Here is a 43,811-nt window from a genome sequence, read left to right as displayed (position 1 = left end):
CTCATCCGTCTCCGGCTTGACCTGTCCAGGGCGCGGCATCCAGGCACCTCCTGGACGCCACGCTATCAGCCGCGACCCTTAAGTCACTGGTATTGTCTTTAGTTAGGGTGATCGGTGTGGGGCGTGGTGGTGTCGCGGTCGCAGCCGGGCGGGCAGCGGGTCGCCGTGCCGGTTGAAGTGGCTGATCTGGGCTCGGGTCTGGTGGACTGCGCGCCATTGATGCTGGGCGAGGACGGTCTCGGTGGGGTGGGTGACGACGAGGACGGTGGCGGCCAGCAGCGTGGCGATCGCCGCGGCGCTGATGCGGATCAGCGGCTGCGCGAGGGGCCGGTCCGGTCCTTTCCGCCGGTGTGGGGGCGTTTCCCTCCGCTCTCCCGTCGCCGGTCTCCTGATGCTCGGGCGCCGGTGTGTCGTGGCCGGCGCGCACGGCGGCGAGGAAGGCGTGGGCGAGCAGGCAGCAGGCGGTGTAGCGGTGCCACGGCTTCCACTTGCGCACCTGGTAGTCCTCCAGCCCCACCAGCTGCTTCGATTCCTTGTTGTCGTCCTCGGTCTGCCAGCGCACTCCGACGACGCGGATGATCTCCGGGACCGGGGTGCGCATCGGCGCGTGGGCCAGGAAGGTACGCGTAGTCGTAGTCGAAGCGCCCGCCGGCCAGATGCTTCTTCTTGGTCGAGCGGCGGATCAGCAGCCGGTGGACGTACCCGTCGGCCGGCGCCTGCTCGGCCAGCTCCACCTCGAACACGGTCCAGTCGTACAAGCGCTGCCCCTTGGTGCCCTCCCCACAGCTGCGGCGCTCCCACCGGTCGCGGCTGATGGCGTAGTGCAGCAGGTCCCCGGCCCGCGCGATGGGCGGCGCGCCCAGGTCCGGCTTGCCCGCCACACCGGAAAGCGGCAGATCGACGGGTACGCCGAGCACGTAGCGGATCGCGGCGGCATGCAGGTAGGCGCGCAGGTGCGGGTCGCGGCCGTAGCCGGAATCGGCGGCGAACCAGGAGAAGGGGACCTGGGCGGCGAGTGCGTCGGCGAGCATGAGGGCGGCCAGACGGGGTTTGGTCAGAAAACCGACCTCGGCGGGCACTCCGGCCTCCTCACGGCGCTCGACGTCGCCTGCCCAGCTCTGGGGCAGGTACAAGCGCCGGTCAAGGAAGGTGTGCCCGGCCCCGGCGGCGTAGGTGAGCATCACCATCACCTGGCAGTTGCGCACGTCCCCGGTGGTACCGCAGTGCTGGAAGGCAGCACCGACGCTCTTGTCGCCCTTCTTGATCGACTGGGTGTCCTCCACGACCATCACCGCGGCCTCATCGCCCAGGCGGGCAAGGGCGTAGTCACGGACCGCGCCGACCAGCGCCGCATCGTCCCAGGACGCGGCATTGAGGAACTTCTGGATCCGCTCGGGACCGGCATGCCCGGCCCGCGCGCTCATGGTCCAACCGTTCTTCTTCGGCAGCCCGTCCAACAAGCCCTCGATCAGGTCGGCGAAGACCTCGGCGGGCTCAGGCCGGGCGAACAAGTGGGCCAAGCCCCCGGTCACCTCGGCCAGCTCCTCACCCCAGGCGTCTATCTGCTCGGGTGTCACATCCATCAACATGACCGGTCAACGATCAGATCAGTACACGGTCACAAGATCTGCCGCTGTAGTACCAGGCAGAGTCCGACGGAAATGGCGAACAGGACGAGACTCGTCCTCAGCCGGGACGTGCCGGAAGGAAGGAAGTGGGGAAGCAAGGAGATGAACAGCAAGATGACCTTGGGGTTCAGGAGACTGCTCGTCAGACCCTGCCGGAAACTCTCCACATACGAACCGCTGGGTGAGCGTGCGCTCTGCTGGGGCGGCCGGCGAGGGAGCGCAGCGTCTGGACGCCCAGGTAGCACAGGTAGGCTGCGCCGGCCCACTTGATCGTGTTCATCGCCGCGCCCGACGCGGCGATGATGGCCGAGAGGCCGATCACTGCGGCGATGGCGTGGCAGGTCAGGCCAGCTGCGATGCCCAGTGTCGCGACGCGTGCGTGGCCGACGCCGTGAGCCGTGCTGCTGCGCAGCACAAGCGCTGTGTTCACCCCCGGCGTCACCGCCATGACCGCGGCGATCCCGGTGAAGGCGAGTATGGCGTGGGACACGAGTGTCAACTTCCGATGGTGTTTTCCGCCTGCCGTCGGCTCTTGCGCGGGCGGAGGACACGGTGCCGGAGCGGCGGGGGCCACCCTCGGTGTTCCGTGCCCGGCATCCTGGCCTGCTCCACGCTCGCACCGGCCGGACGCCGAGGGCCTCCCCCGATCGGCCGATCCGCCGCAGGGGCCGCGCCCCGAAAGACGGATGCGCCGTCCGCGTCTGAACGCCGGGAGCCGCCGGGCGACGTCGCGGGCCGAGGGCTCCACGCCGCGCGAGGACGTCGCCGTGCTGCTCACCGACCGCGCGGTCGTCTCCTGCCGCGCCTGCGGGTTCGGCTCGCTGGTGTGCGGGCCGGCCGCGTGGCGGTGGGTCAGGGGAAGGCCACATGGGCGTACACGGTCTTGCCTTCGTCCTGGGGCTTGACGCCCCATCCGTCGGCCAGCGCGTCGATGAGGCTCATGCCGAATCCTCCGCCGGCGCCCCGGTGGTCGGTGTCGACGATGACGGGCACGTCCTCGCCGTAGTCGTCGACCTCCACGGTCAGTACGTGGTCGTTCCAGCTGGTGCGCAGGTCAGCAGGCCCGGGGGAATGACGGCAGGCGTTGGTAACCATCTCGGAAACGATCAGGAGGACGGCTTCGGCGCATTCGCGGATCGCTTCGTCACCGGCGTCGTCGAGCCCGAGAGCGTGCAGTTCGCGCTGGATGGCTCCACGGGCGTACCGCACGGCGGCGGGCCGGCCGGCCAGGTGCACGCAGTGGCAGATTTCCCGGTGCGGTCCTTGGAAGGGGTGAGGCTTTGGCTGCACGAGCAGAGCGCTCGCCTGGTGGGGTCCTCCCGCAGCCTGGGACTGTGCAGCTCTTCCGGGTACCTGGGGGGTGCCTGAGGCCACGTCGTGCTGGCCGAGGCAGGAGGAAGAGTCTGTCAGCATAGTGATCAACTCCGTATACGGAACTAATCGAGCTATTTCACGATGGGCTCCGGGGTGGCCGCGCGCCTCGGGAGGCCCCCCTAAGTCCCTCCCCTAGGGGCCGGGGCAGGGGGCCTAGGGATCGGCAGGGACCGGGGCTGCCAGGGCTGCATCCGCGGGGTCTCGCAGGCCGGCTTTCCGGCACGGCCCGCGACGTGGCCACAGTCCGCCCTCAGCGGTCCCTGCCTGCGGCAATAGAGCGCTAACCACCCCGGCATCGGCAGTTTCGCCTCGGCCGCTGACGTCCATGGGGCACCCCGGCGCCACCGCAGCTCACCGCGTGGCGGGGAATTCCCGGCCCGTTGCCCCGGCAGTGACGCACAGCCCCCGACACCGGCCGAAAACACCACGGCCTCTTTGCCCCTAACACCGCCCCTGACCCGGGCCAGGGGCGGTTTTTAGGGGGAACCCCTGATGCCCTGCGCCGCGGCGATACGTGTGCTTGAAGACATGACGATGCCGCAGTACCCGCACACAGCGCTCACCGCCGCCGCACCGGCACCCGGCACATCCGACGCACCCAGCACGCCCGGCGTACACGGCCTGCCGGCATCGCCGGTGCGGCCGGCTGCCGGGCACGGGCATGGGGCGCACGCCGCCTGCCGTCTGCGCCACTGCCGGGCCGTCGGCACCCGTGCCCCGCGGCGGGCCTGCGCCCGGCGCCGGGGCCGCCGGGCACGTTCACCGGTGACGCCGACCCGTGCCGAGAACGGCCTCGGTACCGACCCGGCCTGCCGCCCCGGCCCCGGCCTGGCCCCGGCAGGCAGACGGGCCCGCCGCCGCACCGCCTGGGCCGGGGTGCGGGCGCCCCCACTGCGCGGCGCGCGCATCTCGCCGTGTCCGTCCCCAGCCGCTGCCCCTGCAGCCGCTGCCCCGCCGCCCGGGCCCCGCCGCCCGGGACGCATTGGCCGGCACATGCTGGCCGGGCCCTGAATTCACTCGCGTTGATCTTGTATGCCCTCGGGCAGGAACACCATGGAAGACATCCCTGCGCAGATCGCTCACCGGCGCCGTGAACAAAAGCGGCGTGCCTACCTTGCCGCCATCGGAAAGCCGGCCCTGTCCGCCGACTTCCACGCCGCCCAGGCCCACATCCGCACGCTCTACTTCGAAGGCGGCATGTCTGCCGAGCAGATGCGCCGGCAGTGCGGGGTATCCACCAACATCATCACCTCCGTGATCCGCGGTCATCGCCGCGTCACGCGGGCCGGGCCCGAACCGATCGTCCGGATGCGCCGGACCACCATCGACCGCCTGTTGACGGTGCGCTACGAGACACCCCTGGACAGCAAACACGGCGCCGGAGCACGGGTACCGCCACAGACGACCCTGCGCCGGCTGCAGGCCCTGATCGCCCACGGATACAACATCAAATGGCTGGCCGCACAAAACCACCGTCTCACCGGCCAGCACCTGTCCGCCCTGCTCACCCGGACCAAGGGCCAGCGCTACATCATGGCCACCACCGCCCAGGCCATGACCGAGCTGTACGACAAGTACCACGCGGTCGATCCGGCCCATGTCGGCATCCGCCCGGGCCAGATCGAGCAGACCCGGTGCGCAGCCCGCCGTCGCGGTTACGCACCGCCCGTGTGCTGGGACGACGACACCATCAACGATCCCCACGCCGTGCCCGAATGGACGGGCGCGTGCGGAACGCCGGACGGCTATCTGATCCACAGACGTGAACGGCTGCCCCTGTGCCCCGCCTGCGCCGTCTTCCGCACGAATCACACCTCCCCAGAAAGCGCGCTGCCTGACATGGAGTTCTCCCCCCTCAAGCTGGACCAAGTCCTGCGCGAGCCCGGCCGGGCGCCCCTGCGGATCGCCCGCGCCCTGGGCCACCCCAACGGCAAGACACTCGATATGTGGCGTCAGGGAACCCGCCGCCCGCAGCAGCGGAGCCTCGCCAGGCTCGCCTCCGTTCTCGGTGTGTGTCCCGAGGACCTGTGCGACGCCCGGCCCCGAACTCCCCTGCAGCCGACGCAGGAGTGAGCCCTTGCTGCGGGACACAGCCGCTGTGCCGGGTCGAGCGCGTCGGGCCGGATGGCGCCGAGCAAGAGCGCACCGGCACGATCAGGCGCAGTCGGGACGTGGCCAGGGCCGCTGCGTCGGGCGCAGTTGTTCGTAGGCCGCGGCGACCTGCAAGACACCGAGGTCGTCGAAGCGTTGTCCGGCGATCTGCAGGCCGATGGGCAGCCCGCCCGTCGTCCAGCCGCAGTTGACGGAGATCGCAGGCTGGCCGGACATGCTGAAGGGGACGGTGAAGGCGATGTGCTCGAAGGGCCGGGCCGGGTCATCGCCCGGGGCGGCCAGCCGGGCGTCGTAGGCGGGGATGGGCGCGACGGGTCTGAGCAGGTAGTCGTATCCCTGCAGTGCCTGGTGCGCGGCGACGGCCAGGGCGTCCATTTGCGAGAAAGCCGGCGTACACGGCGTCGCCGGACAGTCCTTCGGCTCCTTGGGCCCATGCGGTGATGAACGGCAGGACCTGGTCGCGGCGGCCTTGGGAAGCGCGCTGATCTGCGGCCAGAAGCGGGCCCGCCAGAAGCGGTCCAGCCCGTCGAGCATGGCACGGGTCAGCAGCGGGGGTACCTGTTCCACGTGCGCGCCCGCCGCCTGGAACGCCTCGGCCGCTGCGGCCACCGCCGCCGCGGTGGCGGGGGCGACCGCGAGTCCCGCGCCGGCGTCCGGCAACAGGCCGATGCGCAGGCCGGCGAGGGCGGCGGGAGCGGTGTCGGACCAGTTCAGGTCGGACGGTGGCAGGCTCATGTGGTCTCGGCGGTCGGGGCTGCGATCACGGAGGTGAGCAGCGCGGCGTCGGCAACGGTCCGGGTGAGCGGGCCAAGGGTCCGGCCCGGGTAGGGCGGGTCGACAAGGATGCGGCCGAAGCTGGGTTTGAAGCCGTCCACTCCGCACCAGCCGGCGGGCAGCCGCACCGAGCCGCCGATGTCGCTGCCGACGTGCAGAGGGCCGTAGCCGGCCGCGGCGCCGGCACTGGAGCCGCCGGGGTTGCGGTCGGTGTTCCAGGGGTTGCGGGTGATTCCGTGACGGCTGGACAGGCCCGAGGCGAGCATGCCGTAGTCGGGCATGGTGGGTCTTGCCCAGGACAAGCGCCCCGCTCTCCCGCAGGCGTGCGGCCGCCGGGCCGTCCTCGGCGGCGGGCACGAGGTCACTGGCCGCCGTGCCGTTCGGGAGGGGACAGCCGCGGGTGGCGATGTTCTCCTTCAGCGTGACCGGTACGCCGTCGAGCGGGTCTGCCGGCCGGCCGGTGTGCCACCGTCGTTCGCTGGCACGGGCTTGGAGGTGGACGGCCGCATCGAGCATGCAGAAGGCGTTGAGCCACGGTTCCCAGGCATCGATCCGTTCCAGGACCGCCTCGACGGCCTCTACCGGCGAGAACTCACCCTTTCGGTATCCGGCAACCAGGTCGACGGCGGTCAGATCGGCGAGATGGGTCATGGCGACGAACCGCTTTCTCAACAAGGCCACTCTGGGATCAGGTCACTCTGGGGTCAGGCCGCTCTGGGCGTACTGGTCGGGCCGGCGCCGGCCCTCCGTGGCGCTTCCTCATACAACCGGCGGTCCGCCAGGACGCCGGGCACGCCCACGGGATCAGCATCGGTATCGGTATCGGTCGACCAGTGACGTCGCTCAACGGTCTCTGCAAGCTGAAGCGGCGAGATCCCTTCGGCCGGGCCGGGCTCCGGGCCACCTGAGGGTCCACCAGTCGCAGGAGCCGTGCCGGCCCCCCGACCGGTACGCCGCCTGCCCGCAGGCACGCCGGCCAGCGATCGCCGGGCCCACCGCTCGACCGGCGCCGACAGCCGGACGTTCCCCACCGGTGGAATTGCGGTGCTTCCCTGGCCTGTTGGATGCGGGCGATGAGCGCTCGCCCACGCGGGCACCTGTGCACACCCTGCCTGAGCGGCTACCCGAACAGGCTTTTCCGGCCCATTTTCGCCGTGTCTCATGATGCCGAAGCGGTTGCCTAAAGGACGAAAGACGACAGGAGACGGTGCGCAATGGATCATGATCGCTACTACACAGAGACGCTGCTCGATGTATTTATCGACGGGGACGAAACGGCTTTGGCGATCCAATCGACCCTGGGCCAGGATGCTCTCCGGTTCGTCAGGGCCGCCGTGAAGCATCTTTATACCACGATGAATTATCAGGCCGAGTCGGCTCAGGACTACCAGGAAAAAGTGGTCGACGTATGGGCAGGCATGCTCAATCAGGCAAGCACCTACTTCCACGTGATACAGCACAGCTTGTCGCAGATGGAGTCAGGCCTCAAGGGCGACGGCAGCGGGCAGGACCTCCCCGAGCGCGACATGCAGGCACTGCGGTTTTCCAGGATTTCCTATCACTTGCTCAACGAAATACTCGTCTTCGGCAAGAAGAGATTTCCGTCCGTGAGGTAGAGCGCGTCCGAAAAGCCTGTCCGCGTGACATATGGGCAGGTGGCGGGGTGATGGCAGGCCACCCACGCACCTCCCGCTCCGCTGATTTCCCCACGGAGCCCTGGAGGAGGGCGAGGATGTCAATGCTCGCGAGCCCATCGGGTCACCGTGTCGATTACGCGGGCAACTTCCTCTTCAGTCAGCTCGGGCGCTACAGGCAGACAAACGGTCCGCCCTATTATCCGGGTGGCGTTTGGTGTACTGGTAGAGCGGTGAGGGATGGAAGCAAAAGCGGGTTGTTCGGTGAGCGGGATGGGATAGATCTGTTCCGCCTCAATTCTTTCCTGTGCCAGTGCTTGCATGAGTGTGGCGGCTTGCTCAACGCTTTGCACTGTCAAGGGGTACTTAAAATAGGTGTGCGGGCGGCCGGGGGCGTCGGTGGGAGTCTGCACCCGCAGACCGGTGAAGGCTTCGTTATATCGAGAGGCGATACTGCGGCGACGCCTGATCCACTCCGGCAGGAGGCCGAGCTCATGAGTGATCACCGCTGCGTCGACTTCCCCCATGCGCCCGCGAAGACCGAAGACGTGGTGCAGGTGGCGGTCCCCGTCCCTGCCGAGGTCGGTAGCCATTCGGAGGGACCTTCGAAGTGCCGGGTCACGAGTGAGCAGGAGACCGGCGTCCCCGAGTCCGCCCGCGTTCTTGCCCACCCACATAGAGATGCATCCGATCTCGCCCAGCGTGCCGGCGTAGCGACCATCACATGTAGCGCCGACGGCTTGCGCACAGTCCTCGACTATCGCGAGGCGGGAACGCTGAGCAAGACGGCCAAGGGCATTCATGTCGGCCATCAGGCCGTACATGTGTACTGGAATTACTGCACGCGTTCTTGGCGTGACAGCCGCTGTAACGGCTTCCGGGGATATCGTCCGCGAGGCCGGATCGATGTCGACCATGACCGGTGTCGCACCCGTCGCCGCCGGAGCGAAGCCCGTGGATATAAAGGTCAATGTGGGTATGATCACCTCATCCCCAGGGCCGATTCCGAGCGCTCTCATGGCGGCTTCGAGTGCCACGCTTCCGGAGCTGGTCGGCACTGCCTGCACGCCCCACCGGGTAGCAACAGCTTCTTGCAGAGCCTGCGTATAGGGCCCGGAATGGTAGATTCCCCTCGCGATGATGTCCTCTACCAATCCAAGTATGACGTCTCGCATATTCTGGATGCGTCGAGTATGCATTTCCGCCGGAATGGGCGAGGGACTACCTTCGGCATGCATGGTGAGGTCCTCTCCGGGCTTCGCGGAGCAGCGCTCAATTCTGCGCCTGGTGAACGACAGTGGGAGTCGAGGCCGATGCTTCCTACTGTACCTTCGACGGGCAGCGACACGCATACCCCTGCGAGGGAGCGGTCCAGTCGACAATGGCCGTCAAGGAACCATTCGTAGAAGTATTTTTAAGCAGGGCGAATCCTGCGCAAAGCCCGCTGAGCACAAACCGGATCTGCAGTGGGGCAAACTGCGGGTGGCACGGCGAAGCCAGGGGTCGGGCACCCCTCAGGTCCCTCGTAGACGATGGAGGAGAGAGCCGAGCGCCCAGGCAGTGGTACGTGTTGGGGGCCGTGGGCCTTGGCTGTACGCGGTGGGGACCGACCACCATCAGCTCGGCGCCCTGAGGGCACAGCCGAGGCAGTCGAAGTCGTCGCAAGACGGGTTGAACATGCGGTGCACGATCACACCCCGGTCGCCGGGTGCCATGTCATTGCCGTAGGCGAACGGCGGCCGCTGCTGCGCAATCAGTCCTTCGGCCATGACGGTCAGGGCGGTCCCCCTCGAAGTACACCAGGACGGCTTCGTCATCCCCGTAGCGGTCTTCCTGCGTCCGGGCCGGCGGCACTGATGTCTTACCCGCGGGTTGCCGATGGCCCAACATGCAGCCGACGGCCTTTCCCTGAACAGAGGTCAATCACACCTGATCTCGGCCACTTGTGCGAGTCCTGCCCGTTCATCTGCCCCGTCGTGCGGGATTCGTGGTGCGCTCGGCTGCTTCGATGGGCGCCGGACAGCGACCGCTGTAACGACGCCTTTCCCCGGGTCCACCTCACCGGGGACGGCAGCGCCCGGGACGGCCGGCGCACTCGGAAGATCCCCGGTGTGCGCAGTGGCCGAGCGTGCAGCAGGACGCTGCGCCCACATCCCCGCCAGATCCGGTGATGCCGCGAAAGGTATCGGCCGCGCCAAGCCGGTCTGTCGTGCGTGCCCTTCGGCTCCTGCCCTGCCGTCTGCGGCAGGGCATGCCGGATGAGGGGTACCGGCCGCTGGAAAGTGCCGGTCGGCCCGGGGCCGCGCCGCCTCGGCCATGTCCCCGCAGGGGATTTTCGCTCTGCCTGCCGGGGCGATGACGATGCGCTGCCAGGAGCGCCCGGTGATGTGTGCCCCGGGCGCGGGCCGACGCCGGGTGGGCGGTGATGTGTCAGGTGCTCTTTTGGGCAGTGGCTCGCCCCTCCCCCCGCGCGGCTGTCTGTCCGGTGTCGGCTGGAGGCAGGGATAAAGGTTTGTTTACAGGAGATGCATTGACCACGCGGATACCGGTGTTTGTGCATGCGGGGGATCCCATTTCCGAGGCCGGCCTGGTTGCGGGGCTCAGACCGTGTCCGGACATCACGCTGATCCCGCAGGACAGGATCGATGTGCACACCGTTGTGGTCTGTGCCTCGCAGACGCTGGGTGAGGCGACGTTGCGTACGCTGCGGCGCGTGAACCAGCTGGGGTGCCGGCGGATCCTGCTGGTCACCGACGCGCTGACGGAGGACGGGCTGCTGGAGGTGGTGGAGGTGGGGGTGTGCGCGGTGGTCCGGCGGGCCGAGGCGACCGGGCCGCGGCTGGCGCAGTCGATCCTGAGCGTCGCGGCCGGCGAGGGTTCACTGCCGCCGGACCTGCTGGGCTGTCTGCTGCAGCAGGTGGGGCGACTGCAGCGGCATCCGGTTGCCGGCGGGAGCAGGCCGCTGGGGTTGTCGGACCGGGAGATCCGGGTGCTCACCCTGGTGGCCGGCGGCCACGGCACACGTGAGATCGCCGACCGGCTGTGCTACTCGGAGCGTACGGTGAAAAACGTCCTGCACGATGTGACCAGCCGCTTCCAACTGAAGAATCGGGCGCAGGCGGTCGCCTACGCACTGCGGGAAGGCCTCATCTGAGGTGGGCCAAGGTGGCTGCCCGGCCGGCCCGGAAACCCGCCGGCCGGGCACCCGGGCCCACTGCCCTTTCGGTCAGCCCCTACGTCTCTGACGCTCGAGTGCACCGTCTTGGTACACCTGGGAACATGCAGGTTTTTGGCCTGCAGCCCTGTGCCCGTACGGCACGGTACGAGACCCCCCATCTCGTCCGTCTCCCCTCGGTGGCTGCCCTGTGCAGTGCGCGCACCGATTTCGCGGGGCCGCCATGACGCCGTACGGGCACAGGGACACCCCGCCGCGGGTTCGCCGCCCTGGTGCGGGTCCTGTTCTTCCCCCCTCAAGCACCTGGCGTGCCTGCCGCCGCCGAAAGCCGCCCGCCCACACCGCAGTTGCTGGGCACCACGGTGGTCCCGTCCCGTGACCCGGCCGTCCCCACCTCCACCCGTCACGAGGCCGCGCCGGGCTCGCGGGCAGTGACGCGGCGTCGGCCCGAGGCGGCTCACCGGCGGATCCGCCCGAACGGCTGCCCTTCCGGGCGGCGGAAGAGGATCGTCCGACTGATACCTATGGGAACACGTGCCTCCGCTGACAGTTCCGGCCCCGGTCTGCGCACCCCCCTTTTTTTTCTCCGGCTGCATCGCAGGAGGTGCACGAACGGCCACCTGCAGCGGCGTTCCTGCCCCTCTTGAGCGTGGCCGGGCTCTGGGTGTGAGGCGAGGACAGGAGCATCAGTGACGACGCGGATACCGGTATTTGTGCACGCTGAGGACCCCCTGTCCCAGGCAGGTCTGGAAGCAGCGCTCAAGAGCCGGCCCGAGGTCACACTGATCGACCGTGACAGCATCGACGCCCAGAGCGTGGCGGTGGAGGCCGCCGACGCCTTCTCCGACGGCACACTTCAGGCCTTGCGGTCGGTGAGCAACCGGGGATGCTCACGGATCGTCCTGGTGACGGATGCTCTGGCAGAAAGCCGGCTGGTGGACGCCGTGGAGGTAGGGGTGTGCGCCATGGTGCGGCGCACCGAGGCCACCGCCCCGCGACTCGCTCAGCTGATCGTCAGCGCGGCGGCGGGGGAAGGAACGCTTCCGCCCGATCTGCTGGGGCGGCTGCTGCAGCATGTCGGGCGGCTGCAGCGGCACGCAGCCGTCCCCCTGGGCGGACAGCTCACCGGGCTGTCCGAGCGTGAGACCCGTATTCTGCGCCTGATCGCCGGGGGGTACGACACCCGCGAAATCGCGCAGAAGCTCTGCTACTCCGAACGCACCGTCAAAAGTGTCCTGCACGACATCACCAGCCGGTACCAGCTGAAGAACCGGTCGCAGGCCGTGGCCTACGCACTGCGTGAGGGCTGGATCTGACGCAGGAACGTGCCGGATCCGGCGGGGTGGGCGAGAGCGCGGCCGCCGCGCACGTGAGGTGGGCCCGCCGGCGGGCAGAGCCGGCCCGGACGGGTGCGCACGTACAGCGAAGCTCCTGGCGAAGGAGGTTGCCCCGGGTCGATGACCCAACTGCTCGGCAACCCCACGGCCAGGAGCTTCGTCGTCTTGTGCCGACCGCCCCTGGTCCGGCGGGCGGCCGCGAAGAGGTCAGCCGGCGGATCGCGCGACGGGGGCCGCAGGCACCTGGGGCAGACCGGCGAACAGGTCGAACCACATTCCGCCCGCGATCAGCAGACCGAGAACACCGAGAGCAAGTCCGCCCCATGCAACAACGCGCACCCACGGTGCGGCACCCTTGGCGCCGATCACCACGAGCGCCGCGAGCAGGACGGCAGCAAGTGCGAAGGCACCGTTGACGGCGGCGACGGTGTGCCAGGCCGCGCCGTAGATCTGCTTGATCTGCTGAGCGGGACTGGCGGAGGAGGAGTGGATCTGTCCGTCCAGCTGCTGGCGCTGCGACAGCACGGTGCCCACCCAGGTACCGGTGAGTGATGCCACACCGAGGCCGGCGCACACAACGGCTGCCACGCCCGCCGCGATCCCCGTGCTCGGGGCCGTGTCCGGTTCGCCGGCGGGCCCGTCCTCAGCCTGTGCCTCCTCCTGTATGCCGTCCTGTGCCTCGTCCTGTATGCCGTCGTGTGCCTCGTCCTGTACGCCGTCCTGTGCCTCGTCCTGTTCGTCGTCGGTGACTTCGTGGTCCTGGGAAGTGACGGTGTCGGCCACCTCGTTCTCGGTGGGCTCGCCGGCTGCCGTCCGGGAGCCGGCCTTGCTGAATATGGCGAAATGATTCATCGAACGTGTCCTTATGCCGGGGATGAAGGAGGCGGATTCCAGTCCTGCTCGGGCAGGAATGATGGGCGGCTCGGGCAATTGACGGCTGCGGGGGATTTCCCCGAGTGAACAATTGGCCTGCGGCCACGCCACGGGCAGGGCAGCGCCGGGCATGGCCGGCAGGAAACGCCGCGACGTGGAAGTGCCCAGGCAGCCGGTACAGCATCGGCGGCCTCCGCGCCGGCATCAAACCCGTGTCGCGCAGTAATGCAGAAAGAACCTCAGCAGTGGCCAAGTAGCGGGATTATGGGGGCGCGGCACGCTGCTTGTCCAGGGCCCGCCGCGGCGACGGCTTTTCGGTGCCCGGCCGGCTCCCGCGCCATGGCAACTCGTTGATGCTCTACTGGGCGGGCGGGAAGGGGCCGGTCGGAGTCTGGCCGAGTGCGGTGTGCAGCTGGCGTCGGGAGGTCAGGCCAAGCTTGGTATAGACGTGGCCGAGGTGGTATTCGACGGTCTTGATGCTGACGTAGAGCTTGTTGGCGATTTCCTGGTTGGTGTGTCCCTGGGCGGCCAGGTGGGCGACGGCGTGTTCGCGTTCGGTGAGCCGGGTCAGGTCGGCGGGGCTGCCGGAACGGCCGGCGGGCGGGCGCAGACCGCAGGCGGCCAGGTCGGTGGTGACACGTTCGAGGAAGGGGGCCGCCTCAAGGGCGGTGAAGGCCCGGTGGGCGCGGCGCAGCTGGTCTGCTGCGGTCCTGCGGTCCGCGGTGGCCAGCAGCAGTTGTCCGTAGGCCTGGTGCAGCATGGCCCGGTGCAGGGGCAGGTCGTCGTGGGGGGCAGGGGCGTCCAGGGCCTTGGCGTACAGCTCTTGGGCGGTGTGAGGGTCGCGGCGGGCTTCGGCCAGGCGCCCTTTGAGACGGGCGGTCGCCGAGTGCAGGCAGGCCGCGGTGGCCGGTGAGGACGAGGTGAAGGCGTCGAGGCGTTTGAGGCTCTGCTGGGCCTCGTCGAGGCGTTCGGTGCCGATCAGTGCCTCGGTCTCCAGGGGGAGCCACCACAGCTGCCAGGCGTGCAGGAATCCGGGGGCGGTGTCGTGCAGGCGGCGCAGTGCGGCGTACATGGCGTCGGCGTCGGCGTGTGCCTGGGCCACGGCGGCCTGCGCGAGCAGGGGATACAGGCGGTCCACCTGGCGCCAGCCTTGGGGCGGTTCGGCCCGGCAGTGGAAGGTGGCTTCCTGCCAGCGGCCGCGGCCGGCGGCGACCGCGGCGGCCACCGCGCGGGCCGGTGCCATCCCGTAGGGCAGGTCTTCCAGTTCGGTCAGGGTCAGTGCGTAGTCCGCGGCGAGCACGGCGCTGTCCCAGTCGCCCAGCAGGTAGTGGCAGATGGCGAGCATGTAGTGGTCGGCCGGGTAGACGGTCGGGGAGTGTCCGGCCCGGATGCGGGCGATGAGGGTGCTGAGGTCGTCGCGGGCGGCGTGCAGGGCGCCGGCCATCACCTGGCAGGTTCCGCGGGGGCGCAGCAGGGCGGTGGCGGCCGCGGGCACCCGGGCCGGTTCGGCGGGCAGGGCTGCCAGTGACTGCAGCTGGTGCAGGCCGGCCTGGGGGCCGCTGTTCATCAAGGTGGCGGTGACGAGCAGAGACTGCGCGTTGTGTGTCATGTGGCGGTAGGGGAAGCCCAGGCGCAGGGCGCGCCGGATGGGTGCGAGGGCCGCCTCGCCGTTGCCCTGGGAGGTGTAGAGGCTGCCCAGCCACATGTCGGCCAGGGTCTGCACCCAGGTGTCGCCGTGGGCGGCGGCGGCCTCGGTGGCGTCGTTCAGGTGGCGTTCGGCGGCGGCGAGGCCGCCTGGGCGGTGCTGGGCGAGCTGCCCCAGCAGCGCGGATCGCAGCGGGCTGGGTGCGCAGTGTTCGACGGTGGTGCGGAGTTTCACCGCGCGGCCGAAGTTGTTCCCGGCCACCAGGTGGGTGGCGGCGGTCAGCAGGTTGTTCTCCCGCTCCGCGCGTTCCTCGCACAGATCAGCGGCCCAGAGCAGGAGGGTCGCGGCGCGTTCCAGACGGCCGGCTTCGGCCTGCCGTCCGGCCTCGGTGCGCAGATCGCGGATCAGGGCGCGGTCGCCGCGGCTGCCGGCGGCGACCCGGTGCGCCCAGGCAGCGGAGTGGTCCACCACGGTGGCCGCGGCCGCGTGCAGCGTTCTGCGGCGCACCGGTGACAGGGCCTGGTAGACCGTCTCGCGCAGCAGGGTGTGGCGCAGCTGTACGGGGGTGGTGGGGTCTGCGGGCCACCACTGCACCAGGTTCGACTCCAGCAGCGAATCCAGCGCCTGTTCGGCGTCCTGTACGGCGGCCACCTGGGCGGCTGCGCCCAGGGGGACGCGGGCGTCCAGCACGGCCAGCGCCTCGGTCAGGGCACGGCTGTCGTCGGTGAGCCGGGCCACGTGCCGCAGCACGGTGGCCGACAGGGAGGGGGGAACCGGCAGCGGCCGCGCGGGGTCCTTCAGGCCTTCCGTCGCCTGGGCGTCGGCCACGATGGCCTGTACATACAGCGGGTGGCCGTCGGTGTGCCGCTGCAGCCGCCCGGCCGCCGTGGGTGACAGGACGCGGCCCTTCAGTGCGGCCAGCCTGGCGACGTCCTTGACTCCCAGTCCGTCGACGGCGACGGTGCGGGCGTGTTCCACGCCCGCCGACAGACGGCTCCAGGAGGTGGTGGTCTCCATGCCGGGTGCGGCGCTCGGGACAGGGTCGGTGGGCAGGTCGGTGCGGGCGGCCAGGATCACGGTGACGCGGTCGGAGGAAAGACGGCGTGCCACGAAGCTGATGACCTTCACCGATGTCTGATCGGCCCAGTGGGCGTCGTCGATCACGACGACGACCGGCGCGCGCTGCTCCAGGTGTCCCAGAAGCTGCAGCAGCTGTGCTCCCACCTCTGCGGCCGATGATGACGGCGCCAGGGCGTCCAGGGCGGGGAATTCCGCGCGCGCCGCACGGTCGACGCGGCGCAGCAGCTGATCGACGGTTCCCAGCGGCCAGTCCTGCTCGACAAGGTCGCATCCTGCCCACCAGACCATGGCCTGCGGGTGTGTGCTCAGTGCCTGCCGGATCAGCGCGGTCTTGCCGATGCCGGCTCTGCCCTGGACCGTGATGAGCCAGGGAATCCCGCGGCGTCCTGCCTCCAGGCAGTCCTGCAGGATGTTCAGTTCCCTCTCCCGCCCGACGAACTCTTTCAGCGGTCCCGGCCCGGCGTCCTGCGTCACCCTTCCCTCCTCCCGGCCACCCGTCTTGGCGGCACGTGCGGTCCGTGCCGCGCATGCCTCTCAGGCGCGGGTGCGGGCAGGTCGCCCGTCGGGGCAGGCGCTGATCGAGCCGGCCCGAGGGCACGGTGCCGCGCGGTCGGCCACATCCTCACGGCCGAGGTCCACCAGAGTCCCGGCACGGTCCGTGCCGTCGATGCGCCGGTTGTGCGCCAGTTGCCGATAGCTCACCACGCTGCCGTCCCGGTTCTTGCGTTCGCGTTCTCCTCACACACACCACCCATAATGGCGCACACCGGAACATATCTTCAGGCTGCGGTCCGTGACCGTCCGGGCGGTGCTCCCCCGCGCACGCTCCTCCTCGCGGGCCGGACCGTTCCACGAATCCCGGGGGGGTTCGCAGAACTGCCCGTCCTCACGGGCTCCTGCACGCTCATGCCCCTGGAGCGCCGCTCCTCGCCGTCCCGGCCCGGCGACCCCTGGGTGCACCACTAGGGCGGCACCCTGGGGTGCTGTCGGCCCGTTCCGCTGCAGGCTGGGGCCATCGCGGACGTGTGGAGGGCCTGGACCGGCATGCGGCCGCGGCTCAGCGAGCAACCGTCCGGGAAAACCGCCGGATGCCCGGCCGGGCAGGACTGTCGGCGCCCCCTGCGGTGCCGTGCGGACCTTCCGCAGGGCTCCGCGCCGCTCACCTACCAAGAGGTCGTTCTCATGCCCACGCGCATTCCGGTCTACATACATGCCGAGGACCCCATATCCGAGGCGGGCCTGGAAGCCACGCTCAAGAGCCGGCCCGAGGTCATCCTGGTCGGCGAGGACACCATCGACGACGCATCGGTCGTCATCGAGGCTGCCGAGGGCCTGGACGAGGCCACCCTGCGCACTCTGCGCCACCTGAGCCGGAAGGGGTGCCGGCGCATCATCCTGGTCATCGGTTCCCTCGACGAATCAGGGCTGCTGTCCGTGATCGAAGCCGGTGTGTGCGCCGTCGTCCGCAGGGCGGAGGCGACCGCACCACGTCTGGCCCAGCTCATCGTGGGCGCCGCCGCCGGCGAAGGCACCCTCCCCCCTGACCTTCTGGGGCGCCTGCTGCAGCAGATCGGCCGCCTGCAGCGTCAGGCGCCGGCCCGGATGGACCTTCACCTGACCGGGCTGTCCGACCGCGAGGCGGAGATCCTCCGGCTCGTCGCGGACGGTTACGACACCCGGAAGATCGCCACCAGGCTGTGCTACTCAGAACGCACCGTCAAAAACGTGCTGCACGACATCACCAGTCGCTTCCAGCTCAGGAACCGCTCCCAGGCGGTGGCCTACGCCCTGCGCGAGGGCCTCATCTGACAGGGGCTTCGCCACAGACAGGACGAAGAGGTCGCCGCTCACCAGCGATCTTGAGGGAGGAGCAGAAGCGCCGACGACCTCCTGCTCGTCGGCCACCACGCGTTGACAGCGGCAGTTTCCTCACCCCCTTGTCGTATGGGGGTGTCGATATGGAGGGCAATGGCGCCGGATGCCGCATCCAGCTCCGCCCGGATACTTCCGCAATGAGCTTTCGGTGTCGCCTCGGAAAGACTCCGGATGAGCCTCATGAACTGATCCCTGTGTTCAGGAATATTGAAGGTGAGCGTGTCTTCGAATCGGGCTATCGTAGTCTGTCTGCGGAATTTGCCATTGGCCCACAGCTCAAGAACAGTGGCGCCCGTTCTCTCATATGTCTGCTCCACTGCCGGCGCCTTTCTTTCCATGACGGCTCTCTGCATGAGGGGGTCTTCGCCGGCGGGCCCGAAAAGATATGGGATTGTCCTGCTCGGCGGTGTCGCCGCATCTGCCGCATCACGATAGAAGACCCTCGGGGAAGCCCAGGGCGACGAAAGGGCAGCCGATGAGGCAAAGGTGCATGACAGTCGGGGACCGGGGTATCTGCGCGGCCCGGGGAATGCGGGTCAGTGTCCTGGGTCGAGTGGTGTCCCGGGCCGGGCCGGCCGCCGGACGGCGAGGGCCGCTCGCAGCTGGCGCCGTGAGGTCAGGCCCAGCTTCGTGAAGACGTGGCCCAGGTGGTATTCCACGGTCTTGGCGCTGATGCAGAGCTCATCGGCGACCTCTTTGTTGGTCATGCCCTCGGCCGCCAGGCCGGCGACGTCGGCCTCGCGCCGGGTCAGCGTGGCCGACACACCGTCGAGGGCGGGCTCGACACCCTGCTCCAGGCTGTGGTCACGGGACTCCTCGGTGGCACGCGTCGCGAAGGGCGGCGCGCCGGCCGCGAGGTAGCGACTTCGCGCCCGGCCGAGATGCTGCAGGGCGGCCGGGCGGTCCTGGGCGAGCAGCATCCTGCCGTAGGCGTGTTCCAGTCGTGCTCTGTGCAGCGGGATCTCGTCCGGTTCGGGTGGCAGGTGCAGGGTGCTCTGGTAGGTGTACAGGGCGCTGTCGGCCTGCCCGCGGGCCTGGTGCAGCTCGCCGGCCAGCCAGCCCGCCGTCACTTTCAGGCCGGGCACTTCCTCGGCCAGGGCCTCGAGCCGTGCCAGCGCGTCGGCGGCTTCGTTCAGTCGTTGCGCGCCGGTGTAGGCCTCGACCTGCAGCGGGAGCCACCAGCCGTGCCAGGCACTGCTCAGCGAGGGAAGGCTGGTCAGTGCCTGGCTCATGGCAGTGGCGTCCCCTCGTGCCTGGGCGAGGACGACGCGGGCCATGACCGGATACAGCAGGTCCAGCGGCACTCCGGTGCGGCCGGCGGCCCGTTCGCAGGAGTGCAGGTGTTCGTCGGCCGCTTCCCATCTGCCCTGGGTGGCTGCCGCCATGGATGCGATGGCGCGACCGGCGGCGAACTCGAAGAGCTGCCCGCTGGAGGCGGCCACGGTCAGCGATTTGCGGGCGGTGACAGCGGCGTCGTCCCAGGCGCCGGCGAGGTACTGGAAGGCGGCGAGCATGAAGTACTCCGGGACGAGTACGTCACCGACTTCTCCGACCCGCTGGCGGCGTACCAGCGTGCTCAGGTCGTCGGTGCCGGTGTGGAGTTCGTCGGCCATCTCGCTGAGCAGGCCGCGTGGATTGAGCAGGAGGCTCGCGGCCAGGCCGACCGGTCCGTGGGCGGTGCCGGCCGGGTGGGCCGTACCGGGACGTGCGGGGGATGAGACCAGGCTCTGGGTGGCCAGGGCGAGCAGGTGGCGGGCGTAGTTGACGGCCCGGGGCTCAGGCAGGTCGAGTCCCGCGGCCCGCAGCAGCAGCGGCAGTGCGGCGTCCGTGCGGTGCTGCCGGCTGTAGGCGGCTCCCAGCAGGGCGCAGGCCAGGGCTGCGACCTCCCCCGCGCCCTGTGCCTGTGCGGCCTCGATCGCTTCCGCAAGAAGCGGTTGCGCTTTGAAAAGGTCGCCCTGCGCGTAGGCGATCCCGCCCAGGACGCAGGACCGCGCGGCGGAGGCCTCGCACGACTCCACCGCCTCTGCCAGGCCGAGGCAGCGTGCATGGTCTCCCGCCAGCAGGGCGCGGACGGCGCCGGTGAGCAGGCGGCGATCGTATTGCTGCCGGCTGTCGGACAGGTCGGCGGCCCACAGCAGGAGGGTGGCGGCGCGGGAGAGCTGGCCGCCGGCGCGGAGCCGGTCGGCTTCCGCCTCGAGTTCGGCCGCGAGGCGGGCATCGACGCGTTCGGCGGCAGCCACCCGGTGGCCCCAGGCCGCGTCCGCATCCACCTGCGATGCGGCTGCCGCGTGCAGCGCTGCGCGCCGGGAGGGGGGGATGGCCTGGACGATGACCTGCTGCTGCACGACGTGCATGATCCGCAGGGGGGTCGACGGCTCGCTGGGCCGCCACTGGACAAGGCCCGTGCCGAGCGCCTGTCCGAGTGCCTTCGTGGGGTCGGCCACTCCGGCGATCTGTGCGGCGACCGGCAACGGCACCTGCGTTCCCAAGATCGCCAGGGCCTCGATGAGGCGCCTGCTGTCGGGCGCGAGGTGGTCGAGACCGCAACGGATGGCGGCCGCCAGGGACTGCGGTGCGGGAAGAGGCTGGTGCAGGTCGGCCAGGTCGCGGCCGGAAACCTCGGTGAACAGGGAGTGCAGGTACAGCGGGTTGCCGCTGGTGTGGGCGCGCAGCCGGCCGGCGGCCGCCGCGCTGAGCGGACCGGCGCCCACGGCCTGCGCCAGCTGGGCGATCTCTGATTCCCCCATGCCGGTCAGGGGGATCAGCAGGCTGTGCTCGCTGGCTGCGGCCATGCGCTGCCAGCGCGGTTCGGTGGTCGCCGACGCCGGGTCCGTCAGGGCGCCGGCGTCGCTGCGGGCGGTCAGCGCGATGAGGATCCGCTCCCGCCACATGCGGCGTGCCACGAATCCCAGAGCCGCCATCGACGCCGCGTCCGCCCACTGGGCGTCGTCGACCACCACCGCGACCGGGCCCTGCTCCTGGGCGGCGGTCAGGGCAGTGACGAGTGCGGACCCCAGGGCCACCGGTGCGGTGTCGGCGAGGACGCCTTCGGCGTCAAGCGCTGCCTTTGCCGGCGAGCCGGAGGCGAGCCTGCGGGCGAGCTGGCCGAGCACCCCGCAGGCGTAGTCCTGTTCAGTTGCGTCGCAGGACGCCCACAGCACGTCGAAGCCGGTGAGGCCGTCCGTCAGCCGGCGGATCAGCGCGGTCTTGCCGATGCCCGCTTCGCCCGTCACGGCCACGACCCAGGGCACACCGGTGCGCACAGCACAGGCGCAGGCTTGCAGCTGCTCCATCTGCGGCCCGCGGCCGACAAAGGCGGAATCGGTGTTCGACAGAGACAGCCTCCTCTCCACTCCACACCCCGTGCCCCCTTTGTATCGATATACACGGAAATGACTGCCGGGGGAACTGTGCGGGCCTCGGTACGGGACGGCGGACATAGTCCCGCATACTGGGGCCATGGCCATCGCTGGCGGGCTCCGGGCACGAGACGCCGAGCGTGGTGTGCTGGCGTCGAGCCTGGCCCGTGCGCGGTCGGGCAGCGGCCGGTTCGTCATCGTGGCGGGGCCCGACGGCATCGGCAAAAGCCGCCTGCTGGCCGAGGCACGCGCGCTGGCCATGCCCGACTTCCAGGTCGCCCTGGCCCGGGCCGGCCCGCTCCAGCGGGACGTTCCCTTCGCCGTGGCACGGCAGCTGTTCGCCGCCCTCGCCGGACGGCCGGGCACCATGGACCGGCAGGACCGGCAGGAGCGGCAGGACTGGCACGAGCAGCCCGGGGACGTGAGGGATCAGGCCGCGCGGGCCCTGGATGCTGCCGTTGCGCCCGAGGCCGCGGACGGCGGGCCGTGCGTCTCGCACAGCCTCTTCCGCCTCGTCTGCGAGCTGTGCGGCGACCGGCCGCTGGCCCTGCTCATCGATGATCTGCACGAGGCCGATCTCGCCTCGCTGAAGTTCCTCACACACCTGGTGCAGCGGATCGAACAGCTTCCGTGCTGTGTGGTCGTGGCGGTGAGGACAGAGCCCGCCCATCCCCCTGCTCTCCTTGCGGACGGCCCGCTGAAGACGATCATGTTTCATCCGGCCGGCCAGGTGCTGTATCCGCCGCCCCTGGGCCCGGAGGCGATCGAATCGATCATGCAGGAGGAGTTCGCACGGTCCGCGACGCCCCGGCAGACGGCTGCGGCCTGGGCGCACGCGTACCGGGAGGCCTGCGGGGGCAATCCCCTGCTCGCAAAAGACCTCGCCCGGGCGCTGGCGGCCCAGCAGCCCGCGCCCGATACGGCGGCGGGTGCCAGGCGCACCGGCGCGCACAGCAGCCGCACCCTCACCGACCGGATGCTGGCGGCTGTTCGGCGGCTGCCCGCGCCGTGCGGGAGCCTGGCCGAGTCGGTGGCCGTCCTTGGGGGCAGCTGCCCGTCGGCCGTGGCCGCTCACCTGGCCGGCCTGGCGCCCGGGGCGGCCCGGAGCGCGGTGCGGGATCTGGAGGATGCCGGTGTGCTGGAGCGGCGCGGGCAGGGCGAGGGGGAGCACCTGGGATTCGTGCATCCGCTGCTGCACACCGCCCTCTACGACGCCCTTCCCGCCGACCAGCGCTCCGCGGGCCACCGCAGGGCCGCACAGCTGCTGCACGCCGAAGGCCGGCCCGTGGAGGAGGCGGCCGTCCATCTTCTGCGCACACCGCCCGGCGCTGACGCCGAGGCGGCCCGGCTCCTGCTGCGGGCCGGGCAGGCCGCGCAGGCACGCGGATCGCCCGAGGCCGCCCTTGTGTATCTGCGCCGGTGCCTGGAGGAACCCGCCGCGCAGCAGCAGATGCCCGTCCTGTTGTGCGCGCTCGGCCGGGCGGCCCGGCTGGCGGATCCCGCGGTCACGGTCGAAACCCTTGCCCCCGAGCGGCAGCCGGGCGGCGTGCAGCCGCACAGGCACGCGCAGATCGCGCTCCCGCTCGGCCGCGCGCTGCTTCTGAGCGCCCGCAGCGAGGAGGCCCTGCGGGTGTGGACCGGCGCCCTGGGCGAGACACCCGACGACGAGACGGAGCTGCTGCATCACCTGCGGGCGTGCGTTTTCAGCATCCCCTTCTACGAGCCCGGCCGGCCGGAGATGCGCCACGACATCCTGCGGCAGGTGGCACACGCCCGGCACCAGCGAAGACACCCGACGCTGGGAGGCAAGGCCCTCGACTGTGTGATCGCCGGCCACGAAGCCGTCCTGGGCGACCCGCGTGCGGTGCTGCGCGCCCTGCAGGCGACGCACGGCTCCGTCTCCGGCGACCTTGCCCAGGAAACCGGCGGAGATGTCGCCCTCCCCCTCGCCTGGCTGGTCCTGATCAGCGCGGACCGCGAAGAAGCCCTGGACAGCATCGCAAGGGCACTGGACCGAATCCGCCGTACGGGGTCGTTGCACAGCCTGGCGCAGGCGCTGACCTACCGGGCGATGGCCAGGCTGGCCCGCGGTGAGCTGGCCGAAGCGGAGGCCGATGCGCAGCAGGCGGTCCACGCCGCCGAGGCGAGCTCGCCGACGCCGCTGCGCTTCGTCCTCGGCCCGCTGTGGGCCGACATCCTGATGGCACAAGGCCGCCTGCCCGCTGCCGAACGGGCCCTGGCCTGGGCCCACTGCACCAATCCGGCGACCTTGGCGCTGAAGTCCTCCCTGCCGTGCAGCCGCAGCCGACTGCTGCGCCTGCACGGCCAGTGCGAGCAGGCGCTGCAGGAGGCCCTGGCGGCCGGCAGCGCCTTCGAGGCAGCGGGCGGAGCCAACCCCGCCCTGGTCCCGTGGCGGACCGAGGCGGCCCTGTGCCTGCACGCGCTCGGCCGGGACGAGGAGGCGCTGAGCATGGCCTACGAAAACCTGCGCCAGGCACGCAACTGGAGCGCGCCGCGCGCCTGGGGCACGGCGCTGGGTGTCCTGGGGCTGCTGCAGGACCCCGCCGCAGGAGGCCTGGACCGGCTCGCCGAAGCCGTGAACCGGCTCCGCTCCAGCCCCGCCCGCCTCGCGTACGCCACGGCGCTCGCCGACTACGGTGCCGCCCTGCGGACCGCGGGCCGCGGGCAGGAGGCGGCCCGTGCCGAGCAGGAGGCACTCGGCATCGCCACACGCTGCGCGGCCACCCCCCTCGTCGAGCGGCTCGCCGCGCAGCCGCTCCGGAACGCGTCCGGTCCGGGGCGGGCGTGCAGCAAGACCTGCGGCCTGGGCTGATGTCCAGGGCCGGGCAGCGGTTTCGCTGCCCGGCCGCGCCCCGCGGCGCCGCGTCCGCCCCGTGGCCCCTGCGGCCCGACGCCCGTGATGCCGCGCGGGATGCCGTCGCCCCGGCGCCCGGCGACGGCCGTTTCTCCACCCCCGCCGGCACGGCGGCGACCGGGCCGGTCCCCGGCCCGCCACCGCCGTGCCGACGGTCGCGTCCGCGGGCGTCACATGCGAGCGTGACTTCTTTGCCGCACACTGGTGAGTCAGCAGCAGGCCGGTGCAGGTACTGGGCCGGCCCGCGAGCCGCTGAGGGGCGTACACCTGTGAGGAGCCACGATCGTCTGGCTTTCCGGGCTCCAGTGGCACACCAGCCACCGCCGTCCGGCGGACACGGGCGCGCCCGGCGGATCTGGCACAGGCTCGGTGCCCTCGCCCTGGCCTTCCTCGTCCCGCTGACCGTGGCGGCCCTCTATCTGGTCAACCAGGAAAACAGCAGCGTCGACGCCGCCAGGGGCGAGCTGCGGGGCACCGCCTTCCTGCGCCCGCTGAGCGCGCTGACCCTGGACCTGCTCGAATACCGTTCGCTGTCCACCCGGGCCGCCCACGGCCGGCCGCAGACATCGCAGATCGCCGCGGCCCGGACGGCGGTCGACAGGGACTTCGCGCGTCTGACCGGGTCCGGCGGTCTTCTGCAGCAGCAGCTGAGTGCGGCCCTGCAGATAGAGGGCAAGGAGCAGCTCGCGCCGGCCAAGCTGGCCGGCGAATGGGCCGGCGTCAAGGCGGCCGGCCCGGTGGATGCCCTGAGCGCGGACGGCACCGCCCAGCTGATCGGCAATGTGCTGGCGCTCTATGCGTACCTGGGCGATGTGTCCAGGCTCCGTCTCGATCCCCGGCTGGACACCTTTTACACCGGTGCGGCGATGCTGACGCTGGAACCGCAGCTGGTGAACCGGATCAGCCTGCTCGGCGACGAGGTCTTCGTTGCCGAGCAGAGCGCGGGCACCTCCGCGCGGGCCGCCGGTCCGCGCCAGGCGGGTGACCTGCTCACCGTGCAGCTCGGCCGGCTCGACGACGCCCTCGACCATGCGTTCGGCGCGGCCGCCGCCACCGGCAAGGACACCGCGCTCAGGTCCGCGCCGGCGCCGCTGCTGGCCGATGCCTCGGTCGATGCGCTGGTCGGCGCGACGCGGGCGCAGGGGGCACCGGGCAGGGCGGCCGATGCGGTCCCCGCCGGCGCGCAGGAGCTGGCCGGCAACGCAGTGCGGGCCCATGCGCGGCTGTGGGAGGCGATGGTCGACCGGGAAGAGCACATGCTGCGCACGCGGATCGAGGTGGTTCACACGCACAACACGGTACTGCTGGTGATCATCGGTGTCGGGCTGGCGCTGATCGGCGCCCTCACCGCGCTGCTCTCCCGCCGCTTCGTCCGGCGTCTTTCCGGGGTGGCCGGGGCCGCCAGGAAGCGGGCCGCCGGCCGCCTGCACCGGCGGGCCGGCGTGCAGGGCCAGGAGGAGATCACCACGCTGGCCACGTTCAACACCATGGTCGGCCGGCTGCAGGAGAGCTACAGCGCCGTGGAGGACGAGGTACGGGTGCGCACGGCGGAACTGCGGGAGCGCACCCGTTCCCTGCACCTGCTGCAGGGCGTTGCCACCACCGCGAACACGGCGGCCACCTGGGAGGAAGCCCTGGCCAAGGGGCTGCCGCTGATCTGCGACTACATGGACTGGCCCGCCGCCCACGCCTACACGGCCACGGCCGTCGACGAGGCCGCCGCGCAGGCGGATGCCGGCCCGCTCACGGCTTCGCCCCTGTGGTGCACGCGGGCGCAGTCGGCGCCCCTGCCTTGCGGGGCCCGGGAGCTGGCCGAGCGCACCGTCTCCCCCGTCGCCGTGCGTGCCCACGCCACCGGTGTGCCGCACGGCCCGCAGCCGCTGGAGCCGGCGGCCCAGTGGGCCGAGGTCCTGCCGCACCCCGGCCCGGTGGTCGGATCGGTGGCGTTCCCCGTCCTCGTGGACCAGGCGAGCTGCGGCGTGGTGGAGTTCTTCACCGCCGGCCTGGAGCAGCTGAGCGAGCCGGACCTGGCCCTGATCGCCGATCTGATCGGCCAGCTCGGCCGGGTACGGGAGCGTGAGATCGCCGCCCGGGCGCTCACGGCGGCGGCGCAGGCGGCCGACAGCGCCAACCGGGCCAAGGGCGCGTTCCTGGCGAGCATGAGCCACGAGATCCGCACCCCGATGAACGCGGTCATGGGCATGGCGGAGCTGCTGCTGGACACGCCCTTGGACGAGGAACAGCGGGACTTCGCCGAGAACATCCACACCAGCGCCGACAGCCTGCTGACGATCATCAACGACATCCTGGACTTCTCCAAGTCCGAGGCGGGCAAGTTCGAGCTCGAGCACATGCCGGTCGACCTGCGCCGGTGCATCGAGTCGGCGTTCGACCTGGTCTCCCCCAAGGCCCACAAGAAGACGGACGTGGACCTGGCCTACGTCATCGACCCGAACCTGCCCGCAGAGATCATCGGGGACGGGCCGCGGCTGCGGCAGATCATCGTCAACCTGCTCGGCAACGCGGTGAAATTCACCGACGCCGGCGAGATCGTGCTGACCGTCACCCGTGCCGAGCCCCGCGGGCCCGCCGAGGCCGCGCGCGGGCCCGACAGCCGCACGGCCCCGTCACCGGGAGCGCCCACCGGCGGCGCGGAAGGCGCCCTTGACGTGCACTTCTGCGTCCGCGACACCGGAGTGGGCATCCCCGGTGACCGGATCCAGCAGCTCTTCGAGCCGTTCGAACAACTCGACTCCTCCACCACGCGCCGCTACGGGGGCACGGGTCTGGGTCTGGCCATCAGCAGGCATCTGGTGGAACTGATGGGCGGCACCATCTGGGCCGACTCCGCCACCGGACACGGTTCGGCGTTCCACTTCACCATCGCCGCCCGGGCAGCCGCCTCACCGCCGCCGCGACCGCAGCCCGCCGAGGCGCTCAGCGCGCTGCGCGGCAAGCGCCTGCTGGCGGTGGACGACAATCCGACCAACCGCATGATCCTCGCCCACCAGGCCGACGCCTGGGGCATGCAGGTCGGTGCCTGCGGATCGCCCGAACAAGCCCTGGCGCGGATCCGCGACGGCGACCCCTTCGATGTGGCGGTCCTGGACATGCAGATGCCCGGCATGGACGGCGTCGCCCTCGCCCGGCAGATCAGCCGCCACCGCCCGGGCCTGCCGATGATCCTCCTGACGTCCCTGTGCAAGCCCGGCACCCGCCCCGAGGACCTGGCACTCTTCTGCGCCCACCACACCAAGCCCATCAAGGCCGCGCAGCTCCATGCAAGCCTGTGCCGGGCACTGGTGCCCCAGCAGGCGGCACAGGTGCCGCGCACGGTGGTCAAGCCGGGACCGGCCCGGCGGCCGGCGCAGCTGCGGATCCTGCTGGCCGAGGACAACGGTCTCAACCGGCAGCTCGCCCTGCGCATGCTGGCCAAGATCGGCTACTCGGCGGATGCGGTCGGGGACGGGGCCCAGGCGCTCGAAGCCCTGCACCGCACGCCCTACGACGTCGTCCTGATGGACATCCACATGCCCGTCATGAACGGTCTGGACGCCTGCCGGGCGATCCACCGTCGGTGGCCGCAGAGCCGGCGGCCGCGCATCATCGCCCTGACCGCCAGTGCCATGCGGGAGGATCGCGCCGCGTGCATCGCCGCCGGCATGGACGACTACCTCACCAAGCCCCTCGCCCTGGCCACCCTGGCCGACGCCCTCGCCCGTCTCGATCCGAGCCACGGCTGCACCGAACCCGCACCCGCCTCACCGCCCAGGACAGCCCTGGCCGCCCCCGCACAGGTCATCAACCCCGCCGCCGTGCAGGCACTGGCCGACTCCCTGGGCGCCGAGGCCGCGCTCGCCCTGATGAACGCCTTCCTGGACGACTCGCCCCGTCTGATCGACGACCTGCGCCACGGCATGCAGAAGGCCGACGCACCGGCCGTGCACCGGGCCGCCCACACGCTGAAGTCCAACGGCACAACGTTCGGTCTGCAACAGCTCACCTCCCTGTGTCAGCAGCTGGAGACCCTGGCCGGCGCCGGCGACCTGGCCTTGGCCGCCCGCCTCGCCCACGCCGTGGAAGCCTCCTACCTGATCGCGCGCAAAGCCGTGCAGGACAGGAAGCTGATGCTCGCGCAGGGCGTCATTGCGGGGCGCCCGGCGACGGGGTGAGGCTCTCGTCGGCCGCGCTGTGAGCGAACGCGCCGGCCGCGCCGGGTCGTGACCGCCGCCGGCGGTGCGTGAGGGGTGTCCCCCCGACGGAGCCGGATCGTTCCCCCGCCAGACCCGCCGGATGGACGACAGCACGCCCGGGGGCGGCGCGGAACGCTGAAGGCCGGCGTGCAACCACGTCAACGGCCCGGAACATGCCACCCACAGGTGGCGCAGCTGAACGGGCCCGGGACCGACACAGGCCCCGGTGACGCGGTTGCCCGGTACAAGCAGGCATGCCGACTGCCGGGCCCCTTCCGGGACCGGGCCGTCCAGCCGTCAGGAGCCGTCACATGACCAGGAGAAGAGCCCAGGTCCTTGTGGTCGACGACGACCGCATCAGCCGGCTGATGCTCACCTACCGGCTCGAACTGGCCGGCCTGGAGACAGCAATGTGCGACAACGGCCGGCAAGCCCTCAAGCTGTTGCGGCAGGCCCCCTTCGATCTGGTCCTGCTGGACATCCTCATGCCGGACATGGACGGCTACTCCACGCTCGAGGTCATCAAGAAGGACTCCCGGCTTCGCGACACCCCGATCGTCATGATCTCTTCGCTGGGCGAGATGGACAGCGTCGTTCGCTGTCTGGAGCTGGGAGCAGAGGACTACATGCCCAAGCCCCTGGACGCCCTCCTGCTCAGCACACGGGTGAACGCGATCCTCCTCAAGGCCGAACTGCGTGAACTGCGCAAGGAGTTCCAGCAGGTGACGAACCAGCTGGCGGATGCCGCGGCACAGGCCGTCCACGGACGCCTGCCCGTGGAGGAGATCGCCGAACTGCTCAACCGGGAGGACGTCGGACGGCTCGCCCAGGAGATCCTCCGCCTGGCCACGGCCACCGGAATACCGCCCACTCGCCTTTCGTGAGCACAGCCCGGGCACGGCCGGGCGGGTGCGCGGTGTGCCGGGGGGAAGGACAGCCGGGCCGATGGCGGGGGCGTGAATGGGTCGGCCCGGCTGCCGGCTGGTGACCCGAAAGGGGTGGTTCAGCGCGTCACACCCATGTGAGCGCTGCGCATTCGATCGCTTCGACGACGGCAGCGGGCCGTGCGATCGCAACGGCGTGACTGGCCTCGGCGGTGATGACGGTGGCGCCGATGCGGTCGGCGATCGCCTGCTGGGCCTGCGGGGTGACGGTACGGTCCTGGGTGCACAGCACGTACCACGACGGCCGCTCGTGCCAGCCCGCCCCGCCGGCCGGCTCCGCCAGGCACGCGCCGGCCGCCGGTACCTGGCAGGCAGCCATCACCTGCGCCTCGCGCGCAGGCACATCACCGGCGAACAGGGCGGGAAAGCGGTCTCGGTCCATGGTCAGGTAGCCCTCGGCATCGGCCACGAGGGCCCCGAGCCCCTCCGAGGGCGCGAACCGTCCCAGCACCGTCTCGGCAGCCTCGCCCCGGCCCGTCGCCACGGCGGCGACGAACACCAGGGCGGACACCGCGTGCGCCCCGTGCGACGCCGCCGAGATCACCGCACCGCCGTAGGAGTGCCCCACCAGGACGACGGGGCCGTCCTGCTGCGCAAGCACCCGCCGCACCGCCGCGACATCATCCGACAACGACGTCAGCGGCAGCTGTGCCGCCGTGACGTGATGGCCGCGGTCCATCAACTCCCGCATCACCAGGCGCCAGCTGGATCCGTCCACCCACAACCCATGCACCAGCACAACATTCGCCATTCCACGGCCCCTCGCTCAAATCACCCACGGACCCGGTCATCATCGGCCCGCCCCGCCCGTCCCGCCCCGAACGCATCCACGGGCGAGAAAATCCCGCATCAACGGGCAGACCATCAGGCACATCAGGCACATCAGGCAGCGAGAACCGGCCCAGCCCGTCGGCAGACACCCGAAAGAGAAGGTGATCTCAGGGTCCGCGCCGGTATGCGACCAGGGTGTCCACCAGACAGAAGTGGTGGGCGAGGAGCATGTGGTACAGGGCGCTGTCGTCGCGGTCGGCGTAGGCGGCCACCCGCTGGGCGCCGTTGGCGTCGGCCAGGTCCAGGCACTGGCCCAGCAGGCGGCTGCCCATGCCTCGGCGGCGGTGGCGGGAGGATACGTGCAACTGCCACAGCAGCGCGGTGCCTTCTCGCGGAGCCAGCAGTACCGCGGAGGCCACCACGGCCTTGCCCTGGCGTTTGGCCAGCAGCCAGCCGCGGTTGCGCCCCAGGGCAGTGACCTTTGTCGGTGGTTCACCGCCCCTCGCGGCCACAGGCTGCTCGAGGTACGTCAGGTCGTCCAGGAGAAGGAAACGCTGGGAGGAGCAGGGTATGAAGCGTGCGCCCATGAGGGCGTCGGCAAGCCGGTAGCGGTGGCCTATCGGGAGCCCCGGCACGGCTGCCAGGGCCGAGGGGCCGGGCTCGCTGAAGGCATACAGGCGGCGCGGGCCCAGCGTGGTGCAGGCTTGCGAGAGCAGGGCCGCGGTGATGTGCGGGGCGTCCTGCCGGGCGTAGAGCCAGTGGATGAGCCCGCTGCCGTCGCCCGCCCGTAGCGAGGTGCCCATGGCTCCGAGCACGCGGCCGAGCGGGTCCATGCCGACGTGCACCGTCACCCGGCCTTGGGCCGTCAGGTGCTGGTACGCAGCGGGGCGGAGAACGGCTTCGCCCGGCAGCCGCATCTCGTTGATCAACTCCAGGACTCCTGGCAGATCTGCGGCCTCCTGGGGGCGAAGGTGGACGGGGACAGGCAGATCGGTCTTGTGCTGGGCCACAGGCGGCCTTTCGCCGTCACGCGCTAGGGGCGCAGGTCGTCATCTACGTAGGCTGATGGCCGCGAGCGGCGCATGGACTGCGGGGCCGGGGCCGGCAACGGGCATGTCCGGCTTGCGGACTCATCGGCGCAACCTGGCCCGGAGCGGGCCCGCGGTGCTGCGCACGCGCAGCGGCCCGCCGGTTGCAGGCAGCGGCCCGGACCTCCGGCGGGGCCCCACCGCGCCGCGCCCGCCTGCTGGCGGGGTTGTCTCACCATGCCTTGCATGCGGGCGGGCCGGCCCTGGGGAAGACCCCTAATCTTCACCCTGAACCATCCGGCGCGAGCCTGCGAGCACGCACTGTCGGCCGCGACGAGCAACCAGCGGGCCCCACACCGTTCGGGCCACGCGGCTGAGTGTGGGTTATGGCAACAGACCTCGGTCCCGCTCTGTTCTTGGGAAGCGGTCTATTTCACCGAGCCCGCCATGACGCCTTGCACGAAGTGCCGCTGGAAGGCGAAGAACACCACGAGGGGCACGATCAGGGAGAGGAAGGCGCCCGGGGCCAGGACGTCGATGTTGCTGCCGAACTGGCGGATCTGTGACTGCAGTTCCACGGTCAGGGGCTGGGCGGAGCTGTCGGCGAACAGCAGGGCCACGAGCATGTCGTTCCACACCCACAGGAACTGGAAGACGGCCAGGCTGGCCAGCGCGGGCCGTGCGAGGGGCAGGACGAGCCGGTGGAAGATGCGCCATTCGCTGCCGCCGTCCATCCGCGCCGCCTCCAGCATCTCCTTCGGTATCTCGGCGAAGTAGTTGCGCAGCAAGAACACCGCGAACGGCAGTCCGTAGGCGACGTGGAAGAGGACGACCCCGGGCACGGTGCCGAACAGCCCGAGCTGTCCGAAGAGTTTGGCCACCGGCAGCAGGCCGACCTGGACGGGGACGACCAGCAGGGCGACGACGAGGAGGAAGAGCCGGTCGCGGCCGGGAAAGTCCAGCCAGGCGAAGGCGTAGCCGGCCAGGGCGGCGATGGCTACGACGGCGAACGTGGCCGGCAGGGTGATCAGGACCGTGTTCCACAAGGCGCGGGTGATGCCGGCGTTGCCCAGCAGGGCCGTGTAGTTGGCGGCGGTGAGATGGCCGGGGTGGGCCAGTGCGGTCCACCAGCCCGCGGTGGCGGTGTCGCGGGGGGAGCGCAGGGAGGAGACGAGCAGCCCGGCCACGGGGGTGAGCCAGACCAGGCCGATCAGGACGAGGAAGGCCTGCACGAGGCTGCTGCGCTGGCTGCGGCGGGCCGATTTCAACGCTGTGTCCTGGTGAACCGGCGGACGTTGAAGACCATGGCGGGCACGACGAGCAGCAGCAGCAGCACGCCCAGGGCGCTGCCCAGTCCCTGGTCGTTGCCGCCGCCGAAGGACACCAGCCACATCTGGGTGGCCAGCACGGTGGCGTCCTGCTGGACCGGACCGGGGGCGATGACGTAGACGAGGTCGAAGATCTTCATCACGTTGATGACCAGGGTCACCAGGACCACGGTCAGCACGGGGGCCAGCAGGGGAACGGTGATGCGGCGAAAGACCTGCCATTCGCTGGCTCCGTCGATGCGGGCCGCCTCCAACGTCTCCCTGGGCAGGGTGGACAGCCCCGCGCCGATGAGGACCATGGCGAAGCCGGTCCAGATCCACAGGTAGGCGCCGATGACGGCGGGGGTGATCAGGGTGGGGCCGAGCCAGTTCACGCCGTCGTAGGGGGGCGTGAAGTCGGCGGCGGGCAGGCTCAGGACGTAGGGGCCGGCGCGAAGGCGGGGGAAGCGGAAGGAGCCGTCGGCGGCGGTGGTGGCGGTGGCTGCCGTTGTCCCTTCGTCGAGGAGCTGGACCGTGGTGCCGGGCAGGCCGCTTTCGCCGCCGTCGACCCGGCCGGGCTTTCCGTGGCCGCCGGGGCTGAAGTCGAGGTACACCACGCCGCGTACCTCGTCCGGTTCTGCCCGGGCCAGGGCGGCCGGGCGGGCGGGACGGGCATCGTGCGGCACATCCTTGGGCGGGATGCCGATCACGGGCAGGGCGACGGTGTCGCCGGGGAAGACCTGGACGCGGGTGCGGTAGGAGCCGTCGTGGTGGCGGGTGAGGTCCTGGCCGGTGCGGGCGTAGGCGGCGGGGTAGGGCGAGGCCGGCTCGACCAGGTCGTGGACGGAGACGACGGCGGCGTTGAGGACGCCTTTGTGCGGGTCGTCGTCGTAGGCGAGGCGGAAGATGATGCCGGCGGCGAGGAAGGAGACCGCCATGGGCATGAACATCAGCAGTTTGAAGGCGGTGGCCCAGCGGATCTTCTCCACCAGGACGGCGAGGACGAGCCCGAGTCCGGTCAGCAGGAGGGGAGCGACGCCCACCCAGATCAGCGTGTTGCGCAGGGCCTTGAGGGTGACCGGGTCGCGGAACATCTCGGTGTAGTTGCCGGCGCCGACGAAGCGGGTGCCGGAGGCGTCGAAGAAGCTGCGGCCGAGGGAGAACAGCACCGGGTAGACGACCAGGGCGCCCAGCAGCAGCAGTGCGGGCAGGACGAACACGGCGGCAAGGATCCGTGCCCGTCGCCGGGCGGAGCGGGTGCGGGCCGCGGTGTGCGGCGCCCCGGCCCGACGGTGGCCGGGTGCGGGCGGGGTGGCCATGGCGGTCAGTTCCCGTAGGCCTTTGCCGCTGCTGCCTCGAGCCTGGCAGCGGTCTTCTTGGGGTGGGACGGGTCGCGCAGGAAGTCCTGCAGGATCTTCCATTCGCCCGCTCCCTTGGTGCCGCCGAAGGCCGCCGGCGCCTGGTCGGACATGTCGAAGCGGACGGAGTCCGCACTGCTGATCAGGGACTGGGCGACGGCGCGTGTGACGGTGTCGCTGTAGGCGCCGAGGTCGAGGCTTTTGTTCGGGGACAGGAAGCCGCCCGCCCTGGCCCACACGGCGGCGGCCTCGGGGGTGGCGAGGTATTCGACGAACTTCATGCCGGCCTCGGTGTTCTTGCCGTCCTTGAGGACCACGGCGGCGTCGCCGCCGCTGATCACGGGCGCCTCGCCACCGTTGACTGCGGGGAAGGGGAAGAAGTCGGCGTCCTTGCCGATGGTCCTGGCGTACTGGTCGTGGGCGACGCCGGCGACGAAGTCGCCCTCGTAGACCATGCCGGCCTTCGGCTTGGGCCCGAACACCTTCTCCACCGAGCCGGGGAAGTCGGTGTTGAGGGCTTCCTTCGCGCCGCCCGCGATCAGCTGTCTGTCCTTGAAGAGCTTGCCGAGCACGGTCAGTGCCTTGACCACGCTGGCGTCGGTCCACTTCAGTTCGTGTGCGGCGAGCGCGTCGTACTTGGCGGGTCCGGCCTGGGAGAGGTAGACGTTCTCGAACCAGTCGGTGAGCGTCCAGCCGTCCTGACCTGCGACCGAGAAGGCGGCGAGCCCGGAGTCGGCGAGGGTGTGGCCGGCCTTGAGCATCTGGTCGTAGGTCTTCGGCGGCTTCACGCCGGCCTGGGCGAGGGCGTCGGGGCTGTACCAGACGGTGGACTTGTTGGCGGCCTTGAAGTAGAGGCCGTACAGGGTGCCGTCGACGGTGCCGTAGGTGGTCCAGGCGGTGGCGTAGTTGGTGTCCATGGCGTGCTTCACCGTGGGCGACAGGGCTCTCAGCCAGCCCTTCCTGGCGAACTGCTGCAGCACGCCCAGCTGAGGGACCATCACGACGTCGGGAGCGTCACCGCCTTCGATCTTGCTGCCGATGACGGTGGAGACGTTGTCCCCGGTGGGGGCGAAGCGGGCCGTGGCGCCTGTCTTGGCGGCGAAGGCGTCCAGCACCTTCTGGAAGTTCTTCTGCTCGCTGCCGGTCCATACGCCGGCCACGGTGACCGTCTGGCCGCTGAGCGGCTTCTTCGCGCCGGAGGGGTCCGGGGCGCCCCCGCAGGCGGTCGCGGCCAGCGCGAGGGCCAGCACCGAGCAGCCGGCGAGCAGGGGGGCGGGTCGTCGCATCATCGGGTGTCCCTTCACAGCAGCGGTCACAAGAGGGGGAAGAAATGGAGGTGGTCACCGGCCGGGTGTGTCGCTGATCCACCAGGCGGCGGTGGAACCCGGCAGTACCCCGGGCGGGCAGGGTCCGCTGGCCAGCAGGGGGGTGCCGGCAGCCGGAGCGGGTGTGGGGGCGGCGGCGAAGTTGACGGCGCAGACAAGGCTGCCGCCGCGGACGAAGCCGAGGACGCCCGGCGCCGTGTGCAGCCAGTTGAGCGAGCCCTCCCCCAACTGGGGCAGGGAGCGCCGTAGTTGCAGGCCCTCGCGGTACAGGTGCCAGAACGAGCGGGTGTCGCTCAGCGCGCGCTCGGTGGCGTACTGGGCGAAGTACTGCGGCTGCGGCAGCCATGGCCTGACGTCCTGGGCGCCGGAGGTGAACCCGAACGGCGAGGCCTGTCCGGACCACGGCAGCGGCACCCGGCACCCGTCCCGGACACGGGCACGGCTGCCGGTGCGGCGGAAGATCGGGTCGGTGAGCACGTCGTCGGGCAGATCGACGACCTCGGGCAGCCCCAGCTCCTCACCCTGGTAGATGTAGGCGGCGCCGGGCAGTGCCAGCATCAGCAGCGCGGCGGCACGGGCCCGGGCCGGCCCCAGCGGGCTGCCCTGCGGGGCCGGCTCGCCGTAGCGGGTGACGGTGCGGACCTGGTCGTGGTTGTTCAGCACCCAGGTGACCGTCGACCCCGTGCCGGCTATGTCCTGCATCGCCTCGCAGATCACCTTGCGGAAGGCATCGGTGTTCCACGGCGCGCACAGCAGCTGGAAGAAGAAGGCCTGATGCAGCTCGTCCGGGCGCACGTACCTGGCCTGCTCACGGGCGGTGGGCACGGACACCTCACCGACCAGCAGCCGCTCGCGGCCGTCCCGCGCCGTGTACTGCTCGCACACCGCCCGCCAGTGCCGCCACACCCCGTGCACCTCGGGCCGGTTCCAGGCCAGCGGGTTGACCGAGTCCCGGGTGCGGGCATCGGCCTCGGGGTCCGGGGAGTCGGGCAGCTCCGGGTGCTTGAACAGACCGGCCGCCACATCGATACGGAATCCGTCGACACCCCGGTCCAGCCAGAAACGCAGCACCTGGTCGAAATGCGCGGCGACGTCGGGACTGCGCCAGTTCCAGTCCGGCTGCTCCGGCGTGAACAGGTGCAGATACCACTGGCCGGGGCGGCCGTCCGCCTCGGTGATGCGGGTCCATGCCGAACCGCCGAACATCGCATGCCAGTTGTTCGGCGGCTGTGCGCCGCCCGGGCCCCGGCCGTCGGCGAAGTGGAAACGGGACCGGTCCGCGCTGCCGGGCTCAGCGGTCAGGGCCGCCCGGAAAAAGGGGTGCTCGATGGAACAGTGATTGGGCACGATGTCCAGCAGCACCTTGATGCCCAGCCGCCGCGCGGCCGCCACCAGCCGGTCGAATTCGGCGAGATCACCGAAGACCGGGTCCACGTCACGGTAGTCGGCCACGTCATAGCCGTGGTCGTGCTGCGGCGAGGGATAGAACGGGCTCAGCCAAATCCCGTCCACACCCAGCTTCTTCAGATAGGCGAGCCCCGTCCGCACCCCGGCCAGGTCTCCGATGCCGTCACCGGTGCTGTCCAGGAAACTGCGGACATACACCTGGTAGATCACTGCGTCGCGCCACCAGCGGCGGGAATCGATGTCCTTGGATCTCACCGAGGTGCCCTGTCTGTGCGTGCCGGCCCCATACATGCCGTGCGTGCCAGCCGAATACATGCCGTGCATGCCGGCCGCATACCTGCCGTGCAGGCCGGCCGAATACGTGCATGTTAGGTAGGTGTTTCACAAAAGCGTCAACGAGCCCGTGCAGGATCTGCACCTTCGTGCAGTTCGCTGCGCCGGTATGCCGGCGTGCCGCCGTGGTGCGGCGGGCAGCGCACGCAGCAGCAACAGCCGGCAAGTTTTCCCCCGGCCGAGGCGGCGGGTGGACACAGGCCGGATGGCTGCCTGTTGGGGATTGGCGGTGCGGGGGCGCGGCGGGAACGCTGCAAGGCGAGCAACGGCTCGGCGCACACGAGTTGGCCGGCCCGGCCGGCTGTCCTGTCGCGGGCGGGCCGGCGGACCGCGGGTGCGAGCAGAGGAAAGCGTCTTGACAGGCCATTTCTGCCGGTCTATAAAACCGGCCAACCCTGGCAAAGGGAACGTCGGACCGAAGGGCGCAGGCCGCGGCTCTGCTTGGCCGGGGTGGATCTGCCGCCGTGGCAGCGACCGGTGCCGGCAGACCCGACTGCTCGACGCGGGCTCCCCCGTCCATGCCGGGTCCTTCAACCTGCTGTCCCCAGGAGTCCGGCAGCGGCCTGCCGGTGCTGCGCCGGCTCCCGATGTCACGAGGTGAACCGTGATCGACAATGTCGAGTCTCTTTCCCTGTTGGGCCGGATATTCCCGTTGGCCTCCACACGAGGCGATGGATCATGCAGCTGCCGGCACCGCTTTTGTCCAAGACCTGGGGTTCACCCGCTGGACGACCGCTGGTGGGCGAGTGCCAGCGACTACCCGCCGACGATCAAGAGCCAGTGGCGCAGGGCACCCAACGCGGGGCCGGCCGTGATCATTTCGCAGGGTGTGGGCGTGCTCCAGGTCCCCCAGCCGCTGTACCGGGCCTTGCGCAAAGCCTTGTTCACCATCAAGGCCCCCGCCCCGCTCATGGCGACTCCCGCCCGAGCATGGCTGTTCGTCAAGGCCGTGACCCCCACGGTGCACCGGCCACCGCACTGCCGGCCGCTGCCTGCCGCGCAGCACATGGTGATGCTGCATCCCGGTTCCTGGGTGGCCCTGCCTCCCACCAGCATTCCCGGCGAGGGGCCTGTGTGGTGGGTGCACCCGCCCGAGTCGTCGAAACTGCTGCCCGCCGCCCTGGTGCATCTGCTGATCGCCGCACTGATGCACGCGGGAGAGCGTCCCGGCCCGCGCCCGCGCATCCCGGCCCAGCGAAGCCGGCGCAGTGAGTACTGGGGTGGATGATGTCCGCCGGCCTGCATTCCGCCCCGCTGCCCGCCGTGTCCCCCGCCTCGTGGGCCGCCGCGCTCACCTTGCATCTGCCGGCCGCCCGGACGGCACCGGCCATCGCACGCCACGCAGTGGGCGCCGTACTGGCTCAATGGGGCCATAGCGAGGACGTGGCCCTGGTGGTCTCCGAACTCGTCACCAACTCCGTGGAGTACGGTGCCCCGCCGATCGTGTTGCGTGTCCTTCGCCGTGAGGGCCGTGTGCACATCTCCGTCTTCGACAGCAGCCCGGTGCCTCCTTGCTGGAGGACCCCTCGACTCGACGAAGAGGGAGGGCGCGGACTGCTGGTGGTCGCCGCAGTGGCCACCACCTACGGCTACCGCCGCACAGGTGCCGGCAAGGCCACGTGGGCAACACTGTCCGTCCCCTAGCCGCACCGGCCTGGCACGGGTACGTACCACGGCCCGCGCAGGCAGGCAAGCGCCCTCCCCCGGCCCTGCCCCGGCACGTGCACGGCGGTGCCCAGTCCTTTGACCGATCCCCCACAGCCCTCGCCGGCAACGACATCTGCGCGGTTTCGGGCGAGCACACAGGAGCACCGCATGGCGAGGACCATCAACCCCTACCGCACGGTCCACAAGGCGCACCGGGCCCGGCTGTTCGCTCTGAGCACCGACGCCGGCCGCAGCGAGCCGACCCGGCAGGCCCTGCACCCGCTGGTGGACCGCGCCCAGCAGCTGATCACCGAACTACGTGAACACACCGGCCATGAGGACCGCTTCGTCCACCCCGTGCTCAGTGCCTGCGCCCCGGAGATCGTCGAGGAACTCGAGGCCCAGCACGAGCAGTTGGAGCCGGTGTTCGAGCAGCTGACGGCGGCCGGTGTCCACATCGTCTCGGCGCAGGCCGACGACCTGACCGAGGCGGCCCACGCCTTCTACCTCGCGCTCAGCCAGGTCATCAGCAGGTATCTCGCGCATCTGCACACCGAGGAGTCGCTCGCCTGGCCCGCACTGGCCCGCGCCGCCGGCGACCGCGACGTCGCCTCGCAGATCACGGGAGCGTTCCACGCCTGCATGAGCGCGGACTTCAGGCTGCACGAGGCGGCCGACCGGCTCCCCCACATCAGCCCGCACGAACGCATCGCCGTCACCGCCGACGCCCTCGCCGGCGCACCGCGCGCGCAGCATCCGCACACGCTGGCCTTCCTCACGGCTCGGCTCGATGCCGCAGCCGTCGAGCAGCTGCGCGCCGCCTTCCCCGCGTAAGCCCCTTTCCCGCGCGCTCTTGCGGACAGGCCCAAGGTCCTTGTCACCCCGGCCCGGGTGTGCCCGTCGTCCGGCTCTCCAGCACGTCCTTGAGGGCGGCCAGTGCGGTGTCGATGAGGGCGCTTCGGGCGTCGAAGACGTCGTCGGTGAAGGAGGGGGGCTTCATGAAGGTCATCATGAACTCGCTGCCCTCCCCGTTGGGGACCACGCGGGCGGGCACGCTCCAGCGGGCGTCCTGTTCGATGTAGTCATGGTCGAGGAGACCCAGTTCGCGGTGGGAGCGGATGCGGAGCCTGGCCGGCCCCCGCGGGGTGCTCACGCGCCACCAGCCGGACTCCCCCTCGGGTTCGATCGCCTTGACGTCGGCCACGGCCCACAGCGGCCAGTTGGCCGGGTCGGCGAGGAAGGAGAAGACCTCCTGCGGCGGCCTGGCCAGGGTGACGGCCTTGGTGACAGCTCGGACCGTCGCGGGCATGTGGTGGCCGGCCGGGGCGCCCCGCTGCGGTGGGGCAGGAGGTGACGGGGCTGTCTCACCCAGCAGTTCCCGGATCGATGCCTCGAGCTGGGTGCGCCGGGTTGCGTCCAGCTTTCCGAAGTAGCGGGCCTCGTTGAGGTCGGCGATCACGATGAGGTGCGGGACGAGCTCTTCACCGGCAGGGGTGAGCTTGAGGATCACACTGCGTTTGGAGTCGGGGTCCGGGGCGCGGCGCACCAGGCCCTTGTCGGCCAGGCGGTCCACCAGCCGCGATACGGCACCGGTGTCGATGCCGATGTGCCTGGCGGCGGCGCGGATGTTGCCGGCGCGGCCGTGGTAGACGGTGATGAGGACGTTCCACTGCGCCACGGTGACCCCATGGCCGGCGAGGGCGCGCTCGAAGCTGAGGTCGACCTCGTCCGAGAGCCGGCGCAGCCAGTAGCCGAGGTGATCGTGAAGACCGTTGCCTGGAGACACGCTTCAGCGTGAATGCCGCGGCAGTAGTTGTCAAGACATCGGGAAGCGGCCGCGGAGCCCGTATGCGCGAAGGCGGACAGCCGGCCCCACCCCCCGGGTCCGGGTCCGGGTCCGGGTCCGGGTCCGGGGGGTGGGAGGTCAGGCGCCCCCTCGGGCCGGTGGTTCGGTTGCCGAGGGGGCGCTTGGGCAGTGTCCCGGCGCGGGGGACACTGCCCGTCTCCCGCCCCAGGGCCGGCCGCTTGGCCGGTCCGGGGGCAGAAGCATCGGGTCTTGAGGCGGCGGGGAGGCCGGGGCGGTTTCACACTCCGGTGCGTGTCCGGTGCCGCCGGCAGCCAACACGCGGTGCACCGGCCGGGGTTACGGACAACCAGCCTGGATTGCCATGGCATCAATGTCAAGGCATGAATATCGGTGCGGGCGGGCGCGCCCGCTGCGCTTGCGGCCCGCTCCCCCGGCCCGCTCCCCCGGCCGAAGCCGCTACCGGCATCCATGCCGCGGCCCGCTTTCCCGGGTGATCTCCAAGGCCACCCGTGCCGCCCTGCCGTTCGCGGCCGGGCGGCCATCGCCGACAGAAATCCGGACGCGATCACAGTGCCGGGTCACCCGCAGCACGATGGACGGAACACCATGGTCGACGGCGTGGGCGACCAGTTCCGAAACGATCAGCACGGCGACTTCGAATTCAGCGCTTTCCGGAAACATGGCCCGTACCGCGCGGCGTGCGATGACCGGCGCCTTCGGCGCGCACGGCAGGCGCAGTCTCAGAGTCGACACAGGACAGGGACCAAGGCATGCGAAATTCCTGATCTCAGTCATCGGCATTCCCATTGCTCGCGGCGCCGACTGCGGCACCGGCTGTCGCGCGCTCACGCGCACGTACCGCTTGCGACCGGGCCGCCGCCTGCCTGACCGTCGCCCCCACTCGGGTGCGGGCCGGTGCGGGCCGGGAACGCCCGCGCCGTCGCGGGAGGGTCTGAAGGAAACGAGAGGGCACAGCAGGGCAGTTGGCCGCGGCTCACGCGGATTCCCGCTCCGGCCGGACAGCACCGGCCGGCCAGGGCCTTGTACGCATACACTCCGGTCGGGCAGACGAACCTGCCGTGACATGTTGTGATGCACTGAGCAGGCCCGAATAACCGAGGATCACCGGCATTGCTTCGGTGTCCTCCGCGCCGGCATCAATCCGTGCCGCGGTGACACACCCGTCCCCGCACCGGAATACATCGGCCCGGTACCGGCAATTACCGCATCGAGGATGATCGTTTTATAGACCGGCAAAGAGTCGGTGTCAAGACAACTCAGGTGACGGCCCGGGGGGGCGGCGTGCACTAGTAGGCGCCGACGACGTTGTCGATGGACCCGTAGCGGGCGGCCGCGTAGTTGCAGGCGGCGGTGATGTTGGCGACCGGGTCGTAGGGATCCCACGACGTCCCGGGCACGTGGTAGGCCCGGAAGGTCGGGTCGATGACCTGCATGAGCCCCTTGGAGGGCGTTCCGGCTGCGGCGTTGGAGTCCCAGGTGTTGATGGCGCGCGGGTTGCCGGAGGACTCGCGCACGACGGTGCGGTGGATGCCCTGGTACGAGCCGGGGATCTTGCGCTGGGCCATGATCTTGAGAGAGGTGCGGATCCAGCCGTCGAGGGTGTGGGGGTAGGGCTTGCCTGCCGGCGCGGGGGCGGTGCGGTGGGGGGACCGGTCGGCCCGGCCGTCCGCGGACGCGGTGCCAGGGGCCCGCCCGGCACGGCCGTTGAGGGTGAGCTTCGCGCCCGGGTGGATGAGTGAGGGGTTGTCGCCGATGAGGGTGCGGTTGTCCTCGTAGAGTCTTTTCCAGCCGCCGCGCAGCGCGTGTCTGTCGGCAATCGCCCACAGGGAGTCCCCGGCGACCACGACATAGGTCGTGCGCCGCTGCTGAACGGCCGGCAAGCGGGCGGCCTGGGTGATCGGGTGTGTGCCCGCCACGGTCTTGTGCGGTGCGGCGGCGGCCGGGACCGCGCCGATCGCCGGCAGGGTCAGTGCGGCGGCGCCGATGCCCAGGACCGTCAGCCCAGGGCCCGTTGAGACCTTTCCGGGGCGTCGGTGCCTGCCGGTTTGTGTGTGCGTGACGCGGCGGTGCTTTCCTCTTGCCTGCATAGCGCGGTCCTTTCCTGCGCCGGCGAGGGGGCCCGCCCAGCCGGGCTGCCCGGCAGCTGCGGGCGCTGCGCACGGGCCGGCCGGTGACCAGCCGTGGATCCCTCGGTCGTGCTCCACCCGGACGGGTGCTCCATGGACATGTCCGGGGAAGCGGCGCCGGCATCCCCTGGAAATGAGCGCGACCGTAAACGGGCAAACCCGAGCGGACAACCCTTGCCTGCGTCCCGGAGACCGGGAGGGAAAGATCCCGGAGAGCCGGATCTCCTCAACTTGCCTTATCGGCGCGGACGTCACAGACGCCGGCGCGAGGGACGCCATGCGCCGGGTGACGCACATCACCGGCTGCGAGGAACATTCCGATCGGCATATACGGGCACAGTCGGACAAAAACATCGGCTTCGGTGCGTCGGAGCGTAGCCGCGCAGAGGGTTTTGCCCCTTATGCCGGGAACTCCTGTGCGCGGCGGGCCCGGCGCCGGGCCTCTTTGCAGGCACCCTGGCGTGCGCTTCCGCAAGCAGGTCGGGGCCCCGCGTGCGGGGGTTGGGGGGCGGGTGCCGTCCGGGGTGTCTGCTGCGGCTCAGCAGGGCCGCATGGGGCTGTGGGGCCGCGGGGAGCCCGGGGCAAGGCCCGGTGTCCGCTTCTTTGGATCCTGGCAGGCGAAGGCTGCCGCTGCGGCGCCCACGAGTCCGGCGTCCTGTGCCAGGAGTGCCGGGCGGACCTTCAGGGAGGAGGCGAAGGCCAGGGTGGCGTAGTCGGCGAGGTGGGCGCGGACGGGGTCGAACAGGATGCGTCCGGCCTGGGCGACGCCGCCGCCGATGACGGCCAGGTCGAGTTCGAGGAGGTGGGCGGTGGCTGCGATGGCCGCGGCCAGTGCCCGGCCTGCGCGGTCGAAGACGGCAAGGGCTGTCCCCTCCCCCGCTGCGGCTGCTGCGGCGACGGCCTGTGTGGTCGGGGCCCTGCCCTGGGGTGGGCGCCGTCCCCGGGCCAGTGCGTGCCGCAGGATGGCCGGCCCGCTGGCGATCGTCTCGACGCAGCCGCGGGCCCCGCACACGCACACGTCGCCGTTCATGTCGACGCTGATGTGACCGATGTGCCCGGCGTTCCCGGTTGTTGGGGTGTGGATCTCGTTGCCGAGGATGAGGCCGCCGCCCACCCCGGTGGACACCACCATGCACAGGGCGTTGTCGGCGCCGCGGGCCGCGCCGAGCCATTGTTCTCCCTGCGCCATGGTCACGGCGTCGCCCGCCAGACGGGCGGGAAGTCCGGCGGTCATGCGGCTGACCTCGGCGGCGATGGGATAGGCCTGCCATCCTGGGATGTTGACGGGGGTGATGGTGCCGGTGCAGGTGTCGACGGGGCCGGTGCTGCCGATGCCGACCGCGCTCACGGCGGGCCACCACGCGGAGGTGCGCAGCTCGTCGATCAAGTCGCTGAGCGTGGCGGCCAGTCGGGCGGGTGATCCGTCTGCGGGGGTGGGGCGCAGTGCTCTGTGCAGGCGGCGGCCGGCGGTCTCGACGATCGCCGCGGCCATCTTCGTCCCGCCGATGTCCAGTGCGGCGACCACGGGTGCGGCGTGCGGGGCTGCCGTCGTCAGCCGTGCCTGGGCCGGCACGGTGTCCGGCCCGGCTGCGTTAGCCATGGCGTGCTGCGGCGCTCACGGGGCCGGCGGCCCGGGACACGGTTGCGCTGTGGCCGGTGGTCTCCAGCCACAGCTTCAGGCCGGCGATGTCACCGCATGCTGCGGAGGTCACGGGGCCGGCGGCCCGGGACACGGTTGCGCTGTGGCCGGTGGTCTCCAGCCACAGCTTCAGGCCGGCGATGTCACCGCATGCTGCGGAGGTC

At 70.8% G+C, this 43,811-nt stretch carries 34 protein-coding genes and 1 pseudogene; 12 read left to right on the top strand and 23 right to left on the bottom strand.

Annotation, left to right across the window (positions count from 1 at the left end; translation table 11 throughout):
* Positions 1–308: 308 nt before the first annotated feature.
* The 3 genes from ACIRU3_RS38920 to ACIRU3_RS38910 all read right to left on the bottom strand — a co-directional run bounded on the left by ACIRU3_RS38920 (position 309) and on the right by ACIRU3_RS38910 (position 2,864).
* The gene (locus ACIRU3_RS38920) at positions 309–1,577 is read right to left on the bottom strand and encodes an IS701 family transposase (protein ID WP_404067076.1); all 1,269 of its coding nucleotides are present in this window, start codon (positions 1,575–1,577) and stop codon (positions 309–311) included.
* 193 nt (positions 1,578–1,770) lie between these two features.
* The gene (locus ACIRU3_RS38915) at positions 1,771–2,118 is read right to left on the bottom strand and encodes a LysE family translocator (RefSeq protein ID WP_404067091.1); all 348 of its coding nucleotides are present in this window, start codon (positions 2,116–2,118) and stop codon (positions 1,771–1,773) included.
* Between the two features lie 362 nt (positions 2,119–2,480).
* On the bottom strand, positions 2,481–2,864 hold the full coding sequence (locus tag ACIRU3_RS38910) for an ATP-binding protein (protein ID WP_404067073.1): 384 nt from the start codon (positions 2,862–2,864) through the stop codon (positions 2,481–2,483).
* Between the two features lie 1,191 nt (positions 2,865–4,055).
* Between ACIRU3_RS38910 and ACIRU3_RS38905 the strand changes: the two genes are divergently transcribed.
* Positions 4,056–5,075 (top strand): hypothetical protein, encoded by a 1,020-nt coding sequence (locus ACIRU3_RS38905; protein WP_404067071.1) that lies wholly within the window; start codon positions 4,056–4,058, stop codon positions 5,073–5,075.
* 81 nt (positions 5,076–5,156) lie between these two features.
* Here the strand turns inward: ACIRU3_RS38905 and ACIRU3_RS38900 are convergent, their stop codons facing one another.
* From ACIRU3_RS38900 to ACIRU3_RS38890, 3 genes and pseudogenes are all read right to left on the bottom strand, one after another.
* Positions 5,157–5,849: an amidase family protein gene (locus ACIRU3_RS38900; protein ID WP_404067088.1), complete on the bottom strand. Its 693-nt coding sequence runs from the start codon at positions 5,847–5,849 to the stop codon at positions 5,157–5,159.
* Complete coding sequence (locus tag ACIRU3_RS38895) at positions 5,846–6,190, bottom strand: amidase family protein (RefSeq protein ID WP_404067085.1); 345 nt, start codon at positions 6,188–6,190, stop codon at positions 5,846–5,848. The genes ACIRU3_RS38900 and ACIRU3_RS38895 overlap by 4 nt, the downstream gene beginning before the upstream one ends.
* A gap of 73 nt (positions 6,191–6,263) precedes the next feature.
* Positions 6,264–6,440, bottom strand: a pseudogene (locus ACIRU3_RS38890) (amidase family protein); the annotation flags it as partial.
* Between ACIRU3_RS38890 and ACIRU3_RS38885 the strand changes: the two are divergent.
* Complete coding sequence (locus tag ACIRU3_RS38885; RefSeq protein ID WP_404067096.1) at positions 6,384–6,725, top strand: hypothetical protein; 342 nt, start codon at positions 6,384–6,386, stop codon at positions 6,723–6,725. The pseudogene ACIRU3_RS38890 and the gene ACIRU3_RS38885 sit on opposite strands and share 57 nt — an antisense overlap.
* Before the next feature lie 377 nt (positions 6,726–7,102).
* On the top strand, positions 7,103–7,504 hold the full coding sequence (locus ACIRU3_RS38880; RefSeq protein ID WP_404067068.1) for a hypothetical protein: 402 nt from the start codon (positions 7,103–7,105) through the stop codon (positions 7,502–7,504).
* A gap of 119 nt (positions 7,505–7,623) precedes the next feature.
* Here ACIRU3_RS38880 and ACIRU3_RS38875 read toward each other — a convergent pair whose 3' ends face one another.
* Both ACIRU3_RS38875 and ACIRU3_RS38870 read right to left on the bottom strand, forming a co-directional pair.
* Positions 7,624–8,760: a DegT/DnrJ/EryC1/StrS family aminotransferase gene (locus ACIRU3_RS38875; RefSeq protein WP_404067065.1), complete on the bottom strand. Its 1,137-nt coding sequence runs from the start codon at positions 8,758–8,760 to the stop codon at positions 7,624–7,626.
* 378 nt (positions 8,761–9,138) lie between these two features.
* Complete coding sequence (locus ACIRU3_RS38870) at positions 9,139–9,291, bottom strand: hypothetical protein (protein ID WP_404067063.1); 153 nt, start codon at positions 9,289–9,291, stop codon at positions 9,139–9,141.
* Positions 9,292–10,235: 944 nt separating this feature from the next.
* Here ACIRU3_RS38870 and ACIRU3_RS38865 point away from each other — a divergent pair.
* Both ACIRU3_RS38865 and ACIRU3_RS38860 read left to right on the top strand, forming a co-directional pair.
* Positions 10,236–10,676 (top strand): response regulator transcription factor, encoded by a 441-nt coding sequence (locus ACIRU3_RS38865; RefSeq protein WP_404067060.1) that lies wholly within the window; start codon positions 10,236–10,238, stop codon positions 10,674–10,676.
* Between the two features lie 710 nt (positions 10,677–11,386).
* Positions 11,387–12,013 (top strand): response regulator transcription factor, encoded by a 627-nt coding sequence (locus ACIRU3_RS38860; protein WP_404067058.1) that lies wholly within the window; start codon positions 11,387–11,389, stop codon positions 12,011–12,013.
* A gap of 228 nt (positions 12,014–12,241) precedes the next feature.
* Here ACIRU3_RS38860 and ACIRU3_RS38855 read toward each other — a convergent pair whose 3' ends face one another.
* The 3 genes from ACIRU3_RS38855 to ACIRU3_RS38845 all read right to left on the bottom strand — a co-directional run bounded on the left by ACIRU3_RS38855 (position 12,242) and on the right by ACIRU3_RS38845 (position 16,337).
* Positions 12,242–12,886 carry a hypothetical protein gene (locus ACIRU3_RS38855; RefSeq protein WP_404067055.1) on the bottom strand — a complete coding sequence of 215 codons (645 nt, stop codon included), beginning with the start codon at positions 12,884–12,886 and terminating at the stop codon, positions 12,242–12,244.
* 379 nt (positions 12,887–13,265) lie between these two features.
* Positions 13,266–16,106: an AAA family ATPase gene (locus ACIRU3_RS38850; RefSeq protein ID WP_404067053.1), complete on the bottom strand. Its 2,841-nt coding sequence runs from the start codon at positions 16,104–16,106 to the stop codon at positions 13,266–13,268.
* Positions 16,107–16,166: 60 nt separating this feature from the next.
* Positions 16,167–16,337, bottom strand: coding sequence for a hypothetical protein (locus tag ACIRU3_RS38845; protein ID WP_404067050.1), 171 nt, complete (start codon positions 16,335–16,337; stop codon positions 16,167–16,169).
* Between the two features lie 477 nt (positions 16,338–16,814).
* Here ACIRU3_RS38845 and ACIRU3_RS38840 point away from each other — a divergent pair, with 477 nt between their 5' ends.
* Positions 16,815–17,441 carry a LuxR C-terminal-related transcriptional regulator gene (locus ACIRU3_RS38840; protein ID WP_404067047.1) on the top strand — a complete coding sequence of 209 codons (627 nt, stop codon included), beginning with the start codon at positions 16,815–16,817 and terminating at the stop codon, positions 17,439–17,441.
* A 602-nt stretch (positions 17,442–18,043) separates the two neighbouring features.
* Here ACIRU3_RS38840 and ACIRU3_RS38835 read toward each other — a convergent pair.
* Positions 18,044–20,947, bottom strand: coding sequence for an AAA family ATPase (locus ACIRU3_RS38835; RefSeq protein WP_404067044.1), 2,904 nt, complete (start codon positions 20,945–20,947; stop codon positions 18,044–18,046).
* Positions 20,948–20,966: 19 nt separating this feature from the next.
* On the opposite strand from ACIRU3_RS38835, the gene ACIRU3_RS38830 reads away from it, so the two are divergent.
* The 3 genes from ACIRU3_RS38830 (at position 20,967) to ACIRU3_RS38820 (ending at position 28,818) form a co-directional block, all read left to right on the top strand.
* Positions 20,967–23,699: an ATP-binding protein gene (locus tag ACIRU3_RS38830; RefSeq protein ID WP_404067041.1), complete on the top strand. Its 2,733-nt coding sequence runs from the start codon at positions 20,967–20,969 to the stop codon at positions 23,697–23,699.
* Positions 23,700–24,046: 347 nt separating this feature from the next.
* Positions 24,047–27,913 carry a response regulator gene (locus ACIRU3_RS38825; protein ID WP_404067038.1) on the top strand — a complete coding sequence of 1,289 codons (3,867 nt, stop codon included), beginning with the start codon at positions 24,047–24,049 and terminating at the stop codon, positions 27,911–27,913.
* A gap of 332 nt (positions 27,914–28,245) precedes the next feature.
* Positions 28,246–28,818, top strand: coding sequence for a PleD family two-component system response regulator (locus tag ACIRU3_RS38820; RefSeq protein WP_404067034.1), 573 nt, complete (start codon positions 28,246–28,248; stop codon positions 28,816–28,818).
* Between the two features lie 127 nt (positions 28,819–28,945).
* Here the strand turns inward: ACIRU3_RS38820 and ACIRU3_RS38815 are convergent, their stop codons facing one another.
* From ACIRU3_RS38815 to ACIRU3_RS38790, 6 genes are all read right to left on the bottom strand, one after another.
* Positions 28,946–29,629 (bottom strand): alpha/beta fold hydrolase, encoded by a 684-nt coding sequence (locus ACIRU3_RS38815; RefSeq protein ID WP_404067031.1) that lies wholly within the window; start codon positions 29,627–29,629, stop codon positions 28,946–28,948.
* Between the two features lie 187 nt (positions 29,630–29,816).
* Positions 29,817–30,659 (bottom strand): GNAT family N-acetyltransferase, encoded by an 843-nt coding sequence (locus tag ACIRU3_RS38810; RefSeq protein WP_404067028.1) that lies wholly within the window; start codon positions 30,657–30,659, stop codon positions 29,817–29,819.
* Positions 30,660–31,105: 446 nt separating this feature from the next.
* Entirely contained in the window at positions 31,106–31,945 is an 840-nt protein-coding gene (locus ACIRU3_RS38805) for a carbohydrate ABC transporter permease (RefSeq protein ID WP_404067025.1), read from the bottom strand.
* On the bottom strand, positions 31,942–33,303 hold the full coding sequence (locus tag ACIRU3_RS38800) for a carbohydrate ABC transporter permease (protein WP_404067022.1): 1,362 nt from the start codon (positions 33,301–33,303) through the stop codon (positions 31,942–31,944). Before ACIRU3_RS38800 ends, ACIRU3_RS38805 begins: the two co-directional genes overlap by 4 nt.
* Before the next feature lie 5 nt (positions 33,304–33,308).
* Positions 33,309–34,631 (bottom strand): ABC transporter substrate-binding protein, encoded by a 1,323-nt coding sequence (locus ACIRU3_RS38795; protein WP_404067019.1) that lies wholly within the window; start codon positions 34,629–34,631, stop codon positions 33,309–33,311.
* Positions 34,632–34,682: 51 nt separating this feature from the next.
* A complete protein-coding gene (locus ACIRU3_RS38790) occupies positions 34,683–36,365 on the bottom strand; it encodes a glycoside hydrolase family 13 protein (RefSeq protein WP_404067083.1) in 1,683 nt (560 codons plus the stop codon).
* Positions 36,366–37,011: 646 nt separating this feature from the next.
* Here ACIRU3_RS38790 and ACIRU3_RS38785 point away from each other — a divergent pair.
* The 3 genes from ACIRU3_RS38785 to ACIRU3_RS38775 all read left to right on the top strand — a co-directional run bounded on the left by ACIRU3_RS38785 (position 37,012) and on the right by ACIRU3_RS38775 (position 38,888).
* Positions 37,012–37,635 (top strand): bifunctional DNA primase/polymerase, encoded by a 624-nt coding sequence (locus ACIRU3_RS38785; RefSeq protein ID WP_404067016.1) that lies wholly within the window; start codon positions 37,012–37,014, stop codon positions 37,633–37,635.
* On the top strand, positions 37,632–38,051 hold the full coding sequence (locus tag ACIRU3_RS38780; protein WP_404067013.1) for an ATP-binding protein: 420 nt from the start codon (positions 37,632–37,634) through the stop codon (positions 38,049–38,051). The genes ACIRU3_RS38785 and ACIRU3_RS38780 overlap by 4 nt, the downstream gene beginning before the upstream one ends.
* Before the next feature lie 171 nt (positions 38,052–38,222).
* Complete coding sequence (locus ACIRU3_RS38775) at positions 38,223–38,888, top strand: hemerythrin domain-containing protein (RefSeq protein WP_404067010.1); 666 nt, start codon at positions 38,223–38,225, stop codon at positions 38,886–38,888.
* Positions 38,889–38,931: 43 nt separating this feature from the next.
* Here ACIRU3_RS38775 and ACIRU3_RS38770 read toward each other — a convergent pair whose 3' ends face one another.
* The 5 genes from ACIRU3_RS38770 to ACIRU3_RS38750 all read right to left on the bottom strand — a co-directional run.
* Entirely contained in the window at positions 38,932–39,840 is a 909-nt protein-coding gene (locus tag ACIRU3_RS38770; protein ID WP_404067007.1) for a MarR family transcriptional regulator, read from the bottom strand.
* A 477-nt stretch (positions 39,841–40,317) separates the two neighbouring features.
* The gene (locus ACIRU3_RS38765; protein ID WP_404067004.1) at positions 40,318–40,656 is read right to left on the bottom strand and encodes a hypothetical protein; all 339 of its coding nucleotides are present in this window, start codon (positions 40,654–40,656) and stop codon (positions 40,318–40,320) included.
* 512 nt (positions 40,657–41,168) lie between these two features.
* A complete protein-coding gene (locus ACIRU3_RS38760; RefSeq protein ID WP_404067001.1) occupies positions 41,169–41,969 on the bottom strand; it encodes a transglycosylase SLT domain-containing protein in 801 nt (266 codons plus the stop codon).
* Between the two features lie 577 nt (positions 41,970–42,546).
* The gene (locus tag ACIRU3_RS38755; RefSeq protein WP_404066998.1) at positions 42,547–43,608 is read right to left on the bottom strand and encodes an ROK family protein; all 1,062 of its coding nucleotides are present in this window, start codon (positions 43,606–43,608) and stop codon (positions 42,547–42,549) included.
* Positions 43,601–43,811, bottom strand: a 211-nt coding sequence (locus ACIRU3_RS38750; protein WP_404066996.1) for a hypothetical protein, incomplete at its 5' end; no start/stop codon positions are given. The genes ACIRU3_RS38750 and ACIRU3_RS38755, both read right to left, overlap by 8 nt.

Source organism: Streptomyces sp. NPDC101151 (assembly GCF_044768335.1).
Taxonomy (GTDB): domain Bacteria; phylum Actinomycetota; class Actinomycetes; order Streptomycetales; family Streptomycetaceae; genus Streptomyces.
The sequence above is the reverse complement of the archived record's forward strand: the minus strand, read 5'-3'. Positions and strand labels throughout refer to the sequence as shown.

Bases quoted from the DNA above. Each gene is read 5' to 3' on its own strand.
- ACIRU3_RS38905 (WP_404067071.1), top strand. From the start codon at position 4,056: ATGGAAGACATCCCTGCGCAGATCGCTCACCGGCGCCGTGAACAAAAG.
- ACIRU3_RS38900 (WP_404067088.1), bottom strand. From the start codon at position 5,849: ATGAGCCTGCCACCGTCCGACCTGAACTGGTCCGACACCGCTCCCGCC.
- ACIRU3_RS38880 (WP_404067068.1), top strand. From the start codon at position 7,103: ATGGATCATGATCGCTACTACACAGAGACGCTGCTCGATGTATTTATC.
- ACIRU3_RS38875 (WP_404067065.1), bottom strand. From the start codon at position 8,760: ATGCATGCCGAAGGTAGTCCCTCGCCCATTCCGGCGGAAATGCATACT.
- ACIRU3_RS38870 (WP_404067063.1), bottom strand. From the start codon at position 9,291: ATGGCCGAAGGACTGATTGCGCAGCAGCGGCCGCCGTTCGCCTACGGC.
- ACIRU3_RS38855 (WP_404067055.1), bottom strand. From the start codon at position 12,886: ATGAATCATTTCGCCATATTCAGCAAGGCCGGCTCCCGGACGGCAGCC.
- ACIRU3_RS38840 (WP_404067047.1), top strand. From the start codon at position 16,815: ATGCCCACGCGCATTCCGGTCTACATACATGCCGAGGACCCCATATCC.
- ACIRU3_RS38835 (WP_404067044.1), bottom strand. From the start codon at position 20,947: ATGTCCGCCGTCCCGTACCGAGGCCCGCACAGTTCCCCCGGCAGTCAT.
- ACIRU3_RS38830 (WP_404067041.1), top strand. From the start codon at position 20,967: ATGGCCATCGCTGGCGGGCTCCGGGCACGAGACGCCGAGCGTGGTGTG.
- ACIRU3_RS38820 (WP_404067034.1), top strand. From the start codon at position 28,246: ATGACCAGGAGAAGAGCCCAGGTCCTTGTGGTCGACGACGACCGCATC.
- ACIRU3_RS38815 (WP_404067031.1), bottom strand. From the start codon at position 29,629: ATGGCGAATGTTGTGCTGGTGCATGGGTTGTGGGTGGACGGATCCAGC.
- ACIRU3_RS38800 (WP_404067022.1), bottom strand. From the start codon at position 33,303: ATGGCCACCCCGCCCGCACCCGGCCACCGTCGGGCCGGGGCGCCGCAC.
- ACIRU3_RS38795 (WP_404067019.1), bottom strand. From the start codon at position 34,631: ATGATGCGACGACCCGCCCCCCTGCTCGCCGGCTGCTCGGTGCTGGCC.
- ACIRU3_RS38790 (WP_404067083.1), bottom strand. From the start codon at position 36,365: ATGTATGGGGCCGGCACGCACAGACAGGGCACCTCGGTGAGATCCAAG.
- ACIRU3_RS38780 (WP_404067013.1), top strand. From the start codon at position 37,632: ATGATGTCCGCCGGCCTGCATTCCGCCCCGCTGCCCGCCGTGTCCCCC.
- ACIRU3_RS38775 (WP_404067010.1), top strand. From the start codon at position 38,223: ATGGCGAGGACCATCAACCCCTACCGCACGGTCCACAAGGCGCACCGG.
- ACIRU3_RS38765 (WP_404067004.1), bottom strand. From the start codon at position 40,656: ATGACTGAGATCAGGAATTTCGCATGCCTTGGTCCCTGTCCTGTGTCG.
- ACIRU3_RS38760 (WP_404067001.1), bottom strand. From the start codon at position 41,969: ATGCAGGCAAGAGGAAAGCACCGCCGCGTCACGCACACACAAACCGGC.
- ACIRU3_RS38755 (WP_404066998.1), bottom strand. From the start codon at position 43,608: ATGGCTAACGCAGCCGGGCCGGACACCGTGCCGGCCCAGGCACGGCTG.